Source organism: uncultured Tenacibaculum sp., from assembly GCF_947499065.1.
In the GTDB taxonomy this organism is placed as follows: Bacteria; Bacteroidota; Bacteroidia; order Flavobacteriales; family Flavobacteriaceae; genus Polaribacter.
Map to the genome: position 1 here is coordinate 114,376 of NZ_CANMMT010000007.1, position 57,671 is coordinate 172,046.

The following is a 57,671-nucleotide window of genomic DNA, read 5'->3' on the forward strand; positions in this document are numbered from 1 at the left end:
AATAAGGCAGTCATAAATTGGTTTACCTCTTTAGCGGTAGAAACTATAGAAGCACTTCCTAGGGTAATAGATAAGTCGGTTTCAGGAAACTTTGTTTTCCCTTCCGCAAAAGAATACGAATGAGCTTCGTTTTTACTACTGTCTATTTTTTTTCGCTCATAAGTATTTTTTAAACCTAAAGGCGTACATATTTTTTCTTGTAAAAGTTCGTTGTAGGTTTTTTTGTACACCTTTTCAAGAATATAGGCTAATAAAAAGTAGTTAGAGTTGCTATAGTCGCCTTTGGAGTTGGGTTCAAAATCACTGTCGTAAGTAGCAATCAGGGCTAACATTTCTTTGGGCGATTTATATTCCGTTCTATATTCAAAAAAGCTTTTGTCTTTTGTAAAGTTATGTATACCACTTCTGTGCTGCAATAAATGAGCAATGGTAATTTTTGAAGCGTTTTTAATGCTAGGGGTGTATTTGTTTATGGTTTCATCTAAAGCAATTTTACCTTCTTCAACAGCTTTCAATACCAATGCGGCTGTATATGTTTTTGAAATAGAACCAATACGATATTTGGTGTTTTCATTGGCTTTAGTATTTGCTTCTATGTTGCTAAACCCAATAGTTTTTGAATAGATAGTTTTACCTTTTTCAGATAAGGCTATGCTTCCCATAAAAGTTCCGTTTTTCTCATAGCTACGTAGAAGGCTGTCTATTTCTGAAATCGGATTTACGGTTTGTGATTCTTTTTTTAAGGATGCTTTTTGCTCATTTTTTTTACACGATAAGCAGATAAGAAATGCGAAAACAAGGAGAGTAGCTTTGTTCATTTTTTACAATTTTAGGTTAGTTATAGGGATTTTCACCTTACGACGATTAAAGTGGTCAAAATGTTACACTTGCGTTGCAAACAAATGTTGAGTAGAGGATAAATAGCTACCAATTTTCTGTTTTATTGGTTGCGATTGAAGCTTATTATAATTTTTTGGCACGATTTTCTATTAGGTATAGCCAATTATTATGTGCTACATTTTATTGATGAAATTTTCAGTATAGTGTAGCAGATTTTTTGTGAAATGTTTTGTAACTTAATGGAGAACAGTGTTTTATTTAATATGGAGATAACATATTCATTACAATCAACCATAAATATTGTATTATTAATATTAGGCGTATCGTTTGGAATACTGCTAATTGCTTTACATAGAAAGGAACAGCGAAATTCGTTTTTCTTAGGTGTTTTTATGATTCTTTTTGGTTTGGGGGCTATCAACGAAATAGTTATAGAGCTAAATCTTATAAAGTATTATCCAAAATTAGAATACCTACCGTTTGATTTTTTGTGGTTGTTGTTTCCCGTATTTTATTTGTATGTGCAAGACATTTCCATTGTACCTGAGAAGAAAAAATACAATGTATTAATACCGGGAATTGTAGCATTTCTCTTTTTTACAGGTTTATTGTTCTTCGATTTGTCTTTCATCGTTCAAGTATTTGATTCATCTATATTCGGATTGATATATTACTTTGGAGGAATTATTTATAGTATTGTAATCATGGTAAGAACTTTTAAACTCATAACTGTTCACACCAAGAAAATTAAAAATCAATATTCAACTACAGAATATAAAGGGATTATTTGGATTAAATATTTCTCACTTACCATACTCCTTTATTTTATGTCGTCGTTTGTAGCGTTAATAGTAGTGGTTATTTTTCAAGAGTCGGCAATTAGTTTATTAGATACGGCATTCCTTATCATTAATATGTGTCTTATTTTTTGGGCATCGTTTAAAGGAATTATGCAGCACGAAGTAAAATTGTTAATTCCAGAAGAAACCAATATCAATACTTCAGAATCGTGTACTGAAAAAGAAACAGCAAAAGAATTGCCTCAAGAAAATAATGTGGAGACCAAAGAAATAATTGATAAACTGCATGCAACGGTTGAAGAGTTTGAACTTTTCAAACATGTCGATTTAACCATTATTGATGTTGCTGAAAAAATTGGTGTGCACCCAAGAAAATTATCAGCTACAATCAATGCGAATTTAGGATCTAATTTTAATCAGTTTATTAATAACTACCGAGTAGAATATGCCAAGAAATTATTGAAAAATAACTTGGAGAATAATTTTACCATTGAAGCCATAGCACACGAATCTGGATTTAAAAGTAGAACGTCGTTTTATACAGCATTTAAAAACAGTACTCAGATGACTCCTATAAAATACAAGGAGTCCCGATTTACGTAATTTTGTACAGAATTCTAAAATCAGGACAACTTTACCCTTGTTTTTACTGGGAATTCTAAAAATTCAACTCAACTTTGCATCAAGTTTTCAAGCAACCTTTGATAGAGGGGAAGTTTGAAAAAGGGGGATTTTAAGAAAATTGAATAGATAATAATATTTAATGGACTTGATATGGCACTCTACAAAATAGCTGTGTTTCATCTTGGAGTAGAGTGTCTTTATTTTGAAAATAATATGAAGACTTTATAGTTTGTTAAAGTTGATTAGAAGATAAATAAGTTACCTTTGTTAACTCGTTATCTGAATACAAAAAGTAACTGTATGTAAATGCAGTTGCTTGCTTTATTTCTAACATTAAGGAAGAAATTGGGGAATAAAGTAAACAACCTACGGAAAACTCCGTATACCTTAATCACATAAATGTGGTTGGTATACGGAGTTTTTTTATGTTACAAATAGAAAAGAATATGATTAGTAAAATAAATTTAAACAAGAATAAAATGAAAAGAAACTTACTGGCATTAGTAGCCTTTTTAGTAGTAGGAAATGTTTTAGCCCAAGACATTTCGAAGACTATTTTAGGAAAATGGAAATTAAAAACTTTAGAAGTAGACGGTTCTAAATTAACACCACAAGATGCTTTTCAAACATCTGAAGTATTTCAGGTTTATACAGCAAAAGGAGTTTTTACAGGAGTAATTGGTACGGAACAAAAAAAGGGAAACTGGAAAGCGTCTAAAAACCAAAAAGAAATTAGCATAACAACAGACGGGAAGAAGAGCGTATTTAAAGTGTTATCTTTTAAAAGTAATAAAATGACACTGAAAACAAAAATAGATGGACAGTTGATTACGTTGCATTACAAAAGAGTAAAAGAAGGAGCAGAAAATAAAGTGTCTGACATGGCAATTTTAGATGCCAACAGAGATGGAGTTATCAATCCATACGAAGCTTTAGACGTACTGTTGTTAATGCAAAAAGAAAAAGGTAAAATAGCTACAGACGATATTGCAGAGATTGTAGCTAGCTATCATACAGAACAACAAAAAGAAAGCGACGATATTTTTAAGGATGTTGATAAAAACAAGAACAACATTATAGAAATGAATGAAGCTCCAGAAGAAATGGTACAGTTTTTACAAATGATGGATACAGATGGAAGTAGATCGGTAAGTAAAGAAGAAATGAATAATTTTAACTTTGAAAAAGCCATCTTTCCAGGAGAAGCAGCATTGAAACAACAAGCAAAAGAAATTTTACAACAATTCTCTGGAGGAAAAGCTTATGTAGTAATTAAGGATGCACCAGCAGAAGTACAAGGTGAAGTTGTAGCTTGGGATAGCAATGAAGATGGAAAGTTAAATGAAAACGAAATCTTTAAAGGATTAGAGTCAGGAGCGTCTACAGCTAAGTTTGAAGTAAAAGGAGATGTAGCTTATATGAATGGAACAATAAGTAGTAGTACACCAGCGGCTGTTTTAGAATTAATTTTCCAACATCCAGAAGTAAAAACAATAGAAATGTTAAGTGTACCAGGTTCTATTGATGATGTAGCTAATTTGCGTGCAAGTTTATATGTACATAAATTTGGATTAAACACTAGATTAAATTCTAAAAGCATGATTGCATCAGGTGGAACAGATTTCTTTTTAGCTGGTAAAAAGAGAACCATAGCAAAAGGAGCTAAAATTGGAGTACATTCGTGGGGTGGTGGAGCTACTGCTGCTACTGATTTACCTAAGAGCGATGAAGCACACAAAAAATATTTAGACTATTACACAAAAATTAATATTCCAACAGAGTTCTATTGGTACACACTTAAGGCAGCGCCAGCAAGTAGTATTCACAATATGACCGAGGAAGAAATTAAGAAATATAAAGTTAGAAACAACTAATAAACAATGAGACACAAATTTTATTTAGAAACTCCAATATATCAATCACATAAGCTTTTTAATGAGCAGCATAAGAATGTCTTTTATAAGATGGATTGTTATCAGCCAACCAATTCTTTTAAAATTAGAGGAATGGAAGAATTATGCAGGCATCATATTGGAGAAGGAAAAACAAAATTTGTGTCTTCTTCAGGAGGAAACGCGGGTTATTCATTAGCCTATGTTGGAAAACAGTTAGGAGTAAGTGTAAAAGTAGTAGTACCTAGTACAACCACTAAATTTATGATTGATAAAATCAAAGATTTAGAAGCTAAAGTTGAGGTGCATGGCAATGTTTGGGACGAAGCACATCAGTATGCTTTGAAGTCAGCAGCGCAAGAAGATGCGGTATATGTATCGCCTTTCGACGATCCGTTGTTATGGAAAGGACACGCTAGTATTATAGATGAGTGTGCCCAACAAATGGAACAACCCGATACGGTTATTGTTTCAGTAGGTGGTGGTGGATTGTTGTGCGGAGTATTAGAAGGCATGAAAAAAAACGGATGGACCAATACACAAGTTATTACTACAGAAACCATAGGAGCAGCATCTTTTTATGAAAGTTATCAGGCAAATAAAATTGTAGAGCTAGAAGAAATTAAAACCATAGCCACAAGTTTAGGAGCTAAAAAAATAACAACCAAAGCCTTAGAGTTAGCTAAAGAATTTACAATAAAACCAGTAAAAGTATCAGATGCAACAGCGCTCAAAGCTTCTTTCGATTTTTTAAATGAAAAAAGCGTATTGGTAGAACCTGCTTGTGGAGCTGCGATATCTGTTCCGTATTTCCACCCTGAATTATTAATTGAAAGTAATAACATTTTAGTTATTGTGTGTGGAGGAGCCAACACAGAATTCAATTATTTATATCAACACTTTAAATAAGATTAATAGAATATGCTACCAGTATTATTAGTAATGACACTAGGTATTGTTTTAGGATATGTGTTTAGAAATCAATCAAAAATCATCCGATTTTCAGAAAAAGCAACCAGTATGGTAATTTACTTGTTGCTATTCTTACTGGGAATAGGAGTTGGGTTGAATAAAACCATTGTGTCTAATATGGGAAGTATAGGGTTACAAGCGCTCCTTATTACTTTAGGAGCAATGTTTGGAAGTTTGCTATTGGCATATTTCACGTATAAATTATTTTTTGTCGCTAAAAATGAAAAATAGTCTTACCATTCTTTTAATGTTTGTAATAGGATTATTGCTAGCATTGTATAAATTCTTACCCGATTTTTTAATCAATAACGACTTTACGCTATATACCTTATATGCATTAATGTTTTTTGTAGGAATCGGGATTGGTTCAGATACCAAAGCCTTTAAAGTTATACGAGAAACAAAAATTAAAATCATATTAGTGCCACTTTGTGTTATAGTAGGTTCTTTATTAGGGACTGCAATTATTTCTTTCTTTATTGAAGATATAAACATGGTAGAAGCAATGGCGGTAGGTGCTGGATTTGGATACTATAGTTTATCGTCCATTTTTATTACTGAAATAAGTGGAGAAACCTTAGGGGTAATAGCCTTACTTTCTAATATTTCCAGAGAAATCATAACACTTTTAGCCGCAGCATTTTTTGTAAAGTATTTTGGAAAGCTTGGAGCTATCACAGCTGGTGGAGCAACTTCTATGGATACTTGTTTGCCTATTATTTCTGAAACAACAGGTAAAGAGTGGGCAATTATAGCGGTGTTTAGTGGTGTAATACTTACGATTATAGTACCGTTTTTGGTACCTTTTATATTAACTTTTGTATAAAGAAAAAGGATGTTTCTTTATACTATAGTTCTGCTGATTTTTATCAGGTTAGTATAAAAAGTAGATGAGAATAATAGAGGAGATTACATAGTATTGTTGTTAAAAAAGGTTTGTAGTTATGTATAATACTATTTACCCTCTAGTTTTCATTTATCTTGTTTTAAGTTGAAGCTGATTATTCATTTTGATTAAAAGTTGTAAATTGCAACTAATTTTGAGAAAATGAAAAAACAAACATATAATTCGTCATCAAGGTTTATTAGTGTAACCGAGCGTCTTTTAGTAAGTAAACTACAAGAAGAGTTTAATAATAATAATATTGAAATTACGGTAGAACAATGGAAGTTGTTGTTCTATTTATGGGGTAATGATGGAGTAAACCAAAGAGATCTTTCAATAAGAGCCAATAAAGAAAAAAGTACTATTGCTAGGCAAATAGTCGATTTAGAAAAGAAAGAATTAATTATTAGAGAAAGTTCTGAGTTTGATAAGAGAAATAAACTCATTTTTATTACTGAAAAAGGAAAAGAACTTGAAAAAGAAACTTTGAAAATTGCGAATACAATCACAGAAAAATCTGAAAAAAATATTAGTGAAGAAGATTTGAATACAGTAAAAAGAGTACTAACACAAATGATACAAAACTTAAATGAATAGCATAAACATAAATAATAACTAATATGAAATCACCCAGAAGATTATTTCTTAAAAAACTCGGTTATACTGCTGCAGCTGGAGTTGTTTTACCATCCTTGGTTATGTGTGAGGAAAAGTCAAAAGCAGCGCAAAAAAAAGAACAGAACCCCAATTATAAGGCATTAAAAAGATATTCAAAAAAGGCAATTCAATTAGTAAATCAAGCTACCTGTATAGATATGCTTGGCGATTATGGCGATTGGATTCACAAGCGAAATGGGTTACCACTAGCAGAATTATGGGAAAAAGTACCTAATTCTTTTACACAAGAAGATTACGAATTCGTTAAAAGTTGTGGAATAAATGTATTTGGGTGGGGAAATATGTTACCTTCTTATGAAGAAATGTTGTTATTTATGGCAACACAAAACGGAATCATAGCTTCTAATCCTAAATACTTTGAACGTATAGATACTATTGAAAAGCTGAAAAACATTGGAATTTCAGACAAAATTGGGATGTTAATTACAAACCAAGATTCTAAGCATTTTAGAACTTTAGATGATATTAATCTTTTTTATGGATTAGGGCAGCGAGTTTCTCAATTAACTTACAATGACAAAAACAGGATAGGTTGTGGAGCTTTTGAAAATTTAGATACTGGAATTACTCCATATGGTAAAGAGGTTGTAAGGCGTATGAATGAAGTTGGAATGGGAGTTGACGTGTCTCATTGCGGTGATATAACTACATTAGGAGGAATTGAAGCTAGCAATAAACCTGTTTTAATTACACATGGAGCTTGCAGAAGCATAGCAAAAGGAGTTGCAAGAGCAAAAACAGACGAAGCTATTAAAGCAATGGCAAAAACGGGCGGAGTTATTGGTATTCCTATTTTACGTTTTATGATTAGTGAAAAAGAACCAGTTTTTATCGATGATTTTTTAAATCATATAGATCATGTCGCACAATTAGTTGGTATAGAATACGTAGGAATAGGAAGCGATCAAGGGTTGTATACTGAAGATTACATTCCTAAGGAACTCAGAAAACAAAGACTAGAAAATGCTCCAAAAAAGTATCAAACACATACCAACGAAGAATATTTACTTACTATAGAAAAGCTTAATCATCCATACAGAACATACGATATTGCTGAAGGTTTATTAAAACGAGGTTATAAGGATGAGCATATACAAATGGTTCTTGGTAATAACTTCCAAAGAGCTTTAACAGAAATTTTTAAAGATTAAATAATTTTATGTAACAAAAACAAAAAGACACCGTCAGATTAATAAAGTTGTATTTTACAACTAATAAATTAATGTAAACTTTTAAAATAATTTTAAAAATGAAGAAAACGATATTATTAATACTAATTGTATTCGGAATTAATCATGCTTTTTTAGGACAAATACCCAAAGAACGAGAAAAGCAAATTATAGCTTTAGTAAAAGAATCAGATAAGTTAATAAAAGAAAAACCAGTAGAGGTTAAGGAAAATATAAATAGGTTTTTAAGTTATGTACCATCACCAGAATTAGTAAAAATTGTATTGAACTTAATGCAGGAAAACTCATCTACTAAAGAGTTAAAAATACTATTAAACGATTTTTCTAAAGGAAAAATAACTATTGAAGAAGCAGTAGAAGAAGTTGAATCTAAAATATATGCTTTAACAAATGTGAATTTAATTGATGGAACTAGTTCAAAACCAAAAGTAAATAGCACTATTGTTTTTAAAGGAACTCAAATAACAGATATCTATAAAGGCAATGCTAAAAAGTTAAACAAAGAAGCTATTGTAATAGATTTAAAAGGAAAATATATAATGCCAGGATTAATTGATTCTCATGTGCATTATGCTACTGATCCTAGTCTAGAAACATATGAAAGTGTTAAAAAAGGGTTTAGAAAAGTTCTAGGATCTGGAATTTTAGGAATTAGAGATATGGGAGGAGATGGTAGAGCTTTAGCATATTATAAAAGACAATTATTAGCGAATCAAATATTAGGACCAGATTTAAACTTTTCTAGTATTCTAGCAGGACCTAATTTTTTCTCAGATTCTCGAGTGATTGCTAGTTCGGTTGGAGTGGAGCTTGGAACTGGGGCTTGGGCACACAAAGTAACTAAAGAAACAGATTTAACATCTTTAATGCAACGTGTAAAAGGAATTGGGTCTACAGCGGTAAAATTGTACTATGATATTGACGGAAACTTAGCAAAAAAAATTGCAGATGCTGCGAAAAAAGCCGGGTTAAAAGTATGGGCGCATTGGGCAATTAGACCATCTGATGCAAAACAAACTTCAGAAGCTGGAGTGCAAGTAGTATCACATGCTCAAATCTTTGGAAGATTACCAGAAGGAGAAACCAATGAGTCCGCACTTAAAAAGTATGGAGAGAAAGAGTTATGGGAAATAATGAAGAAAAAAGGAACAATACTAGAACCTACATTTGCAGTGTATAATGATAGGAAAGAAAAAAGTATTAACGATATGGCAAATTTACTAACAAAAAATGCATTAAAGGCTGGTATTAGGATAGCTGCAGGTAGTGATGTACATGGGAATGATGAATTACCAGGAGGTCATATAGAGTATAGGTTGTTAAAGGAAAGAGCAGGTATGACTATATTTGAAGTGTTAAAATCAGCAACTTTAATAAATTCAGAAGCAACAGGTTTTGAAAATCAATTAGGAAAGATAGCTATAGGAAAACCAGCCTCTTTTTTGGTGTATGAACAAAATCCTTTAAAAGACATAACTTTTTGGGCTAAACCTTTATATGTAGTAAAAAAAGGAACAATATATTCAGGAGCTGAATTAAGAGATGAAAATAGTACTGTTACTCCTCTTTATACTTTAAATAAAAGGTAAAAGACAATAAAAAAGTCAATAAACCCCATGAAAAATTCAGTTGAATACTTGAGTTTTACAGCGAGTAATTTTTGATTATTTCAAAATAAGTTTTTTCTATGCTTAAAGTATACTAAAGTAATTTATTAGGAGTTTATTTGTAGTATCAATCGGAACAAAAGATTGATTTTTTTAGGGGATTAAAGAAAAGTGCCTGCTCTATTATTAGAGCAGGGCTTTTTGTTTTATGGATGAACACTAATTTTAGTCGTATTTTTCGTTTGCTTGATAATAAAAGAACTTTGGATGTTGGAAATAATTTCTAATTGAGAAATTTTCTTCATTACAAAATCTTGATAATGACTCATGTCGTTTAAAATAATTTTTAATAAAAAATCATAAGCACCAGCAATGTAGGATACTTCAACTATCTCATCAATATCAGCAACATAGTTTTCAAATTCTTTAAAAAATACCTCCTGATGCTTAACTAAGGTAACTTGACAATACACAATTAAACTTTTTCCTAAAGTTTCAGGCTTAACAATAGCTACATATTTATCAATAACCTTATTAGACTCCATACGTTTAATACGTTCATGCGTAGGTGTAATTGACAAGTTTACTTTAGCAGCTAGTTGTTTTATGGACTGTTTACTGTCGGTTTGCAGCTCATTAATCAGTTTTAAATCGATATGATCTAGCGTGTGCACGGTATTTTTTCCTGTTTTCATCAGTTAAGTGTTTGTGTGAAAGAATAAAATTCTTTTTAAAGAGTAAAAATAGTATAATTTAGTTATTTTAAAACTTGTTTTTGGTAATTTATTCTTTCATGTAACTTTGGGGGAGAATTTTATACATATAATAGAAATGGAAAGAATAGAAGAGATTTATAATAGAATTAGTGAAAGTTCATCGAGGTTTTTAGGGTATCCTTTAGCAAAAGATTTTGATTATAAAGAATTTGCTCCCTTTTTAAATTTATGTATTAATAATGTGGGAGATCCAGAATCACCATCTACCTTGTCAATAGATACTAAAGATGTGGAGAGAGAAGTTATTTCTTTTTTTGCTGATATATTATCAACCAATACCAAAGAAACTTGGGGCTACATTACAAATGGAGGAACTGAAGGAAATCTTTATGGTTTGTATTTAGCAAGAGAGAGCTTTAATAACCCTATAGTGTATTATAGTGAGTCTACGCATTATAGTGTAAAAAAGAATTTACATTTATTGAATTTAAAAAGTATTGTAGTAAGAAGTCAGTCTAATGGAGAAATGGATTATGAAGATTTAGAAAGTCTTTTAATCCTTAATAGAGACAGACCCGCAGTTTTCTTTTTAAATATAGGAACTACAATGACCGAGGCTGTTGATGATTTGGATAGAGTGAAAAAGTTAATTAAAAAGTATGCAATCAAAGATTACTATATACACTGCGATGCAGCATTTTTAGGTTGTATAGCACCGTTTGTAGACCCAAAACCAAAGTTTGATTTTGCTGAAGGAATTGATAGTGTTTCTATTTCTGGACATAAGTTTATTGGAGGACCAATACCATGTGGAATTGTTTTGGCAAAGAGGAAACACAGAAACCGTATTGTAAATTCAGTATCCTATGTAGGAACCTTAGATACTACAATTACAGGGTCTAGAAATGGATTAACACCATTGTTTTTATGGTCGTTTATAAAGAAACATGGTAAAGAAGGATTGATAAAACGTACAAGGGAATCGCAAAAGTTAGCAGCTTATACTGAAATGAGGTTGAAAGAAATTGGTGTAAATGCTTGGAGAAACAATGATGCTTTAACGGTAGTTTTAGATAAGCCGTCGAAAGGTTTATGTGAAAAATATCAATTAGCATCAGAAGATACTATAGCACATATTATTTGTACCCCAGGAATTGAAAAAAGCCAAATAGATACTTTTATAGAAGATTATGAAAAAGAACTCTTAGTACTTGAAGTGCTAGCCTAATGAGTTTGTTATTTTGTTGATTTTCAGTTTTTTTGAAATTTGACCAAAATTCTTTAAATTTGTAATCAGAAGAATTAATAGCAATATAATTATTGCAAGCTTATTTTCTATCTTAAGGAAGACATTGGGAAGATAAGTTTTATTTCTTACGGAAATCTCCGTATACCTTAATTAGTAATAACTAATTGGTGTACGGAGATTTTTTTTACACCAATTTTTAAAAACATAATATATGAGAAAATTGAAAAAACTATTTATTGGTTTATTAACGGTTTTAGTAATAGGAATTGGACTTCTTTATTTTTTTCCTCAACTAATATTTGGGTCAACTTTTGGACAAAAACTATTACTTAAACTTTCAGATGAGAGTGTAGCAGAATTCTATTTTAAAGAAGGTCAGAAAACAAAGGATACTTTGTATATGAAAGGGATTATTTATGGAAATACCTTAGAAGATATCAAAAATGTACTAGATAAGAATCCACAAGTAACAACAATTGCAATGGAAGATGTAGGTGGATCAATAGATGATGAGGTAAATTTAGTAGCATCTCAAGAAATTAGAAAACGAAAGATAAATACATATTTACCAAAAAATGGAATGGTGGCATCTGGTGGAACAGATATGTTTTTAGCAGGAACTAAAAGAAATGCACATCCAAGTGCCAAATTAGGAGTTCACTCTTGGTCTGATGGAAGTAAAGGGGGAGACAAATTCCCTAAAGAAGATCCTTCTCATAAAAAATATTTAGACTACTACAAGGAAATGGATATACCAACAGACTTTTATTGGTATACACTACAAGCAGCACCTGCTGAGAGTATTCATTGGATGAAACCTGATGAAATTAAAAAGTATAAAGTATTAACGAATGATTTATCTGAACTGTTGAGTTTGCAAAAAACATTATCATCAGAAGAGTTTGCGGGAAGAGGTACAGGAAAAAATCAAAAAGCACAGGAGTTAATAATCAATTACTTCAAAACATTAGGCTTAGAAAAATTTAACGATAGTTATAAGTCTCCATTTGATTTTGTTGATGAAAAAACCAAAAAGAAACGACCAGCAACCAATATAGTAGGATATATAAAAGGAAAAACAAATCCTGATAAATATATTGTCATAGGAGCGCATTACGATCATATGGGAATTGTAGATGGTGTAATATTTAATGGAGCTGATGATAATGCGTCAGGGACCGCAGCTTTATTAGTTCTGGCAAAGTATTTTACTAAAAACAAACCAGAGCATTCAATTATATTTTCAGCTTTTGATGCAGAAGAATTAGGCTTACATGGGTCAAAGTATTTTGTAGAAAATCCACCAGTACCTCTAGCTAATATAAAGTTAGATATCAACTTTGATATGATAAGTCGTAATCCTAATAATGAAATTTATGTAGTAGGAACGTATCCATATCCACAATTTAAACCTGTGGTGGAAAAAATAGCAAAAACGAGTCCGTTAAAAGTTTCTTACGGTCACGATGATCCAAACGATAAAACAAAAGATTACTGGATGTATTCGTCAGATAATGGGCCATTTCATGAAAAAGGAATTCCAAACATAACTTTTAGTGAAGAAGATCACCCAGACTATCATAAACCTACTGACGATTTTAAAAATACAAATCCAGTGTTTTATACCAATGTAGTTGCGTTAATTGAACAGTTTATTGAAAGTGTAGATGCTAATTTTCCTAACTAATTATAGATACTAAGAAAAGTGATTTCTAAAACAGATATAGAGCGTGTTTATGAAAATATTAAAAACGATATTTATAAAACACCTCTAGAGTATTCAGAAAAGTTAAGTGAAATTTCAGGAGTAAATGTATACTTAAAAAAAGAGTATTTACAACTCACTAGTTCCTTCAAAATAAGAGGAGTTTTAAATAAAGTAAAGAGTTTAAGTTCTGAGGAATTTGGTAAAACTTTTGTAGCGGCATCAACAGGGAATCATGCAGCGGCTTTTGGTTTAGCCTCAGAGAAATTTGATTTTAAAGCTAAGCTATTTTTACCTAAAAATGTTGCTTCAGAGAAACTTAAGAGCTTGTCTAAATATAAATTGGACAAAGTATTGTATGGAGATACGAGTGTAGAAACAGAAAATAAAGCAACTCAATATGCAAAGGATATTGAAGGAATTTTAATCCATCCATACAATGATGTTGAAATTATCAAAGGACAAGGAACCATTGCGGTTGAAATAGCAGAAGAATTACCAGAAGTTAGTGCAGTACTAGTGCCAATTGGAGGCGGAGGATTAATATCGGGGATAGCTTCTTATTTTTCAGAAAATGAAAAAGTAAAAGTAATAGGTTGTCAACCTGAAAATGCTTCTGAAATGTATGATTCTATAAAATATAATCATATCGTAGAACCGAGTACATTAAATACCATCGCCGATGCAGCAGCTGGGGGAATAGAAGCAAATGCAATAACCTATGATATTTGTAAAAAGCATTTAGAAGAGGTTAAACTAGTAACAGAAGAAGAGATAAAAAAAGCAGTAGCGTTTTTATATAAACATCATGATATAATTGTAGAACCAACATCAGCTGTACCAGTGGCAGCATTATTAAAAGAAGATATTTCAAAAGAATATAAAAATGTGGTGTTGGTATTAACAGGAAAAAAAATAAATAAACAATTACTAAAAGAAATAAACGAAGCATATGGCGATTGTTATTAATCTTGAAGAAATAAAAAAAATAGTAGCAGATATAGATGTAGTTTCTGCTATGGAAGAAGGGTTTGTACAATATAGTAATGGAAATACAATAGTACCACCAGTAGGAGAGTTATTGTTTGAAGAACCTAAAGGAGATGCACATATCAAATACGGATATATAAAAAATGATGACTATTATGTTATTAAAATAGCCTCTGGTTTTTATGATAATCCGAAGATAGGACTACCATCAAGTCAGGGATTAATGCTGTTATTTGATCAAAAGACAGGAGTTCCTAAAGGAGTTTTGCTAGATGAAGGCTATTTAACCGATATACGAACAGCAGCTGCAGGAGCTTTGGCAGCTAAATATTTTGCACCTAAGAATATAAAATCAGTAGGAATTATAGGAACAGGAATACAGGCAAAATTACAGTTGCAGTATTTACAAAAACATACACCTTGTACTAAGGTTTGGCTTTGGGGACGTAACAAGGAAAATGTAGCGAAATTTGTAGAAGAACTAGGGATTGACTTTGATATAAATATAGCCGAAAATCCATCAGAAGTAGCTAAAAACAGTAATCTAATATTAACTACAACTCCTTCAGAAATAGCTTTATTAAAGGCAGAAGATATTCAACAAGGAACGCATATTACAGCTGTAGGTTCAGATACAGAACATAAACAAGAGTTAGAAAGTGAGTTGTTAAAAAAAGCTTCTATAGTAATTGCAGACAGTATTCCACAAAGTAAAAGTAGAGGAGAAATATATAGAGCAGTTAAAGACGGAGCTATAACTGAAAGTTCAGTGATAGAATTAGGAACAGCTATTCAAGACCCAACATTACAACGTTTAAATGATGAACAGATAACGGTGGTAGATTTAACTGGGGTAGCAGTACAAGATATTATGATTACCAAAGCGGTTTATATAAATTATATAAAAGAATAAAAGATGTTGAAATTTGTTAGTAACAAAGGAGGAGGAGAACCAGTAGATTTTGAAACAGCAATATTAGATGGTTTTGCAGTAGACGGAGGATTGTATGTGCCAGAAGAATTACCTGAGATTACCTTAGATCAATTAAAAGAGTGGAAAGGTTTAGGTTATGTAGATTTAGCATTTGAAATATTATCCTTGTTTATAGATAGGTCAATAGTATCAGAAGAAGAATTAAAAGGCATACTTAAAACAGCTTATGCGCCTTTTGAAAAAGAAGAAATAATTCCTTTGTATCCATTAAAAACTAGAAAGGATACCTTTATAATGGAATTGTTTTATGGACCTACAATTTCATTTAAAGATGTAGGTTTAGCATTCTTAGTAAACTTGGTTAATTTTTTCTTAGAAAGAAGAAAAGAACATCTTTCAGTAATTGTAGCCACTACAGGTGATACAGGTCCAGCTACAGCGTATTTTGCAGCAGGAAAATCAAACATAGACGCTTGGGTATTATATCCAAAAGGATTGATTACAGAAGAGCAAGAGCGTCAAATGACTACTTTACAAGATGCAAATATACATCCAGTAGGAGTGACAAATTGCCCCGATGGAGGAGATGATTTGGATGCAGTTATTAGTAAGTTTTATGCCAATAAGACTTTTAAAGAAAAATTGAATTTATCGAGTGTGAATTCAATTAACTGGGGACGAGTAATGATGCAAACGGTACATTATTTTTATGGCTATTTACAAGTGGTAGATGAAGTAGGAGAAAAAGTAAATATGTCGGTGCCTTCTGGAGGATTTGGAAATTTATGTGCAGGAAGTTTGGCAAGAAAAATGGGACTTCCAATTAAGTACTTAGTTGCAGCAAATAACAAAAATGCTTGTTTAGATCGTATTTTTTCAAAAGGAGAATTTACAAAAGAAGCAATCCATGAAACAGCATCATCGGCAATAGATATTTTAATTCCGTTTAACTTTTGGAGGTACTTATATTTTAGTATTGATAAGGATGCTGAAAAAATAAAAAATTGGATGGATTCTTTTAAAGAAACAGGCAACTTAAAGTTTGATGAAGAAACTTTTGAAACTTATAGAAAAGGGTTTTTATCAAATAGTGCAACCGATGTAGAAACACTTACTTTAATAAATGAAATTTATACAAGTGAAAACTATTTATTAGACCCTCATGGAGCGGTTTCTCTACAAGCAACAGATGTGTTAAAACAACAGTTAGGAAAGGAAAAATTAATTTGCTTAGCTACAGCACATCCTGCTAAGTTCCCAGAAATAATAAAGAAAGCCTTAATAACAAAAGAGCTACCTGCACAAGCAACTCATCAGAGTATAGAAATAGCTAAAAAGCGTTGTGAAAAGGTACATTTATGTGACTACGAGCATTTAGAAGAAGCGTTGATGCATGCAATGGAAACAAATTGGGATTTAACTAAAGGAGCATAATATGGCACAGTATACAGTTTTAAAGGATAAAGATTTACATACCATTTTAAACTATTATGGAATTAATGAAGTAGAATCGTATAATGTGTTAAGTGGTGGTTCAGAGAATACTAATTATTTGGTAAAAACAGCTATCAATAATTATGTGCTAACAATTTGCGAACAAAAATCATTAGAGCAAGCAACAGAACTAGCTAATTTATTAGTGCATCTGAATAAAAATAATTTTTCAACATCTAAAATAATTAAAACAGTAAGTAACAGCTTTGTGCCAGTTTGGAATAATAAACCAATTATACTAAAAGCATATTTGGAAGGAGATATTGTTGAAGATTTATCAGAAGATATTTTAATTTATCTAGGAAAAGAATTGGCAACATTACACCAAGTAGAAGCTCCAGAATATTTATCAGAAACCGTTAGTTATGGAATTGAACGATTTGATGAAGTAAAAGTATATGCACCAGAATCTATCTTTTATAAATGGTTAAAAGAAATTCAAGAGTATATAGAAAGTTATATCAATACCGATTTGCCAAAAGCACTGATTCATAGTGATATCTTTTTTAATAACATTATTGTAAGCAAGGATGGAAAAAAAGCTACTATTATGGATTTCGAAGAAGCTAGTTATTACTATAGAGTGTTTGATATTGGTATGATGATTATTGGTACCTGTGCAGAAGGTGAAGAATTGAACTCCAAAAAAATGAAGAGTTTATTAAAAGGATATGAAAGTAAAATAAAACTGTTAGACCAAGAGAAAAAAGCATTGAAAGCATTTACAGTTTATGGAGCAGCAGCAACAGCTTTTTGGAGACATCAGAATTTTAATTATGTGAATATAATTCCCGAAAAGAAAAACCATTATATAGCGATGAGAAATTTGGCAGATTTTACTCGAAGTTTGCCAGATAGCTATTTTGTATCATAAAAATAAGGCTTGGATTATCTAAAACTCCAAGCCTTATAATTACTATTTGCTTCTAATTTTGTTTCTATATCATCAGGTAATTCAGGGAAAAAATCAATATTAGTTTTTCGCTCAATTTCATCAATAGAAACAACAAAATTATATAAAGGTAATTTACTTTCTTGATGAGGTAATAAAAAAGCAATGGCTTTAATTTCTGGTTGAGTGTAGTCTAAAATTATTTTATAAAATTCATTAGGAACACTCACTTTGTCTTTACCTATGGTTTTTAAATTAGGTTTTAAAATACCACCAGTAACCACATATAAATGCTCATACTTCTTAGCCCAATAACGAGTTTTTTGTTCTAATTTATTCCAAATTCCAGCATTAAAATCGTGTTTTTGAGGACTTACATTAGAAGTATAAAAAGTTTCGTCATGTGCTTCTTTAGAATAGCGCTTATCTGCAGCTGGACAAAGATGGCCTTTGTCATATCCAGAGTTTTTATAATTTCTCCAACTAGCGGATTTTGTTCTTACTTTAGGGTCATCAATAAAAAATGGACGCTTAAAGTTATTATAAACAATATCTTTTTTGTCTAAAGAATAAGCAACCCATTCTGCTTGCTCATGTTGCTCGTTGTATGATAATTGATAACCATTATGCTTAATAATGGCTCCCGTTGTTGAAGTTGGTAGAAAATTAAAACTTGTGTTACTCGATTTTGTAGTCTCTTCTGTTGAGGTATGAGTAGGAGTTTCTTTTTGTTTTAACCAATAAGCAATGATGAAAACAGCTATAGAAACAATAAGTTTTATTTTTCTTGATGTACTCATTTAACTTTTTAATACAATTTCTTTAAAATCTTCAGTTTTTTCAACTTCATTAAAAATAGTTTGAAACTTAACTGGTGGTTCAGTTAATTTTCTTTTTACTAAGTCTAACCAAGCACCATAAACAGTAATAATAGCAGAAAGCTTACCTTCTTCATTAAAAACTTCATGTTGAATTTTCCAACGCTCACCTTTACTAGATAAACCGATAACTTTTAAGTTAACAGTAATATCAGTGCCCATATGTATTTCACGTAAAAACTTGGTGTTCTCTTCAAATAAAATAGGGCCAGTATTTTCCTTAGAAAAATCTTGAATGGTAATATTATGCTCTTTAAAAAAACGCAATCTTACTTCTGCAGCATAATCATTATATGCGGTATGACGCATGTGTATGTTGGCATCAAAATCTGCCCATCGTGTTTTAAATTGTACACTAAAACTCATTTGTAATTTTTTTTGAAAAACGAAAGTACAAAATTAAAGTATCAGCTGTTAAGATTTAACATCTAAAGCATCGCGGAGTGTATTACCAATAAGCATAAAAGCCATTACCAAACTCATAATTGCTAATCCGGGAATTATAGCTAGAAAAGGCTTACCAAGAATAATGTAGTTATAATGATTTTTAATCATAGCACCCCAAGAAGGAGTTGGAGGTTGCGCACCGATACCTAAAAAACTTAAACCGCTTTCAATTAAAATGGCAGCAGCAAAATTAGCTGCAGATATAACAATAATAGGAGCTAAAATATTAGGTAAAATATGTTTAAAAATAATTCTAAAGTCAGAAAAACCTAAAGCCTTAGCTGCTTCAACATATTGTTGTTGTTTAGTGGTAATTACTTGTCCACGAACCACACGAGCTACTTCCACCCACATAGTTAAACCTACTGCGATAAATACTTGCCAAAAACCTTTTCCTAAGGCTAATGTGATTGCAATTACCAATAAAAGAGTAGGAATAGACCAAGTAATATTGATAACCCACATAATAAAATCATCTATTTTTCCACCAAAATATCCAGCAATAGCACCAATTGGAATTCCAATTAAAAGAGAAATAAAAACAGCTATAAAACCAATGAAGAAAGAAATTCTAGCACCTATTAATAATCTGCTTAACAAATCACGACCATATTTATCGGTACCAAACCAAAATGTTTTTTGTTCAATATATTCTTCAGGAGTATTATTGAATAAAGAAAGAGGATATGTTTTCGTTAAGTTATCAGAATATTTTACAACTTCTAGAAGGTTGTTTTGTACAGAGTAAGATTTGATAGGGACTTCAGTGTTTGAGTTTTGTTTCCCGTTCATAAAGATGGAAAACCAAGATTGACCGTTTTCCTTTTCAGAAGGAATACTTAGCATTTGAAGAGAAAACCCAGGAGGTTTTGAATGAATTTCTAAATGCATCTGATTGGCAGAATTACTATTGTCTGGTGCTAAAACATAGCAAAAAACCGCAGTAAAACCGCAAAGAATAATAAACCAAAAACTAAACATTCCTGTTTTACTTTGCTTAAATTTTTGGATAGCAATTTGCCAAAGAGAATTAGAATTCTTCATGAGCCGAAATTAGATATTGGTAATTTCTTCACCAACTTTTAAGTTGAATTTTTTTCGAAAAGCATAAACTAAGATATAAAGTACCGGAGTATCTATAGCAGCAATCATAATTTTAAAAATAACACCACTAATTAAAAGACCTCCAAATTTATCCCAAGCAATTATTTCAAAAGAGCATAATAGTAAAAGTACAGTAAGAGTATCTATAAACTGAGATGCAAACGTAGAAAAGTTATTACGCAGCCATAAATGTCTCCCTTTGGTAAAGTTTTTCCAAAAATGATAAATTCTAATATCAATAAATTGGGCAAATAAGTAGGCAAGCATTGAAGCTAAAACAGCTAAAGGAGTTGCTCCAAAAACTAAATCAAATGTACTGTTGTTTACTGGAGACCATTCCGTTGCAGGAGCATATTTACCTAAATATATAATTACTAATGAAAATAAAGAGGCAAAAATACCAGCAATTACTACTTGGTTAGCTTTTTTTCTACCATAGATTTCAGATAATACATCGGTAATTAAAAAAGTAATAGGATATGGAAGTAGTCCAACAGATATTTCAAAAAGTTTTGCACCAAAAATTTCCATATCAAATGGATACCAATAAAAAAATTTTTGAAAAATAAGGTTAGAGGTTACTAATGAAGCAATAAATAAAGCGGCTAAAATAAGATATATTAGCTGAGCTTGGTTTTTCTGTTGTGCAGTCATAGAACGAAGTTACTAATTAATAATGATTTTAAAAATGTGTATGTTTGCAGCATAAAACAAACAACAATCTAATTAGGTGAAATTGATATAGTAATTACACCATTCAATTAACAAAAACAGAAAATAAAAGATGAAAGCATATATTTTTCCAGGACAAGGAGCACAGTTTACTGGGATGGGATTAGATTTATATGAAAAATCTCCACTAGCTCAAGAGCTATTTGAAAAAGCAAATGAAATACTAGGATTTAGTATTACAGATATAATGTTTGAAGGAACTGCAGAAGAGTTAAAGCAAACTAAAGTAACACAACCAGCTATATTTTTACATTCAGTAATTTTAGCAAAAGTATTAGGTGACGATTTTAAACCTGAAATGGTAGCAGGACACTCTTTAGGAGAATTATCTGCTTTAGTGGCTAACGGAGTGTTGTCATTTGAAGATGGATTAACATTAGTTTCTAAAAGGGCTATGGCAATGCAAAAAGCGTGTGAAATAAAACCATCAACTATGGCTGCAGTTTTAGGGTTAGAAGACAAAGTAGTAGAGGATGCTTGTGCTGAAATTGACGGAGTAGTTGTTGCTGCAAATTACAATTGTCCAGGTCAGTTAGTAATTTCTGGTGAGGTAGAAGCAATAGAAAAAGCATGTGAGGTTTTAACAGAAAAAGGAGCAAGAAGAGCATTAGTATTACCAGTAGGAGGAGCATTCCATTCACCAATGATGGAACCTGCACGTGAGGAATTAGCAGCTGCAATTCAAGAAACTACTTTTAATGAGCCAACTTGCCCTGTATATCAAAATGTACCAGCAAAAGCAGTTACTAATCCAGAAGAGATTAAAGAAAATTTAATAGCACAATTAACAGCACCAGTAAAATGGACTCAATGTATACAAGCTATGATTGCTGATGGAGGTACTGAATTTGTTGAGGTTGGTCCAGGTAAAGTTTTACAAGGATTAATGAGAAAAATAGATAGAAGTGTTTCAGCTAGTGGAGCTAGTTTTGAAGCTTAAAATAATTTAAAAAGCCGCTTATAAAGCGGCTTTTTTTATGCATCATTTTTTATTGGGAATAAGAGTGTCAATTTCTAAATAAGGCTCATTAAAATTACTCAAGGCAAAGGCAGCAGCTGAAATACCAAAAACAGAATAATCTAAAGGAGGTTTTATGCCTAAAGAAAAAGTCATACTTAAACCAAAAATTAAAAGTAACACTCCACTGAGTTTAGCTGTTAATTGAGTTTTATAACCTAATAATAAGCAAATAGCTAAAGCAATTTCTAAAATTGTAGCTATAATAGCTAGGCTAGGAATTATAATTTTTGGAAACCAAGGATTTATTAAATGAGTAAAATCAACAAAAGAGTTCCAATTTCCCCAAGTAGAAATTTCTTTAGAGTAAAGTCCAAAGCGGTCAGCAACAGCCGATAAAAAACCAAATGCTATGGATAGCCGTAAAAATAACTTCAGATATTTATTTTTCATTTTGACTTACTTTGTAATTCCCTGGAGTAAATTTAAACGACTTCATTAAGCGAGTCCAGCTGTTAATTTGAGCAATTGCCAATGTTAAGTAAGCTATTTCTTCTTTCGTAAAATATTTAGTTAAGTTTTGAAAGAGTTCTTCAGGTATAGGGTCGTAGCTTGTGTGTGTTATAGCATCTGTAAAAGCGAGTATTGATTGCTCTTTTTCAGAAAAATAAGGTGTACTGTTCCAAATACTAACGGCATGCAATCTAACATCAGTTTCTCTAATATGTTTTAATTCTTTAGAGTGCATGTCTACACAATAAGAACAACCGTTTAAAATAGCTGCTCTGTAGCGGATTAATTCTAAAAGTTGTAAATCGATAGGAGCATTGTTTATATAGTTTTCAACAGACATTAATACGTCAAACATTCCTTTAGGTACTTCGTTGTAAGAGATTCGTTCCATAATTTTATTTTTAAGTGTATTACAAAATTAGGACTCGAAAAACCGAATCTACTTAAGATATCTTAAGAAATACTTTTTCTTATTTCACTTAAATATTCTGGAGTCATATCTAAATAGGAAGCAATCATGTACATGGGAACCCTTTGCAAGAAATCAGGAATACTTTCAAGTAGCGTAATAAATCGTTCTTTACTACTTAGGTTTAAGTAATATTCGTTTTTACGTTGTATAGCAATCAATGTATTTTCTGCAATTTTTCTAAAAAGACGTTCTAATTTTGGAATTTGAACAAAGGCTTTTTCTAAGTTTTCTTTACTTATTGAGAGGATAATTGACTTTTCTAAAGCATCAATTATAAAAGTAGAAGGAGTTTCTCTTACGTAGCTTTCTAAATTGGTAATCCACCAATTTTCAATAGCAAATTGTATTGTTTTATCATTACCTTTTTCATTAATATAATGGGCTCTCAGTAAGCCTTCAATAATAAAATAATGGTGTTTGCAAACTTGATTAACATTTAATAGAACATCTTTTTTACTATAAGTATTGACTTCCAAATAAGTAAAAAAAAGATCTACTTCTTTATCAGAAAATGAAGCATACCTATTCATATATTTTTTAAGTTGATGCTTCATTTTCTAAATAAAATTTATTGATTTTCTTGCCACTTCCAAGCGGAAAGTAAAGCTTCTTCAAGTGTTTTTTCTGTTTTCCAGTTTAATTCTTCGTTAGCAAATGTAGTATCAGCATAAATAGCTTTGATATCACCAGGTCTTCTATCTACTATTTTGTAGTTTAATTTTTTGTTGGTAGCCTTTTCAAAAGCATTAATTATTTGCATAACAGAGCTTCCCGTACCAGTTCCTATATTAAATAGTTCAAAGTTTTTCTTATTCTTCTTATTTAATAAACGTTGCAAAGCAATAATATGGGCTTTAGCTAAATCTACAACATGAATATAATCTCTAATAGCAGTTCCGTCCTCAGTAGGATAATCGTTTCCAAAAACAGATAATTGTTCACGAATACCAGCAACAGTTTGTGTTATAAAAGGTATTAAGTTTTGAGGTACACCATTAGGAAGTTCCCCAATTTTAGCACTTGAATGTGCTCCTATAGGGTTAAAATATCTAAGTGTAATAGCATTCATACCATAGGCATTACAACTTTCTTCTAAAATTTCTTCTCCAATTTGCTTAGTATTAGCATAAGTAGAAGCAGCTTTGTTAGAAGGAGTACTCTCTGTAATAGGAAGTTTTTCAGGAGTACCATAAGCCATACATGACGAACTAAAAATAAAATTATCAATATTTCGATCACGCATTTCTTGTAATAAATAAACTAAGCTCCCAATATTATTTTCATAATAATCTAATGGCTTATTTACACTTTCACCAACAGCTTTAAAAGCAGCAAAATGAATAACACCATCAATGGTATTATGGTCAAAAAACTTTTTTACATCTGCTTTTATTCGTAAGTCTAATTGATGAAAATCTGGTTTTATACCTGTAATAGAAGTAATGTTATCTAAAACTTCAATTTTAGAGTTGGATAAATCGTCAATAATTACTACATCAAAACCTTCATTTTGTAATTCAACTACAGTGTGTGAACCTATAAAACCTAAGCCTCCTGTAACTAATATTTTTTTCATAATAAGCTATTTTTCAAAAGTGGGATTTTTAATCTTTAAAAGATTGAATATTTTATCTTCCTTGGGGGCTAGAAGTAATAAGTAAAATAAAAGAATTACTCCAAATAAAAGAAAGTCTGGTTTTAAAAATAAAATTAAAAAACAAGCAGCTTCCAGTATACCCCATTTAACAACGGAAGCACTTTGAAAGATTGCAAACTTTTCATCGTCAGAAGTGTCTTCTTTTATTTTATTGAGAATATTTCTAAAAATAAAATTACTTGAAACATAAGCCAGTGCTGGAATAAATGAATAAATTAATGAAGAGTCATCTATTTCAAGATTTAAGATGTTTTTAAAATCTCCAATTAAAAAATACGCAAACGTTACTCCAGCTACTAAGGCTAAGTGTATTATTTTAAGTGTTTTTATTTTCTGATTCATAGCGAGTACGAGTATGTGTTACCCTACAAATTCGTTTACAGTTTTAGTAATAAACGATAATTGCTCTTCACTTAATTCAGTGTGCATTGGTAAGGAAATTACCTCGTCTATTAACTGATTTGTAATTGTAAAATCATCTTCATTATAACGATCATCCTGATATGCTTTTTGAGCATGTAACGGAACTGGGTAATAAATCGCATTTGGAATATTATTCTCTAGCAAATGTTGATGTAATTCATCTCGTTTTCCGTTTGTAATTCTCAAAGTATATTGATGAAAAACATGAGTTGAGAAAACACTAATTGCAGGAGTAATAATATTGGTATTAGTAGCAAATGCTTCAGTATAATACATTGCAGCTTCTCTACGAGCGTCGCAATAAGAATCTAGTAAAGGTAGTTTAGCTTTTAAAACAGCGGCTTGTACAGAATCTAAACGAGAATTTACTCCTACTACATCATGGTAATAACGTTTGTACATTCCATGATTTACCATTCCTCTTAAGGTGTGTGCTAATTCATCATCATTAGTAAAAATTGCTCCACCGTCACCGTAGCAACCTAAATTTTTAGAAGGGAAGAAAGAAGTAGTTCCTACATTCCCCATAGTTCCTGCTTTTTTCTTAGTTCCGTCAGAGAAAGTGTAATCAGCACCAATAGCTTGTGCATTATCTTCAATAACAAATAAGTTATGTTCTTTAGCAACAGCTAAAACAGCTTCCATGTTAGCACATTGACCAAATAAATGTACAGGTACAATTGCTTTAGTTTTAGGAGTGATAGCTTTTTTTAAAGCTTCAATATCCATGTTGAAAGTGTCTGGTTCTACATCAACTAGAACTGGAGTTAATTTTAATAAACCAATAACTTCTACAGTTGCAGCAAAGGTAAAATCAGCTGTAATAACTTCATCTCCTTGCTCTAAACCTAATCCCATCATGGCAATTTGCAAAGCATCAGTACCATTTGCACATGGAATTACATGTTTTACTCCTAGATATTTTTCTAAATCAGCTTGAAATTCTTTAACGTAAGGACCGTTAATATATGCTGATGAATTTAAAACTTCTTGAATAGATGCATCTACAACATCTTTTATGTTTTGATATTGACTTTGTAAGTCAACCATTTGTATTTTTTTCATCTGAAAAATGAATTTTTAGAACATCAAAAATACGAATTAAATTTCTGTTATCTTTGAAGAAAATCAGTCTTAAATGAAGTTATTAAAAAGAGGTCTAAAAATTGTAGTTATTCTAGTTGTTTTATTAATCGTAGGAGTGTGGTTATTTACCAAAACATTACATCCAAAGTATAGTGGAGAGCTCGAATTAGCTGATATTTCAAATAATGTTACTGTGTATTACGACGAAGTTGGTGTTCCACATATTAATGCAGAAAATCAAAAAGATGCTTATACAGCTCTTGGCTATGTGCATGCACAAGATAGATTATGGCAAATGGAATTGATAAGAAGAATTGCAGCAGGAAGATTAGCAGAGCTTTTTGGCAAAGATTTAGTAAGAGTAGATAAGTTTTTTTCAGGTTTAGGAATTGAAGAGGCTGCGAATAAAACAATTCAAAATTTAGATAAGAACTCTGAAGCTTATAAAATGACTGAAGCTTATTTAAAAGGAGTTAATCAATTTATAGAAGAAGGAACTACTCCCTTAGAATATTATTTAGTTGGAGTAGATAAAGAAAAATATACCATAAAGGATGTGTATAATGTGTTTGGTTATATGGCTTTTAGTTTTGCAATCGCACATAAAACTGATCCTCTGTTAACCGAAGTAAAAGAAAAGCTGGGAGAGGCTTATATTAATGAGTTGATGAATTCATATCAAGAGAATTTAACAATTAATAAATCAAATAATAAAGAAAAGATTCAAGCAGAGTTATCAGTTGCTGTTCAGGAAATTATGGAAAAACTACCTGTTTCTCCTTTTATAGGAAGTAATTCATGGGTAATAGCTCCACAGAAAACAAAGAATGGAAAAGTAATTTTTGCAAACGACCCTCATATTGCATTTTCACAGCCATCAGTGTGGTATCAGAGTCATTTAAAAACTCCTGACTATGAAATTTATGGATTTAATTTGGCTTTAATGCCATTTCCTTTGTTAGGTCATAATAAAGAATATGCTTACGGATTAACCATGTTAGCAAATGATGATTTGAATTTTTATGTTGAAGAAAATAATCCAGAAAATGCTAATGAATATAAAACATCTGAAGGTTATCAAAAATATAAATTAGTAGATAAAACAATTAAGGTAAAAGGAGGGACAGATACAACTTATCAGGTAAAAGTAAGTAAACATGGTCCTGTTATGAATGGCTTAATAGAACATGTTAAAGATGATAAACCAGTGGCGATGAATTGGATTTATACACAATTGCCTAATCAAGTGTTGGAGGCATCTTATTTAATGTCTCATGCAAAATCAATAGAAGGTTTTAAGAAAGGAGCATCTTATATTCACGCACCAGGACTAAATGTAATGTATGGAGATGCAAAAGGAAACGTAGGTTGGTTTGCTTCTGCTAAATTATATCAGTTAAGAGATCGTCTATCGTCAAGAATGTATTTAAATGGAGCTTCTGGTGAAGATGAAATTCAAGAATATTTAGATTTTAAAGAGAATCCACAAGCAGTGAATCCAACTTGGAATTATGTGTATTCGGCAAATAATCAACCAGATTCAGTAAGAGGTAAATTGTACCCAGGATATTATCAGCCAGAAGATAGAGCTAAAAGAATAGTAGAATTGTTAGAGGCTAAAAACGATTTTACAAAACAGGATGTTGCTGAAATGATTTATGATGTAACTTCACCAGCTGTTGCTGATATCTCTAAGAGTTTATTAGAAGGAGTAGATAAAGAATCATTGTCTCCATCAGCAAAAAAAGCCTATTCAGTTTTAAAAAAATGGAAAGGTGATTACCCTAAAGAAAGTGTTGGGGCTACTATTTACAATAGATTCCTATATGCGTTTTTAAAAGAAACTTATAAAGATGAACTGGGGAGTAGCTTTCAGTTATTTATAGATACTCAATTGCAAGACCAGGTATTGGCTCAGCAGTCTAAAAGAAAAGAGTCTGTATGGTGGGATAATATATTAACCAAAGATAAAGTTGAAACTCGAGAAGAAATCATTACAAAGGCTTTTACAGAAGCAGTTGAGTTTTTACAAAATCAATTGGGAGAGAATGTAGATAACTGGATGTGGAAAAGAGTAATTAGTGTAGAGTATGAACATGCAATAGGAAAAGCAGGAGGAGCTTTACGTAAATTTTTTAATGTAGGTCCTTTTGAAACTATTGGAGGTAATGAGGTGATTAATAATCAGATTTTTAAATTGGATAGTACAGGGTATTATAAAATTACAGCAGGACCATCAACTCGTAGAGTAATTGATTTTTCTGATGTTGGAAATAGCATAGCTATAGTACCAACAGGTCAATCAGGAAATGTATTTAGTCCATATTATAAAGATCAGGCTCAAAAGTATGTAAACGGAGAGTTTGTAAAAATGAAAATAAATCAAACAGAGATTGAAAAGAGTGAAAATAAATTAGTCTTCATTCCAAGAAAGTAATTTTTTAGGGAAGTATTTATAGATTCCTCTATCATAAGCATTCCAGTATAATAATTTATCTTCATATCAAAAGACATAAACTTGTTCTCCTATCATAAAGGGGGATGAGTAATTGTCGGCATAACTTAATTTCTGTATTATGTATTCGTTGTTATCTAAATCAATTTTTACGTATGGGTAATTTAATAAGGTGAAATCATTTCTAAAAGGCCCTTTTTCTTTTCTATATTCAAATATAGTTGCTTTTATTTTTTTTGAATTATTTCGAAATTTGGTATATTTTATTTTGTTGTAAATTGTATAAACTAGAGCTAAGAGAATAATTATAGGAAGAATATACATAGGGGGTTGAGTGATCTTATTAAGTTTAATTGGCAGGTTTTGCGCTACCCACCAAGTTATGCTGTTTAATTATAAACTGTACTACTTTCCATTTTTTCACCTCTTCATAAATAAAATCTTGTTTGTCTGGACCATTGTAAGTTCCAGATATTTCGTATTGTAAATTTGAGTTAGGTTCAGATAAAGTGGTATGAAAATGAAAATCTGTTTTATGGGAAATGTTAGGTCGTAATTTCTTTACTTCTTCATAAGTCATTCCAACTTTTACTCCATACATGTCTGCTAAATTGGTTTGAGCAATAATTTCATTAATAATACAAGTTTTTTGTTCATTCATAATGAAATTAAGAATAGTACTATCTTTTGAGACTTCGAAATAACGATAATCAGGTCCGTCTTGTTGACCAACTTTAGAAGTAATAGTATAAGAAGGAAAAGCAGCTTGTAGGCTGTCTATCGTAATACATTCTTGTAGGTTAATCTTATTGATACCATTATTGGTAATGGAAAATTCAGTGGTTTTTTTAGAGGTTTTCTTTTGTTTACAACTTATTATAGTTGATATAATAAGTACAAGAAAAAATAGTAGCTTTTTCATGTTATATTTCTTTATAAATTTCGTTAAAAGGAATTCTAAAACGTTCGCCATAAACCCCTTCAGGTTTTCGAATACCACATGAAACAATCATATTGATTTCTGCACTACTTGGTATGTTTAATAATTTTTTAACTCTCCAAGTGTCTGAGCCTTCCATAGGACAGGTGTCGTAATTTTCGGCCGCCATAGAAAGCATAAAGGTTTGTGCGGCTAACCCACAAGTTTTATGAGCTACAATACGAATGTCGCTATTGCGGACTTCTCGATATATTGGTCGGAACAATCCAGTAATTAAAATCATTAAATATTTAAAAAAACCTAAAATCCCCATAAAGTCAGCGTAAGCGAAAGGTATTATTTTACCATAATAGTTGCGAGCTACTTTTTCTCTACTGCTTTGTTCAGATTTTGGATTGTTTTTGCCAAAAGTTTTATCCATAAAAGATAAGTTTGCTTTGGCTCGTTTTCGCCATAAATCCTTGCGAACCACAAAAACAACCAATTGTTGTGCAGTTCTTGCAGCATTTTGATTAAAACATAAAGGAGCAATTTTAGCAATTGTTTCTTTAGAGGTAATATGATAAAACTCCCACAATTGCATGTTACTACTTGTTGGTGCTAAGCTAGCTTGTTGTAGGCATTTTTTTACGATAGCACTGTCGATGGTTTTTTCAGAGTCATATACTCTTACAGAGCGTCTATAACTAATAGCTTCAGATACTGTTTTTTCTGTCATTCTACCCAAACTTCATTAATGATTTTAGCTGTTTTAACTTTCCTTTGTAAGGTGCATATCTAGTAGGTATGTCTAACCAATTTCCTCTTGTAACAACTCCTTTGTTGTGAGAAAAAGTGTCAAAAGTTTGTTTTCCATGGTATCCTCCAATTCCACTTTCACCTACACCACCAAAAGGTAATCTGTGATTTGCAAAATGGACAGTTGTATCGTTTATAGTACCACCTCCAAAAGAATAAGTTGCTATTATTTTTTTTGCAAAACGAGTACGAGTTGTAAACACGTATAAGGCTAAAGGTTTGTCGTAATTAGCTAAAATTTTGGCTATATCTTCTTCGCTTTCATAAGAGATTAATGGAAAAATAGGTCCGAAAATTTCACCTTTCATCACCTCACTATCTAAGCTCGGTTCGTCAATAATGGTTGGAGCTATATATCTATCTTCTCTGTCGGTTTGTCCACCAATAATAAAGTTTTCATTATCGAGCATTAGAGCTAAACGGTCAAAATTTCTGGTGTTTACAATTCTTGGGTAGTCATCAGATTTCTGAGGATTTTCGCCATAAGCTTTTATCAACTCTTCTTTGAAGTGAGTAGTAAATTTATCTTTAACCGATTCGTGAATTAGTAAATAATCTGGGGCAATACAAGTTTGTCCACCATTTATAAATTTACCCCAAACCAATCGTTTAGCTGCTAACTTTATATTAGCAGTTTCGTCAACAATACATGGGCTTTTTCCTCCAAGTTCTAAAGTAACAGGGGTAATGTGTTCAGCAGCAGCTTTTGCTACTATTCTTCCTACGGGTACACTTCCTGTAAAGAAAATATAGTCCCATCGTTGGGCTAACAATTCTTGAGCAACATCCACACCGCCTTCAATTACAGCTACATGTTTTTTGTCAAAAACAGCTTCTACTATTTCTTTGGTAATTCTACTTACATGAGGAGTGAGTTCTGAAGGTTTTAAAACTACGGTATTTCCAGCAGAGATAGCACCCAGTAAAGGAGCAAAAGCTAGTTGATATGGGTAGTTCCAGGGTGCAATGATTAAAACAGTTCCATAAGGTTCTTTGTAAATTTTTGCTGATGATGGAAAATTCAATAAAGAAGGTAAAACTCTTTTAGGTTTGCTCCAAGAATGAATATTTTTAATAGCCATTTTTAATTCAGCGAGTACTATAGAGGTTTCGGTCATTACTGCTTCGTATTCAGATTTTTTAAAATCATCATGAAGAGCTTTTATAATGTCGTCTTCTCTTTTAATAATTTCTTTTTGAAGCCTTTTTAAAGCATCTTTTCTAAAAGAGATATCCTTAGTGTGCTGTTGAGAAAAATATTTTTTTTGTGACAGAACGAGGTCTTTAATATTCATAAAGTTAAATTTCTTGTAGTTTTTTGTTCATTAATTTAAACCATAAAGGAGGAAAGAGTGCCACTAACATCATGCCAGGGTATCCTGTAGGCATTTGAGGACTTTCGGGTAATGATTTTAATATTTGATAATGCTTGCTTCCGTTATAATGATGGTCTGAATGACGAGATAAATTAAATAACATAATTTTTCCAATTACATGGTCAGAATTCCATGAGTGTGTTCTTTTTACACGTTCATATCTACCCTTTTCATTTTTCTTTCTCAATAATCCGTAATGTTCAATATAGTTGACAGTTTCTAATAATAAAATACCAAAAACAGCAGCAGCTAAAAAAGTTAAAAGCACATTAAGATTGAAAAAAAAGAAAATGCTAAAGATTAAAATGAAGTTACAAAATGTATAAACAAGCATTCTGTTTTGATGATGAAACCAATTTCTGTTTAAATTTTTCATTCGTTTGTTTTCTGCTTCCCAAGCTTGATAATAACTTTGGAAATGTGAGCGAATCCAAAAAGAATATAAAATTTCATTTTTTCTTGCAGTAGCAGCATCTTTAGGGGTGGCAACATTTAAATGATGTCCTGCATTATGATAAGGTAAAAAGTGAGTGTTTAATGAAGTTAATAACAAAATCTCACCTAAAAATTCATCAAATCTATTATTTCTGTGACCTAATTCGTGTCCAACATTTAAGCCAATAACTCCACACATAAGACCCATAGCAGAAATTTTACCAATGTAATCTAGTGTAGTCAATTCTGGTTCTTGAATTATATAAAAGAACCAAACTAAAAAGATTAATTGTATAGGAATGGTTAAATATAAAATGTAGGTATATAATTTGTTTTCTTTCTCAGCTTTTTCTTGCTCTTTTTCGAAGTTTTCTTTGTCTGGTTTAAATAGAAGTTCTAATAATGGTACAAACCCAAAAAAGGTAATCAAAGGTAATACAGTTAGCCAACCGTTATTTGTAAAAGAAATGTATACGGTGATAGGGAGTATTAAAATTGATAAAAATTTAAGGGCTTTCATGGTTGAAATTTCCCTAAAGATACAAATTACAAACAAGCATCCCAAATAGGGTCTGATGGAGTTGGAGCAATTACTTTAATTAATTCTTTGCTTACGGGGTGAGTGAATTTAATTTTTCTTGCGTGAAGATGAATGCTTCCGTCTTTATTACTTCTTTTGGCTCCGTACTTTAAGTCTCCTTTTATAGTGGAACCAATGTTAGATAATTGTACTCGAATTTGATGGTGACGACCAGTTTCCAAATCAATTTCTAATAAAGAATAATTGTCTAGTTTTTTTAAAACTTGATAATGTAAAATGGCTTTTTTACTTCCGTCAATTTCTTTAGAGTAAGCGGTTGATTTGTTGTTTTTAGGGTTTTTCTTTAAGAAATTAATTAGAGTGTTTGTTGGTTTTTTAGGTTGATTTTTAACAACAGCCCAATATGTTTTCTGTATTGTTTTTTCTCTAAGCATTTTGTTTAAGCGTTCTAATGCTTTTGATGTTCTAGCATATATAACAATGCCAGAAGTAGGTCTGTCAAGTCTATGAACAGTACCTAAAAAAACAGCTCCAGGTTTATTATATTTTATTTTAATGTATTCTTTAACAACATCAGACAAAGGTTTGTCTCCAGTTTTATCACCTTGAACAATATCTCCAGCACGTTTATTTACTATAATAATATGATTATCCTCGTGTAAAACTTGCAGATTATTTTTGGTAGAATACATTTTTAGAAATTATAATCAATAAATAAAAAAATGGTTTTATTTAAAGTTTTCAGCTACATCTTGATTAACTCCGTCAATAAAATTAAGGAATTCATCTCTACCAAATCCAGTTGAAGAGGAAGTAACAAAAGACATTGGAAGTTCTTCCCAAAATTGAAGTAATTTCTTTTTGTAGGTAGTTATTTGCTTGTTTAATTTAGAGCTTCCTAGTTTATCAGCTTTGGTAAACACGATACAGAAAGGAATACGATTTTTTCCTAAAAACTCCATGAACTCTAAATCTATTTTTTGAGGGTCATGTCGGCTGTCAACTAGAACAAAAGTGCAAACTAATTGCTCTCTTTCTTTGAAGTAATTTTCAATAAAATATTGAAAAATAGTTCTTTTCTTTTTAGAAACTTGAGCATATCCATAACCAGGTAAATCCACTAAAAACCATTCGTTATTAATTTTAAAATGATTTATTAGCTGTGTTTTTCCTGGTTTTCCAGAAATTTTTGCTAAATCTTTTCGCTCCATTAACATATTAATTAACGAAGATTTACCAACGTTAGATCTACCGATAAAAGCATATTCCGGTATTCTGTCTTTTGGAGCTTTAGTAACATTACTGTTACTCATTACAAATTCAGCAGATTTTATTTTCATAAATATAGATTTAGCCTATTAAAAGCTATTATATATTTTGATTAGAAAGCCAAGCTTCTAATATTTTATTAAATTCATCAGGAGTCTCCATCATAGCGGCGTGTCCACACTTATCAATCCAAAATAAATCTGAATTTGGTAAAAGTTTATGGAAGTCTTCAGCAACCTCAGGAGGGGTAACAGAGTCCTGTTTTCCCCAAATTAAACAAGTTGGCTGTTCCATGTTAGGTAAGTCTTTAGCCATATTGTGTCTCACAGCACTTTTAGCAATGGCTAATGTTCTAACAAGGGTGTTTCTATCGTTGATTACTTCATAAACTTGATCAAATAAATCGTCGGTAGCTATAGCTGGGTCGTAAAAAACTTCTTCTATTTTTTTTCGAACAAATTCCTTGTCGCCTCTTCTAGGATAGTTACTTCCCATAGAGTTTTCATATAAACCAGAACTACCAGTTAGAACTAATGATTTGATATCAGAACTATAGTGTTTTGTGTAGTATAAAGCAATATGTCCACCTAAAGAGTTTCCTAAAAGAGTTACATCTTTAAGGTTTTTGTATTCTATAAAATCATGTAAAAATTTAGCAAGATTTTTTACATTGGTTTTGAGTAGAGGTAAAGTGTATAAAGGTAATTCAGGGATGAATATTTTATATCCTTTTTGAGAAAGGTAGTTAAACGTTGAGTCAAAATTACTCAACGCTCCCATTAAACCGTGTAGTATAATGATAGGGCTTCCTTCTCCCGCTTCTGCGTATGTAAATTTACCTTCTTTCTTTAAAAATTCAGTCATTGTATCTAAGATTTGACTCAACCGCAAATGTAGTTCTTTTTTGGGATATTCTCATTTTTATTATTTCAGTATCAATTATAAAACTAAATACTCTAATAATCAGTTTTTTAACAAAAAAGGTAAAACTTATCAACAAAGTGGTAAAAAGTGGTAAAAAGTGGTAATTATTTTTTATTTTTGGTGCAAACTATGGTTTCTGGGCGTGATAAATCTAATTGGGACATATGAATGTAAGGTAGATGCTAAGGGAAGGTTGATGGTTTCATCAGCTTTCAAGAAGCAGTTGTCTTCTGTGTTGCAAGAGGGTTTTGTGGTTAAGAGGTCTGTTTTTCAGTCTTGTTTGGAGTTGTATCCGATGCAAGAATGGAACATGGTGATGCAAAAGATTAATAAATTAAATCGTTTTGTAAAGAAGAATAATGATTTTATTAGAAGGTTTACTGCAGGTGTTAAGGTTGTAGAGATGGATGCTTCTGGTAGGGTTTTAATTCCGAAAGATTTATGTCAATTTGCGGGAATAGAGAAGCAGGTAGTGCTTTCGTCTGCGGTTAATATTATTGAAATTTGGGATAAGGATAAGTACGAAAAAGTTATTGATGAAGCTGTTGTTGATTTTGCTGATTTGGCAGAAGAGGTGATGGGAAATATAGATGTAGATGAATTATCATAATCCGGTTTTGTTGAAAGAAAGTGTTGATGCCCTTGATATAAAGGAAGATGGAGTGTATGTTGATGTGACGTTTGGAGGTGGAGGTCACTCTAGGGAGATATTGAGTAGATTGGGTGATAATGGAAGGTTGTTTGCTTTTGATCAAGATCCAGATGCGCAACGAAATAAAATAGATGATGAGCGTTTTGTTTTAATTGGAGAGAATTTCCGATTTATTTCTAGGTTTCTGCGTTTTTATGGTGTGAGAAAAGTAGATGGTGTTTTGGCGGATTTAGGTGTTTCGTCTCATCAGTTTGATGAAGCGGAAAGAGGGTTTTCTACACGATTTGATGCAGATTTGGATATGAGGATGGATCAGAAATCTGAATTGTCTGCGAAAAAAATCATTAATAAATACGAGGAAGATAAATTAGCAGATGTGCTTTTTTTATATGGAGAGTTGAGGAATGCTAGAGTGTTGGCTAAAACAATTGTAGAGGCTAGAGAAGAAGAGAGGATAGAGACTAGTTTTCAGTTGAGAGAGGTGTTGCGAGCTTTTTTGCCAAAAGCAAAGGAGCATAAGATTTTGGCTCAGATATTCCAAGCGGTTAGGATTGAAGTAAATCAGGAGTTGGATGTGTTGAAGGAGTTTTTGGAGCAGATTCCAGGTTTACTAAATGAAGAAGGTAGGTTGAGTGTTATTTCATATCATTCTTTAGAGGATAGGTTGGTGAAGCGTTTTGTAAGGACGGGGTTGTTTAGTGGAGAGCCAGAGAAGGATTTTTATGGTAATATTAATGTGCCGTTGAAAAAAGTAGGTAAAATGATAGTGCCTACTCAAGAAGAGATAAAAGAGAATAATAGAGCAAGAAGTGCTAAATTAAGAATTGCAACATTAAAATAATGTCGAAAGTTAAAGAAGGTGTTTATGATGTGTTGAAAGGGCGGTTCTTGACGGATGAGAGTTCTTTCGGTAATTGGCGAATGTTAATATTTGTGGTAATTCTATTATTGATAATTATATCTAGTTCGCATAGTGTAGATGCTAAGGTGGTTCGAATAGCTGAGTTGAATGAGCAAAAAAGAGAGTTGCGAGCAGAAGATATTGATACAAATACTAGGCTGATGCGGATGAAATTGGAAAGTAGTATTCGTGATAAAGTAAAAGTAAATGGGTTGTCTCCAGCAAAGACGCCTCCTCAAAAAATAAAAGTAACAACTAAAGTAGAATAGGATAAAAATGGTAGTAAAGAAAGGTATATTAAATAAGCTCTATGTGGTTGCGATTTTAATGACGCTTTTTTTTATTGTTATCCTGTTTAGAATCTTTAATCTTCAATATGTTGAGGGTGCTAAGTATAAAAAATTAGCGCTAGAAAAGACAGAAAAAAACGATACGATTTTTGCAAACAGAGGTAATGTGTATGCGGCGGATGGGAATCTTTTGGCAACTTCAATGTCGAAATATACTATTCGGATGGATGTGGTTACGGTAGATTCAGAAGTGTTTGAGAAAAATATTCGAGCTCTTGCAGAATCGTTGTCAGGGTTGTTGGGTAAATCGGCGGATTATTATCAGAAAAAATTACGAGAAGCTAAGAAAAGAAAAAATCGTTATTTGTTAATAGCAAGAGATGTGGGGTATAATGATTATACGAAAATGAAAAGCTTTCCGATTTTTAAGTTGGGTGTTTATAGAGGTGGTTTTATCGCTGAACAAAAAACGGTACGTGTACATCCTATAGGTAAAATTGCGGAAAGAACAATAGGTTACGATAATCATAGAGGAGGTGCTGGTATTGAAGGGGCTTTTGCGGATTATATGCAAGGTGAGAATGGTTGGCGATTAAAAAAGAAAATTGCAAAAGGACAATGGAAGCCAGTAAATGATGTAAATGAAAAGGAGCCTATAGATGGAAGTGATGTAATTACTACAATAGATGTAAATATTCAAGATATAACACATCATGCATTGCTTAAACAGTTAGAATATTTTGAGGCAGATCATGGATGTGCAGTGGTTATGGAGGTTGAAACAGGTGAGATAAAAGCAATTTCTAACTTAGGAAGAACATCGAAAGGTAGGTATTATGAAAAAAGAAACTATGCGGTGTGGGAGAGTCATGAGCCAGGTTCAACATTTAAGTTGGCAAGTTTAATGGCGGTTCTTGAAGATAAGTTAGCGGATACATCTAATGTTGTGGATTGTGAAAAAGGAAAGATTTTTATAAATAATAGAAAGGTAGAAGATAGTAGAAAAGGAGGTTTTGGAAAGGTTTCCTTGGCGCGTGTATTTGAAGTGTCATCAAATGTTGGAATTGTAAAAACAATTCAAAAGCATTATGATAGAAATCCGAAGAAATTTATCAATAAAATTAAGTCGTTTGGGTTAGATCAAATGACGGGAGTTAAAATCTTAGGAGAAGGTAAACCATATATTCCAAATCCGTCGGAAAAAAGATGGAGTCCAATATCATTAGAGTGGATGGCTTGGGGTTATGGTGTGTCTTTAACGCCTTTGCAAACACTAGCTTTCTATAATGCGGTAGCAAATGATGGTAAAATGGTGAAGCCGTTTTTTGTAAAAGAACTAAGAGTTGGGGGGAAAGTAGAAGAAAGATTTGAAACTGAGGTTGTAAAGGAAAGGATAGCGTCGCAAACAACTTTGAATAAGGTTAGAAAAGTGATGGAGAATGTGGTGAAAAAAGGGACTGCAAAAAATGTCTATTCTTCTAATTTTTCAATGGCAGGAAAAACAGGGACTGCAAAAAAATGGATTCCTAAGCACAAAGATAAAAACGGTAAAACGGTATATGGACATTATTCAAATAAGAAATATGTAGCGTCTTTTGCAGGTTTTTTCCCAGCAAAGAATCCTAAGTATTCATGTATAGTGGTTGTGCATAGTCCAAAAAAGGAAAAAGGATATTATGGAGCTACAGTGGCTGCTCCAGTTTTTAAGGAGATTGCTCAAAAAATATATACAACAACACCTGTTAATAATCAAAGAGTGTCTGATCAAATGTCAAACTTGAATCTTGATAAGGAATATCAGGTGTATTATCAGAAATTAAGAAAATATAAAACAATCATGCCTAAGGTTGTAGGTATGAGTGGTATGGATGCTATAGCGTTACTTGAAAATATGGGGCTTAAAGTTAAGTTTTCTGGAATGGGTAAAGTAAAAGAGCAGTCGATACAAAAAGGAATAAAAGTGTCAAAAGGAAGAACAGTTTATTTAAAACTATCGTAGTTGAAGAGATTAAAAGACATATTATATAAAGTATCTGTAAATGCAGTGCATGGAAATACAGATGTGATGGTGAAGGATATTCAATTTGATAGTAGGCAAATTGAAAAAAATGATGTTTTTGTTGCTCAAAAAGGAGTGATGGTAGATGGGCATCAGTTTATAGATAAAGCATTAGGATTGGGAGCAAATACGATTATTTGTGAAAAGCTTCCAGCTAATATGATTGAAGATGTTACGTATATAGAAGTGGTAGATTCTAGCGTTGCTTTGGCAGTAATGTCAGCTAATTTTTATGGTAATCCGAGTGATAATTTGAAGTTGGTGGGGGTTACAGGTACTAACGGTAAAACAACTATTGCAACATTGTTATATAAGCTGTTTAAAAAAGCAGGTTATAAAGTGGGGTTGCTTTCAACTGTGAAAGTAATGGTTGATGAAGTTGAGTACGAGGCAACACATACAACTCCAAATTCATTAATGATTAACAAATATCTGTCATTAATGGTTGAAGAAGGAGTTGAGTATTGTTTTATGGAGGTTAGCTCGCATGGAGTGCATCAAAAGAGAACTGAAGGGTTGAGTTTTGTAGGAGGTGTTTTTACAAATCTATCTCACGACCATTTAGATTATCATGAGACTTTTGCAGAATATAGAGATGTGAAAAAATCATTTTTTGACTCGTTGCCTAAATCAGCATTCGCTTTGGTGAATATTGATGATAAAAACGGTCAAATAATGCTTCAGAATACAAAAGCAAGTAAGAAATCATATGCTTTAAAAACATTGGGAGATTATAAAGTAAAGGTTTTAGAAAAGCGCTTTTCGGGAACATTATTATCGATAAATGGAGTTGAAATCTGGACAAGGTTAATAGGTGAATTTAATGCCTATAATCTAGCAGCAATTTTTGGTGTGGCAGATTTATTAGGTTTAGAAAAGCTTGAAACTTTAAGGGTAGTAAGTGAACTGGAGAGTGTAAGAGGGCGTTTTGAGTATACAGTTTCTGAAGATAAAGTAACGGCTATAGTTGATTATGCGCATACGCCAGATGCTTTGAAGAATGTATTGCAAACGATAAATGATATTCGAACAGGAAACGAAAAAGTAATTACAGTAGTAGGTTGCGGGGGAGATAGAGATAAAACCAAGCGTCCGAAAATGGCACTTATAGCATCACAATTAAGCGATCAAGCAATTTTTACATCAGATAATCCTAGAACAGAAGATGCTCAGGTGATTATTGATGAAATGGAAAAAGGAGTGTCGGCAGAAAACTATAAAAAAACATTGTCAATTTTAGATAGAAGACAAGCGATAAAAACAGCATGTAAGTTAGCAGAAGCTGGAGATATAATATTGATTGCAGGAAAAGGGCATGAAAATTATCAAGAAATAAATGGAATTAAACACCATTTTGATGATTTAGAAGAAGTGACTAATTGTTTTAATCAACTAAAAAACTAAAGTAAATGCTGTATTATATATTTCAATATTTAGAAAGCGAATTTAACCTAACGGGGGCGAGCGTGTTCCAATTCATTACGTTCCGTTCAGCAACAGCATTTATTTTGTCTTTATTAATATCTACGATTTTTGGAAAAAAAATCATCAATTATTTAAGAAGACAACAGGTAGGTGAAACGGTTAGAGATTTAGGTTTAGAAGGGCAGGTACAAAAAGCAGGTACACCAACAATGGGAGGTGTTATTATCATTTTTGCAACATTAATACCGGTCTTGTTATTGGCAAGGTTGGAAAATATTTATATCATCATTTTATTAATCACAACGGTTTGGATGGGGTTAATAGGTTTTGCAGATGATTATATAAAGGTGTTTAAGAAAGATAAGGCTGGATTGAAAGGTAAGTTTAAAGTGCTAGGTCAAGTTGGGCTTGGACTTATTGTAGGTTCAATGCTTTATTTTCACCAAGATGTAACAATAAAAGAGCAGTTGCCAGCTTCGGAGCAAATAGTTCAGGTTGATGGTAAGAAGAAGGTTTTTGGAGAGGCGCATAAGTCAACTAAAACTACGGTGCCATTTTTAAAAGACAATGAGTTGGATTATGCAAAAGCACTAAGTTTTCTAGGAGATGATTATAGAAAATATGGGTGGATTGTATTCATATTTGTTGTTGTATTTATCGTAACTGGAATTTCAAATGGAGCTAACTTAACAGACGGGATTGATGGTTTAGCAGCAGGAACATCTGCAATTATGGTGGTTACTTTGGCAATTTTTGCTTGGGTATCAGGTAATATAATTTTTGCAGATTATTTAGATGTAATGTATATCCCTAAATCTGGAGAAATGGCAGTGTTTATACTTGCTTTTGCAGGGGCTTTAATAGGTTTTTTATGGTATAACACGTATCCAGCTCAGGTATTTATGGGAGATACAGGAAGTTTAACTATTGGAGGGATTATAGCGGTAATAGCAATTGCAATTCGAAAAGAATTATTGTTGCCAATATTAGCAGGAGTTTTTGTAGTTGAAAATTTATCGGTAATGATTCAGGTTTCTTGGTTTAAGTATACAAAAAAGAAGTTTGGAGAAGGAAGGCGTGTTTTTAAAATGTCGCCTTTGCATCACCATTATCAGAAGTCAAATTATCATGAAAGTAAAATTGTTACACGTTTTTGGATTGTAGGAATTTTATTAGCAGTGTTTACAATAGTAACTCTAAAACTGAGATAGTAATGGAAAGGTTGGTTGTTTTAGGAGGAGGAGAAAGCGGTGTAGGAACAGCTATTTTAGGAAAGCAAAAAGGCTTTGATGTTTTTGTTTCAGATAAAGGAAGCATAGCAGAGAGGTATAAAAAAGTTCTTTTACATAATGCTATAGATTTTGAAGAAAATCAGCATACGGAAAGTAAAATATTGAATGCCGATTTGGTAATGAAAAGCCCTGGTATACCAGAAAAAGTTGCCTTAGTGCAAAAGTTGATTGTAGCAGGTGTAAAGGTTATTTCTGAAATAGAGTTTGCATCTAAATATACAAATGCAACTATAGTAGGAATAACGGGGTCCAACGGTAAAACAACTACAACAATGTTGGTGCATCACTTGTTAAAACAAGGAGGATTAAATGTTGGAGTAGGTGGAAATATAGGTGATAGTTTTGCACAGCAAATAGTAGAGCAAGATTACAAGGAGTATGTGTTAGAATTGAGTAGCTTTCAGTTAGATGGAATTGAAGAGTTTAATTCATATATAGCAATTATAACAAACATATCGCCAGATCATTTGGATAGATATGATTATGATTTTGAAAAATACATAGCGTCAAAGTTTCGCATTACAAAAAATCAAACAGAAAAAGATTTTTTGATTTATGATGCAGATGATAAAGCGATACAAAATTGGTTGAAAAATAATACAGTAAAGGCAAAATTAGTTCCTTTTTCAGTTGAAAAAGAATTAGAGTTTGGTGCCTTTTTAAGACAAGATAAGATAATAATGAAATTAAATACAGAAGAAATACTAATGAATGTTTCTGAATTAGCATTAAAAGGAAAACATAATACTAAGAATGCAATGGCAGCATCAATGGCAGCTCGATTATTACAGGTTAGAAAAAATACAATAGCAGAGAGTTTATCTGATTTTGAAGGAGTAGAGCATCGTTTAGAAAATGTGCAAAAAATTAATGGAGTTCAGTATATAAACGATAGTAAAGCTACAAACGTAAATGCTGTTTATTATGCATTAGAATGTATGGAAGCTCCAACAGTTTGGATAGTAGGAGGTGTAGATAAAGGAAATGATTACACAGACTTAATGCCTTTGGTTAGGGAAAAGGTAAAAGCAATTGTATGTTTAGGGTTGGATAATCAAAAGATTATTGAAACATTTCAAAATGTTGTAGAGGTAATGGTAGAAACAGCAGGTGCTGAAGAAGCAGTTAAGGTCTCTCATAAAATAGCAAAAAAGGGAGATGCAGTTTTGTTGTCGCCAGCATGCGCTAGTTTTGATTTGTTTGATAGTTACGAAGATCGAGGGAATAAGTTTAAGGAGGCAGTTAAAAATTTATAAAAATTAAAACTGATTGATGAAAACCATCTTTCAACATATTAAAGGGGATAGAGCTATATGGGCAATTGTTGCTATGTTGGCTATATTTTCATTTATGCCAATTTATAGTGCAAGTACAAACTTAGTGTATGTAGTAGGTAATGGCTCTACTTTCGGGCACTTGGTAAAGCATATTGTTTTATTAATAACCGGTTTTGCAATAATTTATGGCGTTCATAAAGTGCCGTATAGATATTTTAGCGGAGGTTCTATTTTAATGCTTCCTGTAGTGGTGTTGCTTCTGATAGTAACTTTAGCACAAGGAACAGTTATTGGAGGGGCCAACGCAAGTAGATGGATTCGAATTCCGTTTGTGGGTATTGGTTTTCAGACCTCTACCTTGGCAGGTTTAGTTTTAATGGTGTATGTGGCAAGGTATTTGGCTAAAAATAAAGAAAAAGTAATAGTATTTAAAGAAAGTTTAATAAAGCTTTGGTTGCCTGTAGGTATAGTTTTAGTGCTTGTATTGCCAGCAAACTTCTCAACAACAGCAATAGTTTTTACAATGATTTTGTTGTTGAGTTATATTGGAGGGTATCCATTAAAGTTTATAGGCTACATACTAAGTATGGGGCTTTTTGCTTTGTTATTTTTTATACTGGTAGCAAAGGCATTTCCAGATGCAATGCCAAACCGTGTTAATACTTGGCAAAGCAGGATAGAAAATTTTTCAAAATCTGATGGTAAAGAAGACTATCAAGTTGAAAAGGCGAAAATTGCCATAGCTACAGGAGGTGTGGTTGGAAGAGGTCCGGGAAAAAGCGTTCAGAAGAATTTTTTACCACAGTCATCATCAGATTTTATTTACGCTATAATTGTAGAAGAGTATGGTTTGGTTGGTGCTGTAATTGTCGTGTTTATATACTTTTTATTGCTGTTTAGAATTTTGATAACAGCAAAGAAGGCAACAACAATTTTTGCAACACTAATGGTAATAGGAGTAGGTGTCCCAATAGTTTTTCAAGCAATGATAAATATGGCGGTAGCTGTAAATATTTTACCAGTAACAGGTCAAACACTTCCGTTAATAAGTAGTGGGGGAACCTCAATTTGGATGACATGTTTTGCTTTGGGAATGATTTTGAGTGTGAGTGCTTCAAAGAATGAAACAGAAGAAACAATTTTAGATGATAATCCTTTAGATATTTTACATGAAACAATCGATTAACATCATAATAAGCGGAGGAGGAACTGGAGGTCATATATATCCAGCAATAGCTATAGCGAATGAAATAAAAGTTCGTTATCCAGAGGCTAATATTTTATTTGTGGGAGCAAGAGATAAAATGGAGATGGAAAAAGTACCGCAAGCAGGATATGATATAGAAGGATTGTGGATATCTGGAATTCAAAGAAAATTAACAGCTAAAAATTTATTGTTTCCATTTAAGTTGCTAAGTAGTTTGTGGAAAGCTTATAGAATTATTAGGAGGTTTAAACCTGATGTTGCCATAGGTACAGGGGGGTTTGCAAGTGGGCCAACATTAATGGTGGCTAACAAGAAAGGAATTCCAACACTGATACAAGAACAAAATTCGTACCCAGGAATAACGAATAAGTTGTTAAGCAAAAAAGCAGGGAAAATATGTGTGGCATATGAGAATTTAGAACGTTTTTTTCCTGAAGAAAAAATAATAAAAACAGGGAATCCAGTACGTCAAGATTTACTATTTATACACACAAAGGATGAAGAGGGTAAGGAGTTTTTTGAGTTAGATTTAAAAAAGAAAACAATCTTAGTACTAGGAGGAAGTTTAGGAGCAAGAAAAATAAATCAGTTAATAGAGGCTAATTTAGAATTCTTTAAAGAGCAAAAAGTACAATTGATTTGGCAATGTGGTAAGTTGTATTTTGAAGAATATCAAAAATATAATAAGCTAGAGAATGTGCAAGTACATCAATTTTTGAATAGAATGGATTTGGCTTATGCAGCGACAGACTTTATTGTTTCAAGAGCAGGAGCAAGTTCAGTTTCAGAATTATGTATTGTAGGGAAGCCAACAATATTTATTCCTTCTCCTAATGTAGCAGAAGATCATCAAACTAAAAATGCAAAATCGATAGCAGACAAGCATGGTGCAATTTTAGTAAAGGAAAAAGAGTTAGATACATTTCCAATAGTGTTAGAAACTTTACTAAAAGATGAAGGAAAACAACAAAGCTTAAGTGAAAATATAAATGAGTTAGCATTGCCAAATGCAACAAGTGATATAGTTAACGAAATAGAAAAATTAATTATTTAGTGAATTTAAAAACGATACATAACGTTTATTTTATAGGTGTAGGAGGAATAGGAATGAGTGCTATTGCGCGTTATTTTTCTATGAACGGGAAAAAAGTATGTGGTTATGATAAAACACCGAGTCCAATAACTAAGAAATTAGAAGAGATTGGTGTTGAAATTCATTTTGAAGATTCAATTAAAAATATACCTCTTTCTTTTTTAGAGAAAGAAAAAACATTGGTTGTTTATACGCCGGCAATTCCAAAAGATCATGAGGAATTAAGTTATTTTAAAAATAATGGGTTTGTAATTTTAAAAAGAGCAGAAGTTTTAGGAGAAATTACAAGAAATACCTTTTGTTTAGGAGTGGCTGGAACTCATGGAAAAACAACTACATCTTCTATTTTGGGACATATTATGCAGCCAGAAAAGGCAACTTCTTTTTTAGGAGGAATAGCAGAGAATTATAGCTCAAATCTTATTTTAGGAGAGGATAAAGTTTCAGTGGTAGAAGCAGATGAATTTGATAGATCGTTTTTAAAATTGTCTCCCAATATAGCTTGTGTTACCTCAATGGATGCAGATCATTTAGATATTTATGGAGAGAATGAAGCATTACAACAATCGTTTAGAGATTTTTCAAACAAAGTATCGGATACTTTAATAGTAGCTAAGGGAATTCCTTTGAAAGGACTTACGTATGGAGTAAATGAAGAGGCAGATTATAAAGCACATAATGTTAAGGTAGCAGAAGGAAAATATGTTTTTGATGTGCAAACACCAACATCAGAAATAAAAAATATTGAATTTCATTTGCCAGGAAAGCATAATATGATGAATGCTTTAGCGGCTTTAGCAATGGCAGATGTTTATGGGGTGTCTTTAGAAAAGATAAAAGAACAGTTAAAGACATTTAAAGGGGTGCAACGAAGGTTTTCGTATAAAATTAAAACTGAAGATTTAGTTTTAATAGATGACTATGCACACCATCCAACAGAAATAAAAGCAGTGGAGCATTCGGTAAGAGAAATGTATCCAAAAGATAAAGTATTGGCAGTTTTTCAACCACATTTATTCAGTAGAACAAAAGATTTTGCAGATGATTTTGCAGAAGCGCTATCTAAATTTGATGAAGTTTTGTTGTTAGATATATATCCTGCCAGAGAACTACCAATTGAAGGAGTAACATCGTCATGGTTATTAAATAAAATGAGTTTAAAAAATAAAAAGCTTGTTTCTAAAGAAAAACTGAGTGACGAAATATTGAAATCTGAGTCAAAAATTATAGCAATGTTAGGTGCTGGAGATATCGGATTATTGGTTGATGAAGTGAAGGGAAGTTTAGAGAAAAAATACACAAATCAAATATGAAAAAAGTAATAACATATTTATCTTTTTTCCTCTTGCTGATGTTTTTTGGCTTTTTGTATGGGTTTACTACAGGTAAAAATGGTAGTAAAAAGGTGAAAAATACAGTGGTTGAATTTGAAGCGGGAGACAATAACTTTTTGACGCACAGTATAGTTGATAAATTGTTAATACAAAATAAAGAATTTGTTAAAAACCAACCGAAAAGAGTGGTAGATTTACATTTTCTAGAAACTAATGTTTTGGCGAACCCGTATGTTGAAAAAGCAACCGTTTTTTTAACAGTTGATGGGGTGTTGAAAACTGTAATAAAACAGCGAAAACCAATAGCTCGAATTGTTGATAAGGGTAAGTCCTTTTATGTTGATAAGTTTGGTGTTAAAATACCAATGTCAACCAATTTTTCGGCTAGAGTACCGTTAGTTTCAGGGATAGGGGAGCCTGAGGATATCAAAGAACTAATAGCGTTAATAAAGGCGATTGAAAGTAACGATTTTTTTTCAAAAGAAATCATTGCAATTCAAAAAAACGCTCAAAAGGAATATGTATTTACTGTGCGTAGTGGTGATTATAAGATTCTTTTTGGAAAGTTAGAAGATGTAGATATAAAGTTTAAAAAATTAATGGCTTTTTATAACAAAGCCTTAGTTGATAAAACGATAAAAAAGTATAAGACAATAAATGTAAAATACCACAACCAAGTTGTGTGCACAAAACAAAATCAAGATGGAAAACAATAAAATTGCAGTTGGTCTAGATATTGGTACTACCAAAATTGTTGCCATGATTGGTCGTAAAAACGAGTATGGTAAATTAGAGGTTTTAGGTATAGGTAAAGCCAAAAGTTTAGGTGTAAAACGAGGTGTGGTTAATAATATAACACAAACAATTCAATCAATACAACAAGCTGTTGATGAAGCACAAAGTGTTTCTGGTCAACAGATAGAAAATGTTGTAGTAGGTATTGCAGGTCAGCATATTAGAAGTTTGCACCATAGTGATTACATAACTCGTGAAAAATCGGATGAAGTAATTGATCAAGGAGATATTGAAAACTTGGTTGAGCAAGTACATAAATTAGTAATGCTTCCAGGAGAAGAAATAATTCATGTATTACCTCAGGAGTTCAAAGTAGATAGTCAACCAGAAATCAAGGAGCCTATCGGAATGTATGGAGGTAGACTAGAAGCAAATTTTCACGTTGTAGTAGGGCAAGTTTCTTCAATTAGAAATATTGGTCGTTGTGTAAAAAGCGCTGGGTTGAATTTGTCAGACATAACATTAGAGCCGTTAGCATCAGCATCAGCAGTGTTAAGTCAAGAAGAAAAAGAAGCTGGAGTAGCTTTAATTGATATAGGTGGTGGAACAACAGACTTAGCAATATTTAAAGATGGGATTATTCGTCATACGGCAGTAATTCCTTTTGGAGGTAATGTTATAACCGAAGATATAAAAGAAGGTTGTTCAATTATTGAAAAACAAGCTGAGTTACTAAAAATAAAGTTTGGTTCAGCTTGGCCAGGAGAAAATAAAGAAACAGAAATTGTTTCAATTCCAGGTTTAAGAGGAAGAGAACCAAAAGAGATAACCCTTAAAAATTTATCTAAAATAATACATGCAAGAGTACAAGAAATTATAGAGCATGTATATTTAGAAATAAAGAATTATGGGCACGAAACTCAAAAAGGAAAGCTAATTGCAGGAATAGTTTTAACAGGAGGTGGTTCTCAGTTAAAACATTTACGACAATTAGTTGAATATATTACAGGAATGGATGTTCGTATTGGTTATCCAAATGAGCATTTAGCAGGAGATTCAGATGAAGTATTGTCAAGTCCATCATATGCAACAGCCGTTGGTTTGTTAATGGAAGGATTACATAAAGAAGAGTCTTGTGAAGTAGAAGAAATTGTTGAAGAACCAATTGAAGAAATAGAGCCAGAGGCCATTGAAGAGAAAGAGGTTTTACAACAAGAGGTAGAGCAAAGAACAAAAGAAAAGTCTAAGTCGTTTTTTGAAAAATTTACTGAAAGATTCAAAGAATTTTTAGATAACGCAGAATAGACAAATTAAAATAAATAATAAAAATTACTCCTATTTATCCCCTAAAGAGGAGCGTAAAATGAATATGAATTAATAAAAGAAAAGTTATTATGAGCACAGAATTCAATAACATTTCATTCGACATGCCGAAAACACAATCGAATGCCATTAAAGTAATTGGTGTTGGTGGGGGAGGAAGTAATGCAGTAAACCACATGTATAGTAAACAAATTCACGGAGTAGATTTCGTAATTTGTAATACTGATGCACAAGCACTAGAAAATAGTCCAATACCTAACAAAGTTCAGTTAGGAGCTCACTTAACTTCAGGGTTAGGAGCAGGGGCAAATCCAGAGGTTGGAGCACAAGCAGCAGCTGAGAGTATACAAGAAATTCAGCAAATGTTAAGTACACATACTAAGATGGTTTTTATAACTGCTGGTATGGGAGGTGGTACTGGAACTGGAGCAGCTCCTATTATTGCTAAAATAGCAAAAGATATGGATATTTTAACGGTAGGAATCGTTACAATGCCATTTCAGTTTGAAGGAAGAATGCGCTCAAAACAAGCTCAGAAAGGAATTGATGAATTACGTGATAATGTAGATTCATTAATTGTAATTAATAACAATAAATTACGTGAGGTTTATGGTAATTTAGGTTTCAAAGCAGGTTTTTCAAAAGCTGATGAAGTTTTAGCTACGGCAGCAAAAGGTATTGCGGAAGTAATTACACATCACTATAAACAAAATATCGATTTACATGATGCTAAAACGGTATTGTCAAACAGTGGTACTGCTATTATGGGATCAGCAAAAGAAGCAGGAGCTAATCGTGCTAAAAATGCAATAGTAAAAGCTTTAGATTCACCATTATTAAACGACAATAAAATTACTGGTGCTAAGAATGTATTGTTGTTAATAGTTTCAGGAGCAAATGAAGTAACTTTAGATGAGATAGGAGAAATTAATGACTATATACAAACTGAGGCAGGTTATGATGCTAATATCATTATGGGTATTGGAGAAGATGAAACCTTAGAAGATGGTATAGCTGTTACTATTGTGGCTACTGGTTTTACGGCAGATCAGCAAGGAACAATAACAAATACTGAGGTAAAGAAAATTGTTCATACTTTAGAAGATGAGCAAAAAGCAACTTATAGTTTTGGAGAAAAGAAAATAGAAACAGCTCCTAGTATAGACGAACCTTTAACTGTTAAGCCTAAAAATGAAAAGGTAGTACATGTTTTAGAGGAGGAGGAAGAAAAAACACCAAAGTTTAACTTAATTCCTACAACTGATGTAATTAAAAATATCGATGTAGTGTATGATGAAATTGCTTTGGAATCAGTTTCTGAAGATGATTTTATCATTACGAATATAACAGAGCAAAAAGTTGAGAAGAAAGAGGTAAAACAACAACCAATTCAACAAGATCTATTATTCGATTTGCCTTTAAATTCGTATGAAGAAGTTACGCCTAACACTCGCTTAGTTGAAACTACAAAAGAAATCGAAAACATTGATGTAGTTGCTGAGAATGTGAAACCACAAACACATCAAATAGAGAAGCGTTATGTTTTAGATGATTTTGATGTACAGCCAACTATAGGAAAAAGCTCAACTCCTATTATAAAAGAAGAAGTAGAAGAGGAGTTACAATTTGAAGTTACGAGTAAAGTTCAGGAAAAAGTTAACGAAATAGAGACAACTAGTGAAGAGGTTTCTCCCTTAAGTTTAACAATTTCTGAATTACAAAAGAGAGCTCAGGAGAGACGTGAGAAGATGAAAGGCTTCAACTATAAGTTCAACGATCAGGTAAGTAAGAATATCGATGATATTGAAAAACAGCCAGCATACAAAAGGTTAGGTGTAGATATTGATTCTGGTTCAGATATCAGTAAGTCAGATACAGCTTTAAATACTGATAATAATGATTTATCACGTACCAATAATTCATTTTTACACGATAACGTAGATTAATTAAATAATAAAATATATTTTTAAATTCCCGATTTTTTCGGGAATTTTTTAATACTAAAAATAATAACTATGAGTTTGCAAAAGCAAGTAATGGATAAAATGAAAGAAGCTATGAAATCTAAAGATACAGTAGCTTTAACAGCTTTAAGAGCATTAAAGTCAGCTTTTATGTTAGCTAAAACCGAATCTGGCGCTGGTGATCTTTCAGAAGCTGAAGAATTAAAAATTATACAAAAACAAGTAAAACAACGAAAAGATAGTGCTGCTGTTTTTTCAGAGCAAGGTAGAGAAGATTTAGCTGAACCAGAATTAGCTGAAGCAGCAATATTAGAGCAGTTTTTACCTGAAGCACTTTCGGAAGAAGAGATAGAGAAAGTTGTAAAAGAAACAATTGAAAAAGTCGGAGCTGAAGGAATGAAAGATATGGGTAAAGTAATGGGGATTGTTTCAAAACAATTAGCTGGACAAGCTGATGGGAAAATAATTTCAACTATAGTCCGTAAAAATTTAGGATAACTAAATGGGCCCAGTAGTTCAACTGGATAGAATATCAGATTTCGGCTCTGACGGTTAGAGGTTCGAATCCTCTCTGGGTCACAAAATAAAAAGCAGTAGAAGTTGTTCTACTGCTTTTTTTAGGGAAAAAGAAAAAGGGGTACACTCTCTTTTGAGTGAGCAATAAAAGTATAAAACAAGTATTTTAAATTATGTAACATTTGTTACATAAGAGATGTTTATTTTTGATGATATGAAATATTTTTCAATAATAAAATTCACAGGAGTTTTCCTAAGTTTCTTAGGGGTAGGGATAAATATTGTAGAAAGAATTTATGTTACTGTTTTTAATAAGCCAATTTTTGTACATTTTTATTTAGTAAAGAAAAAACTTCCGAAGAAAAAGAAAGCTTTTTTAGTAGAGAATGTGTCTTTTTATGCTAGACTTAATAAAAAGGAAAAAGAATATTTTGAGCATAGGTTAGTACATTTTTTTAGAGAGTATGATTTTATAGAAAGAGGAGATATAGAGTTAACACCAGAGATTAAAGTTTTGATAGCATCTTCTTATGTAAAATTGACTTTTGGTATGAGAAGATACATAACCACAACTTTCGATAAGATTATAATCTATCCTAAAAGTTTTTATTCACTATCAACAAAAAAATATCATAAAGGAGAATTCAATCCTCGATTTAAAACAATAGCTTTTTCATGGGAAGATTTTTTGTTAGGAGAAATTATTGTAAATGATAATTTAAACTTAGGAATTCATGAGTTTGCACATGCATTAACTTTTCATGGAAGCAAATCGAAAGATGTAAGTGCAAAAATATTCTATAAAGTATTTGTAGAAATAGTAAGTTTTATGAATGATAAAAGTAATGTAGAACTTATAAAAAAATCTAATTATTTTAGAGATTACGCCTTTACAAATAAATTAGAGTTTGTATCAGTAATTATGGAGCATTTTTTTGAAACACCGGAAGATTTACAAAAAAAATTTCCGGTGTTATATAAGAAAATTAAAATAATGTTGAATTATAAGTATATCAACTTATAATTCTAATATTTTTATTTGATTACGGTGTAATTCTATTTTTTCTTGTTTTTCAAGAGCTTTTAATAAACGAGAAATAACAACTCTAGAAGTATGTAAGTCATTAGCAATTTGTTGATGTGTAGAAGATATAACTACATTGTTGGTAACCATTGCTTTGTCCTTAAGATATTTGTATAATCGATCGTGCATGTTTAAAAAAGCAATAGAATCAACTGCTTCAATAAATTCATTAAGTCGTGAATGATAACTTTGTAAAATATATTCCTGCCAGCTTTTGTATTTACTAAGCCATTCAGACATTTTATTTTTAGGTATCATCAATAGTTTGATATCTGTTTCAGCTACAGCTTTAATTTTACTTTTAGTTTCTCCCATACAACAAGAAAGCGTCATAGCACAAGTATCACCTTTTTCTATATAATATAGCACAAGTTCATCACCGTCTTTATCTTCTCTTAATATCTTAATGGCACCGCTAATTATTAAGGGAATAGAAACCATATAACTATCAACATCAATAATAATAGTATTGGCTTCAAATTCTTTGTAAACAGCTAAATTTGAGATTTCATTAATTAATTCATCTTCAAATATGTATCCGTAGTGTTTTTTTAAATCTAGTATCAATTTTGTCTTTGTTTTCAAGGGATAATTTACAAAGAAATAAAATAAAATGATATGATTTTAATCAGTTTTTCTGAGGGATTTATTTCTGAAATTTGATATAGAAATTAATAATAAAATCATATAAAAATGAAAAAAAGAACGCCAGTATCAGTTATTATGAGTAAAAATGTAATTACGTTAAGTAGTAGAGATGATTTATTACGTGCTGAAGAATTATTTAAAAAAGAACGTATAAGACATATTCCTGTAGTAACTGGTTCAGAAATAAAAGGAATGTTAAGTTATACAGATTTACTAAGAATTAGCTTTGCCGACGCTATAAATGATGATGAAACAGATGTTGATACAGTAGTATATAACATGTTTACTATTGATCAAGTAATGGCTAAAAATTTAGTAACGGTTAGCTCATCAACAACAATTAAAGAAGTAGCAGAGATTTTATCTAAAAAAGAGTTTCATGCATTACCGGTGGTTGATGAAGGTAAATTAGTTGGGATTGTTACCACTACTGATTTGATTTATTACCTGTTAGAACAATTTTAAAAGTAAGGAATATCCTTACTTATATTACGGTTTTTTTGAGTCAGGCTTGTTTTTAATAATTTATTTTTGAGAAAATAAAATACTTTATTATGTTAAAAAACTTATCAAACTTAGGTTCAGTTTTAAATAAATCAGAACAAAAATCTATTAAAGGAGGTTGGATTTATATTATGTGTTTAACATGTGAGCCTCTTCCAGATGGTTATGTTTGTATGAATAAGCCTTTTTGTGGTGATCCAACTTAAAAAAGATAAAATCTACTATTTTTAAGGTTTTAGTAGAGAAAATTAAAGGCAATTTTAGTTAATAAAATTGCCTTTATATATTTTAAACTTAATTAATAATATCTTTTAAGTTTGAGATTGTTTCGGTAGGATTATCACTTTTAAAAACAAAACTACCTGCAACTAAAACATCAGCACCAGCTTCAATAAGTTTATTGGCATTTTGATCACTTACGCCTCCATCAATTTCAATTTTACACTTAGAACTTGTAAACTCTATTAAGTGTTTTAATTGAGAAACTTTTTTGTAAGTATTTTCTATAAAAGATTGTCCACCAAAACCGGGATTAACACTCATAATGCATACCAAGTCTAAATCTTCAATAATATCTTCTAATACAGCTATTGGAGTATGAGGGTTTAATGCAACTCCAGCTTTCATTCCTGCAGCTTTAATTGCTTGTATTGTTCTGTGTAAATGTGTACAAGCTTCGTAGTGTACTGTTAAAATATCTGCTCCTAATTCTGCAAAAGTATTAATATATCTATCTGGATCTACAATCATTAAATGTACATCAATAGTTTTATTTGCGTGCTTAGATATTGCTTTTAAAACAGGCATTCCAAAAGAAATGTTAGGAACAAATACGCCGTCCATAATATCAATATGAAACCAATCGGCTTTACTGTTGTTAACCATTTCTACATCTCGTTGTAGATTTCCAAAATCAGCTGCTAAAATTGAAGGAGCTACTAGTTTTTCCATTGTATTTTGTTGTGTTGTTGTGAGTGGCAAATATAGTTAAAACTATAAAGTGAATAAAAAAGAAAACTCTCGAGTAATCGAGAGTTTTTTATTATATAAAACATATAGTTATATAACTATAGCTGTTAGTTTTTAACCTAAGTAAGTCATTAAGATTTTGCTTCGAGATGTATGCTTTAATCTACGAATGGCTTTTTCTTTAATTTGTCTTACACGCTCACGAGTTAAATCGAAAGTTTCACCAATTTCTTCCAAAGTCATTGGTTGGTGTTCACCTAAACCAAAGTATAATTTAACAACATCAGCTTCACGAGGAGTTAATGTTTCTAAGGCACGGTTAATTTCAATGCGTAAAGATTCGTGTAATAAAGTTCTATCTGGATTTGGAGATTCACCTGAGTTTAATACATCATATAAGTTAGAATCTTCACCTTCAATTAATGGAGCATCCATAGATACGTGACGTCCAGAGTTTTTCATAGACTCTTTTACATCGTTAACAGTCATGTCTAATTTCTTAGCAATCTCTTCAGGACTTGGAGGTCTTTCATTTTCTTGCTCTAAGAAAGCATACATTTTATTGATTTTATTAATAGAACCAATTTTGTTTAAAGGTAAACGTACAATACGAGATTGCTCAGCTAAAGCTTGTAGTATAGATTGACGAATCCACCAAACTGCATAAGAGATAAATTTAAAACCACGAGTTTCATCGAAACGTTTAGCAGCTTTAATTAAACCTAAATTACCTTCATTAATTAAATCAGGTAAAGTTAATCCTTGGTTTTGATATTGTTTCGCTACAGAAACTACAAAACGTAAGTTAGCTTTAGTTAGTTTTTCTAAGGCTCTTTGGTCACCAGCTTTTATTCTTTGTGCTAATTCAACTTCTTCATCGGCAGTAATTAAGTCTACCTTTCCTATTTCCTGTAAATATTTATCTAAAGATGCGGTTTCTCTATTGGTAACCTGTTTTGTAATCTTAAGTTGTCTCATGTAATTACGAAATATTTTTAATTATCTATTGGCTTACATATTCTTATACGTAAGATGTTATATTAATGTTACAAAAAGAGAGAATTTTTTTATAAAATTTTTCAATTTGTTAAAGAATTGTTAATTTCGAACTTTGAAGAGAAAAATAAAAGTGACTTCTTCTAAAATAAAGTGTCTAAATAACAAGTCTAATTATAACCATAAGGAAATCAAACTTAGCCCTTGAAAAGTCTTGATGCTACAAAATTTAGTGATGAAGAGTTGGTTGCTAAAATAGTGGAGAAAAATGATACCCATTTATTCGCTGTTTTATACGACCGCTATGCTGCTGTTGTATATAACAAGTGCTATGGTTTTTCTAAGAGCAAAGAAGAAGCTCAAGACTTAACCCACGATGTTTTTATACGCCTATTTGTAAAACTAAGAACTTTCAAAGGAAGATCTAAGTTTTCTACATGGCTATATTCTTTTACTTATAATTTCTGTGTAAATTACGTGCAAAGAAATAAAGAAAAGAAAAAGGAAAGAGTAACAGTAGTAACAGACCAAATTAAAGAAGAAACTAACGAAGATGAAATAGATGATGCTGATTTATTTGAGTTAAAATCTGATAAATTAGCTAAAGCACTCGAAATGATATCTCCTTCGGAGAAAATGATTTTATTAATGAAATATCAAGATGATATGTCTATTAAAGAAATCTCAGTATTATTAGAGTTGGGAGATAGCGCCGTAAAAATGCGTTTAAAAAGAGCCAAAGAAAAAGTAGTAAAAGCGTATAACAAATTGTAATAATTATGGATAATCCATTTAAGAAAATATTACATAGTGAAGAGTTGCCAGAGGTACTTAAAGAAAAAGTGCTTAACGATGTGGCAATGATTAAGCTTTCAATAGATATGGCTGATTTATTTGTGGTAAAATACCCGAATACAATAGCTGATTTATTAGGAGGAGGTACGCCTAAAAAAGAATCTGAAGAAGAAAATAACCAAAACTAAATATATACAACCATAACACACTATCATTATGAACGCCTTGCAAGTAGATATTTTAAAACCTTTTAAAGATATTTTCCAGAATGCTGTAGACTCATTACCTACAGTGGTAGGATTTATCGGCTTTGTAATTGTTGCCTGGATAATTATTAAAGTATTTTTATACATAGTTAGAAAAGCTTTAGCAAAAACTAAAATAGATGAATGGTCTAAAAAATTAAGAAAAACTGAGATTTTTGGAAATAGTACTATTAATATAGTATTAACCAATGTGATTTTAGCCGTATTAAAATGGTTTTTAATATTAACATTTGTTATGGCAGGTTCTAATATTTTTGGACTTAATGTAGTTTCTGAAGGAATACAAAACTTTTTTGCGTATTTACCTAAACTATTAACAGCTCTTGGAATTTTTGTTGCTGGTGCGTATTTAGGTACTGTTGTAAAGAAGGCTATTCAATCAATGTTTAAATCACTAGAAATTTCTGGAGGCAATTTAGTTGGGAATATAGCGTTTTACTTAATAGTTGTATTTTTATCAATAACAGCGTTAGATCAAGCAGGAGTAGATACTTCTGTTATAAAAAGTAACTTAACTCTGTTAATAGGTTCAGTTCTTTTAGCTTTTACAATAGCTTTTGGTTTAGGTGCAAGAGATGCAGTTTCTAGATTGCTTTTTGGTTACTATTCAAGAAAGAATATAGGAATCGGTGAAAAAGTAGTGATAGGAGATGTAGAAGGAGTAGTTACAGCGATAGATAATATATGCTTTACAGTAACAACAGTAGATGGTAAAATTGTTTTACCTATCAAAGATGTGGTAAACAGTAAAATAATTATAAAAAAATAACGTATTAACTTTTTTTTTATATATTTGGCAAATATATTATATTAAAGAAAGATAATTTTAAGAAATGATAGATTTCGGGGGACTTCTATCTTATAGGTGAAGATTTATTCTTTACTAATTAAATGGCCATTGAGAAATGGTCATTTTTTTTTGTGCTTATTTTGTGACCATATAAAAATTAAAGTGTCTAAATAACTAGAGATAGGTATCGGGGGGCATCTATCTTTTTAAGTAAGTAAAGAATGGTTTTTGGAAACAAAAACCATTCGTTTTTTATAAAATAGTTTTTAAATAGGTAAAAAAAATTGTGACCTAAACTTATTTTAAGTGTCTTATAAGGTAGAAGAGAAAAGGAAATATAATTTTTTAAATTATAGCCATAAAAAAACAGCTAATTAATTAGCTGTTTTTTTTTATTGTTTTATTATTCAAAAGAGAGATGTAAGAAAACTCCTCTTGTTCCCAAAAAGTCAATTGGGTCTGTCCATTGACTAGGATTTCTGTTATCGTATTTAAGTTCATTGTTTACAGCAAAGACTCCTCTTATAGAAGGAGAGAATTTGAAGTAGCTAAGATAAAAATCAACCCCAATACCTATTTCATACATAAAGTTACTAGTGGTTGTTCTAAATTCACCAGCAAAATTATCATCACTATTATTTTCATTACTAGAAAAATTATAGTCATAAGAAATTCCTCCTAATACATAAGGTCTTATATTGTTAAGTCTATTGGTACTTAATTTTAAAATTAAAGGTAAGTGTAAATAAGTGGCTCCAACTTCTCTTGTCCTTACATTATCAGCTCCAGCAATATGCTTAAAAGTTAATGTTTTGGTGTTAGACATTAAACCAGGTTCAAATCGTAAGTTTACATTGTTGTGTAATCTTAAATCAGCAATTAATCCTACATTAAATCCAACAGAAGAACTTACTTCTACTTCAGCATTGTTAAACCCACTAGGTTTATATGCAACTTTATATCCGTTACTATTTAAGCCTAAATAAAATCCATAATGAAATAGAGGTTTATCAAAACTTGGTAAATTCAGTACTTTTTCTTGTTGAGCTTGAGAAGAAATTGAAATGATTCCAA

Annotated in this window: 59 protein-coding genes and 1 tRNA gene (2 of these 60 only partly in view); 37 read left to right on the forward strand and 23 right to left on the reverse strand. The window is 31.5% G+C overall.

Annotated features, from left to right (window positions below; all coding sequences use genetic code 11):
• Positions 1 to 818, reverse strand: partial view of a serine hydrolase domain-containing protein gene (locus Q0958_RS14370; protein WP_299124266.1) — the 5' portion only. Its footprint begins 526 nt before the window's first position; 818 of the gene's 1,344 nt are visible here — the first part of the coding sequence; it begins with the start codon at positions 816 to 818; its stop codon lies off the left edge, out of view.
• Between the two features lie 285 nt (positions 819 to 1,103).
• Between Q0958_RS14370 and Q0958_RS14375 the strand changes: the two genes are divergently transcribed.
• From Q0958_RS14375 to Q0958_RS14410, 8 genes are all read left to right on the forward strand, one after another.
• On the forward strand, positions 1,104 to 2,243 hold the full coding sequence (locus Q0958_RS14375; protein WP_299124268.1) for a helix-turn-helix transcriptional regulator: 1,140 nt from the start codon (positions 1,104 to 1,106) through the stop codon (positions 2,241 to 2,243).
• Between the two features lie 500 nt (positions 2,244 to 2,743).
• Positions 2,744 to 4,138: a hypothetical protein gene (locus tag Q0958_RS14380; protein ID WP_299124269.1), complete on the forward strand. Its 1,395-nt coding sequence runs from the start codon at positions 2,744 to 2,746 to the stop codon at positions 4,136 to 4,138.
• A 6-nt stretch (positions 4,139 to 4,144) separates the two neighbouring features.
• Positions 4,145 to 5,065, forward strand: coding sequence for a pyridoxal-phosphate dependent enzyme (locus Q0958_RS14385; RefSeq protein WP_299124271.1), 921 nt, complete (start codon positions 4,145 to 4,147; stop codon positions 5,063 to 5,065).
• Between the two features lie 12 nt (positions 5,066 to 5,077).
• Positions 5,078 to 5,359 carry a LysO family transporter gene (locus Q0958_RS14390; RefSeq protein ID WP_299124272.1) on the forward strand — a complete coding sequence of 94 codons (282 nt, stop codon included), beginning with the start codon at positions 5,078 to 5,080 and terminating at the stop codon, positions 5,357 to 5,359.
• A complete protein-coding gene (locus Q0958_RS14395) occupies positions 5,349 to 5,954 on the forward strand; it encodes a lysine exporter LysO family protein (RefSeq protein ID WP_299124274.1) in 606 nt (201 codons plus the stop codon). Before Q0958_RS14390 ends, Q0958_RS14395 begins: the two co-directional genes overlap by 11 nt.
• Before the next feature lie 222 nt (positions 5,955 to 6,176).
• Complete coding sequence (locus Q0958_RS14400) at positions 6,177 to 6,611, forward strand: MarR family transcriptional regulator (RefSeq protein ID WP_299124275.1); 435 nt, start codon at positions 6,177 to 6,179, stop codon at positions 6,609 to 6,611.
• Between the two features lie 23 nt (positions 6,612 to 6,634).
• Positions 6,635 to 7,843, forward strand: a complete 1,209-nt coding sequence (locus tag Q0958_RS14405; protein WP_299124277.1) for a membrane dipeptidase — start codon at positions 6,635 to 6,637, stop codon at positions 7,841 to 7,843.
• Between the two features lie 98 nt (positions 7,844 to 7,941).
• Positions 7,942 to 9,471 (forward strand): amidohydrolase family protein, encoded by a 1,530-nt coding sequence (locus Q0958_RS14410; RefSeq protein ID WP_299124278.1) that lies wholly within the window; start codon positions 7,942 to 7,944, stop codon positions 9,469 to 9,471.
• A 224-nt stretch (positions 9,472 to 9,695) separates the two neighbouring features.
• Here the strand turns inward: Q0958_RS14410 and Q0958_RS14415 are convergent, their stop codons facing one another.
• Positions 9,696 to 10,163, reverse strand: coding sequence for an Lrp/AsnC family transcriptional regulator (locus tag Q0958_RS14415; RefSeq protein WP_150901128.1), 468 nt, complete (start codon positions 10,161 to 10,163; stop codon positions 9,696 to 9,698).
• Between the two features lie 157 nt (positions 10,164 to 10,320).
• On the opposite strand from Q0958_RS14415, the gene Q0958_RS14420 reads away from it, so the two are divergent.
• The 6 genes from Q0958_RS14420 to Q0958_RS14445 all read left to right on the forward strand — a co-directional run bounded on the left by Q0958_RS14420 (position 10,321) and on the right by Q0958_RS14445 (position 17,451).
• On the forward strand, positions 10,321 to 11,433 hold the full coding sequence (locus tag Q0958_RS14420; protein ID WP_299124280.1) for a histidine decarboxylase: 1,113 nt from the start codon (positions 10,321 to 10,323) through the stop codon (positions 11,431 to 11,433).
• 232 nt (positions 11,434 to 11,665) lie between these two features.
• Positions 11,666 to 13,141: a M28 family peptidase gene (locus Q0958_RS14425; protein WP_299124281.1), complete on the forward strand. Its 1,476-nt coding sequence runs from the start codon at positions 11,666 to 11,668 to the stop codon at positions 13,139 to 13,141.
• Between the two features lie 18 nt (positions 13,142 to 13,159).
• The gene (locus Q0958_RS14430; RefSeq protein WP_299124283.1) at positions 13,160 to 14,128 is read left to right on the forward strand and encodes a pyridoxal-phosphate dependent enzyme; all 969 of its coding nucleotides are present in this window, start codon (positions 13,160 to 13,162) and stop codon (positions 14,126 to 14,128) included.
• The gene (locus Q0958_RS14435; protein ID WP_299124284.1) at positions 14,112 to 15,062 is read left to right on the forward strand and encodes a hypothetical protein; all 951 of its coding nucleotides are present in this window, start codon (positions 14,112 to 14,114) and stop codon (positions 15,060 to 15,062) included. The genes Q0958_RS14430 and Q0958_RS14435 overlap by 17 nt, the downstream gene beginning before the upstream one ends.
• 3 nt (positions 15,063 to 15,065) lie before the next feature.
• Positions 15,066 to 16,517 (forward strand): threonine synthase, encoded by a 1,452-nt coding sequence (gene thrC / locus Q0958_RS14440; RefSeq protein ID WP_299124286.1) that lies wholly within the window; start codon positions 15,066 to 15,068, stop codon positions 16,515 to 16,517.
• 1 nt (position 16,518) lies between these two features.
• Positions 16,519 to 17,451 carry a phosphotransferase gene (locus tag Q0958_RS14445; protein ID WP_299124288.1) on the forward strand — a complete coding sequence of 311 codons (933 nt, stop codon included), beginning with the start codon at positions 16,519 to 16,521 and terminating at the stop codon, positions 17,449 to 17,451.
• 14 nt (positions 17,452 to 17,465) lie between these two features.
• Here Q0958_RS14445 and Q0958_RS14450 read toward each other — a convergent pair whose 3' ends face one another.
• From Q0958_RS14450 to Q0958_RS14465, 4 genes are read right to left on the reverse strand one after another with little or no spacing between them, the layout of a single operon-like run.
• Positions 17,466 to 18,269, reverse strand: a complete 804-nt coding sequence (locus Q0958_RS14450) for a DNA/RNA non-specific endonuclease (RefSeq protein WP_150901036.1) — start codon at positions 18,267 to 18,269, stop codon at positions 17,466 to 17,468.
• Positions 18,270 to 18,713: an acyl-CoA thioesterase gene (locus Q0958_RS14455; RefSeq protein ID WP_150901035.1), complete on the reverse strand. Its 444-nt coding sequence runs from the start codon at positions 18,711 to 18,713 to the stop codon at positions 18,270 to 18,272.
• Between the two features lie 48 nt (positions 18,714 to 18,761).
• Positions 18,762 to 19,838, reverse strand: coding sequence for an ABC transporter permease (locus tag Q0958_RS14460; RefSeq protein WP_299124291.1), 1,077 nt, complete (start codon positions 19,836 to 19,838; stop codon positions 18,762 to 18,764).
• A 9-nt stretch (positions 19,839 to 19,847) separates the two neighbouring features.
• Positions 19,848 to 20,552, reverse strand: a complete 705-nt coding sequence (locus Q0958_RS14465; protein WP_299124292.1) for a queuosine precursor transporter — start codon at positions 20,550 to 20,552, stop codon at positions 19,848 to 19,850.
• 130 nt (positions 20,553 to 20,682) lie between these two features.
• On the opposite strand from Q0958_RS14465, the gene fabD reads away from it, so the two are divergent.
• Positions 20,683 to 21,570 (forward strand): ACP S-malonyltransferase, encoded by an 888-nt coding sequence (gene fabD / locus Q0958_RS14470; RefSeq protein WP_299124293.1) that lies wholly within the window; start codon positions 20,683 to 20,685, stop codon positions 21,568 to 21,570.
• Positions 21,571 to 21,612: 42 nt separating this feature from the next.
• Here the strand turns inward: fabD and Q0958_RS14475 are convergent, their stop codons facing one another.
• The 6 genes from Q0958_RS14475 to Q0958_RS14500 all read right to left on the reverse strand — a co-directional run bounded on the left by Q0958_RS14475 (position 21,613) and on the right by Q0958_RS14500 (position 25,718).
• Positions 21,613 to 22,041, reverse strand: a complete 429-nt coding sequence (locus Q0958_RS14475; RefSeq protein ID WP_299124295.1) for a DoxX family protein — start codon at positions 22,039 to 22,041, stop codon at positions 21,613 to 21,615.
• Positions 22,031 to 22,492 carry a carboxymuconolactone decarboxylase family protein gene (locus Q0958_RS14480; protein ID WP_299124297.1) on the reverse strand — a complete coding sequence of 154 codons (462 nt, stop codon included), beginning with the start codon at positions 22,490 to 22,492 and terminating at the stop codon, positions 22,031 to 22,033. Before Q0958_RS14480 ends, Q0958_RS14475 begins: the two co-directional genes overlap by 11 nt.
• Positions 22,493 to 22,554: 62 nt before the next feature.
• Complete coding sequence (locus Q0958_RS14485) at positions 22,555 to 23,127, reverse strand: Crp/Fnr family transcriptional regulator (RefSeq protein ID WP_150901029.1); 573 nt, start codon at positions 23,125 to 23,127, stop codon at positions 22,555 to 22,557.
• A gap of 14 nt (positions 23,128 to 23,141) precedes the next feature.
• On the reverse strand, positions 23,142 to 24,149 hold the full coding sequence (gene galE / locus Q0958_RS14490; RefSeq protein WP_299124298.1) for a UDP-glucose 4-epimerase GalE: 1,008 nt from the start codon (positions 24,147 to 24,149) through the stop codon (positions 23,142 to 23,144).
• Between the two features lie 6 nt (positions 24,150 to 24,155).
• Entirely contained in the window at positions 24,156 to 24,572 is a 417-nt protein-coding gene (locus Q0958_RS14495) for an MFS transporter (protein WP_299124300.1), read from the reverse strand.
• An 18-nt stretch (positions 24,573 to 24,590) separates the two neighbouring features.
• Complete coding sequence (locus Q0958_RS14500; protein WP_299124302.1) at positions 24,591 to 25,718, reverse strand: DegT/DnrJ/EryC1/StrS family aminotransferase; 1,128 nt, start codon at positions 25,716 to 25,718, stop codon at positions 24,591 to 24,593.
• 73 nt (positions 25,719 to 25,791) lie between these two features.
• Between Q0958_RS14500 and Q0958_RS14505 the strand changes: the two genes are divergently transcribed.
• Positions 25,792 to 28,176, forward strand: a complete 2,385-nt coding sequence (locus Q0958_RS14505; RefSeq protein WP_299124304.1) for a penicillin acylase family protein — start codon at positions 25,792 to 25,794, stop codon at positions 28,174 to 28,176.
• A gap of 367 nt (positions 28,177 to 28,543) precedes the next feature.
• Here Q0958_RS14505 and Q0958_RS14510 read toward each other — a convergent pair whose 3' ends face one another.
• Genes Q0958_RS14510 through Q0958_RS14540 form a run of 7 tightly spaced genes read right to left on the reverse strand, consistent with a single transcriptional unit; the run spans position 28,544 to position 34,417 of the window.
• Positions 28,544 to 29,116, reverse strand: a complete 573-nt coding sequence (locus Q0958_RS14510; RefSeq protein WP_299124306.1) for a DUF1131 family protein — start codon at positions 29,114 to 29,116, stop codon at positions 28,544 to 28,546.
• A gap of 1 nt (position 29,117) precedes the next feature.
• Entirely contained in the window at positions 29,118 to 29,852 is a 735-nt protein-coding gene (locus Q0958_RS14515) for a nitroreductase family protein (protein ID WP_299124308.1), read from the reverse strand.
• 1 nt (position 29,853) lies between these two features.
• A complete protein-coding gene (locus Q0958_RS14520; protein ID WP_299124309.1) occupies positions 29,854 to 31,227 on the reverse strand; it encodes an aldehyde dehydrogenase in 1,374 nt (457 codons plus the stop codon).
• 4 nt (positions 31,228 to 31,231) lie between these two features.
• The gene (locus tag Q0958_RS14525; RefSeq protein ID WP_299124311.1) at positions 31,232 to 32,263 is read right to left on the reverse strand and encodes an alkane 1-monooxygenase; all 1,032 of its coding nucleotides are present in this window, start codon (positions 32,261 to 32,263) and stop codon (positions 31,232 to 31,234) included.
• A gap of 26 nt (positions 32,264 to 32,289) precedes the next feature.
• Entirely contained in the window at positions 32,290 to 32,976 is a 687-nt protein-coding gene (locus Q0958_RS14530) for an RluA family pseudouridine synthase (RefSeq protein ID WP_299124313.1), read from the reverse strand.
• A 36-nt stretch (positions 32,977 to 33,012) separates the two neighbouring features.
• A complete protein-coding gene (yihA, locus tag Q0958_RS14535) occupies positions 33,013 to 33,624 on the reverse strand; it encodes a ribosome biogenesis GTP-binding protein YihA/YsxC (protein WP_299124315.1) in 612 nt (203 codons plus the stop codon).
• Positions 33,625 to 33,652: 28 nt separating this feature from the next.
• Entirely contained in the window at positions 33,653 to 34,417 is a 765-nt protein-coding gene (locus tag Q0958_RS14540; RefSeq protein ID WP_299124317.1) for an alpha/beta hydrolase, read from the reverse strand.
• Positions 34,418 to 34,619: 202 nt separating this feature from the next.
• Between Q0958_RS14540 and mraZ the strand changes: the two genes are divergently transcribed.
• From mraZ to Q0958_RS14620, 16 genes are all read left to right on the forward strand, one after another.
• Positions 34,620 to 35,087 (forward strand): division/cell wall cluster transcriptional repressor MraZ, encoded by a 468-nt coding sequence (mraZ, locus tag Q0958_RS14545; protein ID WP_235275203.1) that lies wholly within the window; start codon positions 34,620 to 34,622, stop codon positions 35,085 to 35,087.
• Positions 35,074 to 35,970 (forward strand): 16S rRNA (cytosine(1402)-N(4))-methyltransferase RsmH, encoded by an 897-nt coding sequence (gene rsmH / locus Q0958_RS14550; protein ID WP_299124319.1) that lies wholly within the window; start codon positions 35,074 to 35,076, stop codon positions 35,968 to 35,970. The genes mraZ and rsmH overlap by 14 nt, the downstream gene beginning before the upstream one ends.
• Positions 35,970 to 36,299 carry an FtsL-like putative cell division protein gene (locus Q0958_RS14555; RefSeq protein WP_299124321.1) on the forward strand — a complete coding sequence of 110 codons (330 nt, stop codon included), beginning with the start codon at positions 35,970 to 35,972 and terminating at the stop codon, positions 36,297 to 36,299. The genes rsmH and Q0958_RS14555 overlap by 1 nt, the downstream gene beginning before the upstream one ends.
• A 7-nt stretch (positions 36,300 to 36,306) precedes the next feature.
• Complete coding sequence (locus tag Q0958_RS14560; RefSeq protein WP_299124323.1) at positions 36,307 to 38,319, forward strand: penicillin-binding protein; 2,013 nt, start codon at positions 36,307 to 36,309, stop codon at positions 38,317 to 38,319.
• Positions 38,320 to 39,783 carry a UDP-N-acetylmuramoyl-L-alanyl-D-glutamate--2,6-diaminopimelate ligase gene (locus Q0958_RS14565; RefSeq protein WP_299124324.1) on the forward strand — a complete coding sequence of 488 codons (1,464 nt, stop codon included), beginning with the start codon at positions 38,320 to 38,322 and terminating at the stop codon, positions 39,781 to 39,783.
• Positions 39,784 to 39,788: 5 nt separating this feature from the next.
• Positions 39,789 to 41,015, forward strand: coding sequence for a phospho-N-acetylmuramoyl-pentapeptide-transferase (mraY, locus tag Q0958_RS14570; protein ID WP_150901011.1), 1,227 nt, complete (start codon positions 39,789 to 39,791; stop codon positions 41,013 to 41,015).
• Between the two features lie 2 nt (positions 41,016 to 41,017).
• Positions 41,018 to 42,352, forward strand: a complete 1,335-nt coding sequence (gene murD, locus Q0958_RS14575; protein ID WP_299124327.1) for a UDP-N-acetylmuramoyl-L-alanine--D-glutamate ligase — start codon at positions 41,018 to 41,020, stop codon at positions 42,350 to 42,352.
• A gap of 16 nt (positions 42,353 to 42,368) precedes the next feature.
• Complete coding sequence (locus Q0958_RS14580) at positions 42,369 to 43,559, forward strand: FtsW/RodA/SpoVE family cell cycle protein (RefSeq protein WP_299124329.1); 1,191 nt, start codon at positions 42,369 to 42,371, stop codon at positions 43,557 to 43,559.
• Positions 43,543 to 44,634, forward strand: coding sequence for an undecaprenyldiphospho-muramoylpentapeptide beta-N-acetylglucosaminyltransferase (gene murG / locus Q0958_RS14585; protein ID WP_299124331.1), 1,092 nt, complete (start codon positions 43,543 to 43,545; stop codon positions 44,632 to 44,634). The genes Q0958_RS14580 and murG overlap by 17 nt, the downstream gene beginning before the upstream one ends.
• Positions 44,634 to 45,986, forward strand: a complete 1,353-nt coding sequence (murC, locus tag Q0958_RS14590; RefSeq protein ID WP_299124333.1) for a UDP-N-acetylmuramate--L-alanine ligase — start codon at positions 44,634 to 44,636, stop codon at positions 45,984 to 45,986. Before murG ends, murC begins: the two co-directional genes overlap by 1 nt.
• Positions 45,983 to 46,723 (forward strand): cell division protein FtsQ, encoded by a 741-nt coding sequence (locus Q0958_RS14595; protein ID WP_299124335.1) that lies wholly within the window; start codon positions 45,983 to 45,985, stop codon positions 46,721 to 46,723. Before murC ends, Q0958_RS14595 begins: the two co-directional genes overlap by 4 nt.
• Positions 46,710 to 48,047 carry a cell division protein FtsA gene (gene ftsA, locus Q0958_RS14600; RefSeq protein WP_299124337.1) on the forward strand — a complete coding sequence of 446 codons (1,338 nt, stop codon included), beginning with the start codon at positions 46,710 to 46,712 and terminating at the stop codon, positions 48,045 to 48,047. The genes Q0958_RS14595 and ftsA overlap by 14 nt, the downstream gene beginning before the upstream one ends.
• A gap of 89 nt (positions 48,048 to 48,136) precedes the next feature.
• A complete protein-coding gene (gene ftsZ / locus Q0958_RS14605) occupies positions 48,137 to 50,011 on the forward strand; it encodes a cell division protein FtsZ (RefSeq protein WP_299124338.1) in 1,875 nt (624 codons plus the stop codon).
• 69 nt (positions 50,012 to 50,080) lie between these two features.
• On the forward strand, positions 50,081 to 50,527 hold the full coding sequence (locus Q0958_RS14610) for a GatB/YqeY domain-containing protein (protein WP_299124340.1): 447 nt from the start codon (positions 50,081 to 50,083) through the stop codon (positions 50,525 to 50,527).
• Positions 50,528 to 50,534: 7 nt separating this feature from the next.
• Positions 50,535 to 50,608, forward strand: a tRNA-Arg gene (locus tag Q0958_RS14615).
• 151 nt (positions 50,609 to 50,759) lie between these two features.
• The gene (locus Q0958_RS14620) at positions 50,760 to 51,569 is read left to right on the forward strand and encodes a zinc-dependent peptidase (protein ID WP_299124342.1); all 810 of its coding nucleotides are present in this window, start codon (positions 50,760 to 50,762) and stop codon (positions 51,567 to 51,569) included.
• Here the strand turns inward: Q0958_RS14620 and Q0958_RS14625 are convergent.
• Entirely contained in the window at positions 51,564 to 52,196 is a 633-nt protein-coding gene (locus Q0958_RS14625) for a Crp/Fnr family transcriptional regulator (protein ID WP_299124344.1), read from the reverse strand. The two genes, Q0958_RS14620 and Q0958_RS14625, sit on opposite strands and share 6 nt — an antisense overlap.
• A 126-nt stretch (positions 52,197 to 52,322) precedes the next feature.
• Between Q0958_RS14625 and Q0958_RS14630 the strand changes: the two genes are divergently transcribed.
• Both Q0958_RS14630 and Q0958_RS14635 read left to right on the forward strand, forming a co-directional pair.
• Positions 52,323 to 52,742, forward strand: coding sequence for a CBS domain-containing protein (locus Q0958_RS14630; protein WP_299124345.1), 420 nt, complete (start codon positions 52,323 to 52,325; stop codon positions 52,740 to 52,742).
• An 89-nt stretch (positions 52,743 to 52,831) separates the two neighbouring features.
• Entirely contained in the window at positions 52,832 to 52,987 is a 156-nt protein-coding gene (locus Q0958_RS14635) for a hypothetical protein (protein ID WP_299124347.1), read from the forward strand.
• An 88-nt stretch (positions 52,988 to 53,075) separates the two neighbouring features.
• On the opposite strand, the gene rpe is transcribed toward Q0958_RS14635, so the two are convergent.
• Positions 53,076 to 53,732, reverse strand: coding sequence for a ribulose-phosphate 3-epimerase (rpe, locus tag Q0958_RS14640; RefSeq protein WP_150900999.1), 657 nt, complete (start codon positions 53,730 to 53,732; stop codon positions 53,076 to 53,078).
• Between the two features lie 132 nt (positions 53,733 to 53,864).
• A complete protein-coding gene (locus Q0958_RS14645) occupies positions 53,865 to 54,728 on the reverse strand; it encodes a sigma-70 family RNA polymerase sigma factor (protein WP_058884193.1) in 864 nt (287 codons plus the stop codon).
• 222 nt (positions 54,729 to 54,950) lie between these two features.
• Between Q0958_RS14645 and Q0958_RS14650 the strand changes: the two genes are divergently transcribed.
• From Q0958_RS14650 to Q0958_RS14660, 3 genes are read left to right on the forward strand one after another with little or no spacing between them, the layout of a single operon-like run.
• A complete protein-coding gene (locus tag Q0958_RS14650) occupies positions 54,951 to 55,520 on the forward strand; it encodes a sigma-70 family RNA polymerase sigma factor (protein WP_150900998.1) in 570 nt (189 codons plus the stop codon).
• 5 nt (positions 55,521 to 55,525) lie between these two features.
• The gene (locus Q0958_RS14655) at positions 55,526 to 55,729 is read left to right on the forward strand and encodes a hypothetical protein (protein WP_150900997.1); all 204 of its coding nucleotides are present in this window, start codon (positions 55,526 to 55,528) and stop codon (positions 55,727 to 55,729) included.
• 28 nt (positions 55,730 to 55,757) lie between these two features.
• A complete protein-coding gene (locus tag Q0958_RS14660) occupies positions 55,758 to 56,576 on the forward strand; it encodes a hypothetical protein (protein ID WP_299124356.1) in 819 nt (272 codons plus the stop codon).
• Positions 56,577 to 57,000: 424 nt separating this feature from the next.
• Here the strand turns inward: Q0958_RS14660 and Q0958_RS14665 are convergent, their stop codons facing one another.
• A protein-coding gene (locus Q0958_RS14665) for a porin family protein (protein ID WP_299124358.1) crosses the window boundary here: on the reverse strand, positions 57,001 to 57,671 show its 3' portion. The gene runs 31 nt beyond the window's last position; the window shows 671 of its 702 coding nt (coding positions 32-702); the start codon falls outside the window, past its right edge; its stop codon occupies positions 57,001 to 57,003.

What these genes read in the sequence shown, in the direction of transcription:
- Q0958_RS14375 (WP_299124268.1), top strand. Translation starts at nt 1,104, where the DNA reads ATGGAGATAACATATTCATTACAATCAACCATAAATATTGTATTATTA.
- Q0958_RS14380 (WP_299124269.1), top strand. Translation starts at nt 2,744, where the DNA reads ATGAAAAGAAACTTACTGGCATTAGTAGCCTTTTTAGTAGTAGGAAAT.
- Q0958_RS14385 (WP_299124271.1), top strand. Translation starts at nt 4,145, where the DNA reads ATGAGACACAAATTTTATTTAGAAACTCCAATATATCAATCACATAAG.
- Q0958_RS14390 (WP_299124272.1), top strand. Translation starts at nt 5,078, where the DNA reads ATGCTACCAGTATTATTAGTAATGACACTAGGTATTGTTTTAGGATAT.
- Q0958_RS14395 (WP_299124274.1), top strand. Translation starts at nt 5,349, where the DNA reads ATGAAAAATAGTCTTACCATTCTTTTAATGTTTGTAATAGGATTATTG.
- Q0958_RS14400 (WP_299124275.1), top strand. Translation starts at nt 6,177, where the DNA reads ATGAAAAAACAAACATATAATTCGTCATCAAGGTTTATTAGTGTAACC.
- Q0958_RS14405 (WP_299124277.1), top strand. Translation starts at nt 6,635, where the DNA reads ATGAAATCACCCAGAAGATTATTTCTTAAAAAACTCGGTTATACTGCT.
- Q0958_RS14410 (WP_299124278.1), top strand. Translation starts at nt 7,942, where the DNA reads ATGAAGAAAACGATATTATTAATACTAATTGTATTCGGAATTAATCAT.
- Q0958_RS14420 (WP_299124280.1), top strand. Translation starts at nt 10,321, where the DNA reads ATGGAAAGAATAGAAGAGATTTATAATAGAATTAGTGAAAGTTCATCG.
- Q0958_RS14425 (WP_299124281.1), top strand. Translation starts at nt 11,666, where the DNA reads ATGAGAAAATTGAAAAAACTATTTATTGGTTTATTAACGGTTTTAGTA.
- Q0958_RS14435 (WP_299124284.1), top strand. Translation starts at nt 14,112, where the DNA reads ATGGCGATTGTTATTAATCTTGAAGAAATAAAAAAAATAGTAGCAGAT.
- thrC (WP_299124286.1), top strand. Translation starts at nt 15,066, where the DNA reads ATGTTGAAATTTGTTAGTAACAAAGGAGGAGGAGAACCAGTAGATTTT.
- Q0958_RS14445 (WP_299124288.1), top strand. Translation starts at nt 16,519, where the DNA reads ATGGCACAGTATACAGTTTTAAAGGATAAAGATTTACATACCATTTTA.
- Q0958_RS14450 (WP_150901036.1), bottom strand. Translation starts at nt 18,269, where the DNA reads ATGAGTACATCAAGAAAAATAAAACTTATTGTTTCTATAGCTGTTTTC.
- Q0958_RS14455 (WP_150901035.1), bottom strand. Translation starts at nt 18,713, where the DNA reads ATGAGTTTTAGTGTACAATTTAAAACACGATGGGCAGATTTTGATGCC.
- Q0958_RS14460 (WP_299124291.1), bottom strand. Translation starts at nt 19,838, where the DNA reads ATGAAGAATTCTAATTCTCTTTGGCAAATTGCTATCCAAAAATTTAAG.
- Q0958_RS14465 (WP_299124292.1), bottom strand. Translation starts at nt 20,552, where the DNA reads ATGACTGCACAACAGAAAAACCAAGCTCAGCTAATATATCTTATTTTA.
- fabD (WP_299124293.1), top strand. Translation starts at nt 20,683, where the DNA reads ATGAAAGCATATATTTTTCCAGGACAAGGAGCACAGTTTACTGGGATG.
- Q0958_RS14475 (WP_299124295.1), bottom strand. Translation starts at nt 22,041, where the DNA reads ATGAAAAATAAATATCTGAAGTTATTTTTACGGCTATCCATAGCATTT.
- Q0958_RS14480 (WP_299124297.1), bottom strand. Translation starts at nt 22,492, where the DNA reads ATGGAACGAATCTCTTACAACGAAGTACCTAAAGGAATGTTTGACGTA.
- Q0958_RS14485 (WP_150901029.1), bottom strand. Translation starts at nt 23,127, where the DNA reads ATGAAGCATCAACTTAAAAAATATATGAATAGGTATGCTTCATTTTCT.
- galE (WP_299124298.1), bottom strand. Translation starts at nt 24,149, where the DNA reads ATGAAAAAAATATTAGTTACAGGAGGCTTAGGTTTTATAGGTTCACAC.
- Q0958_RS14495 (WP_299124300.1), bottom strand. Translation starts at nt 24,572, where the DNA reads ATGAATCAGAAAATAAAAACACTTAAAATAATACACTTAGCCTTAGTA.
- Q0958_RS14500 (WP_299124302.1), bottom strand. Translation starts at nt 25,718, where the DNA reads ATGAAAAAAATACAAATGGTTGACTTACAAAGTCAATATCAAAACATA.
- Q0958_RS14505 (WP_299124304.1), top strand. Translation starts at nt 25,792, where the DNA reads ATGAAGTTATTAAAAAGAGGTCTAAAAATTGTAGTTATTCTAGTTGTT.
- Q0958_RS14510 (WP_299124306.1), bottom strand. Translation starts at nt 29,116, where the DNA reads ATGAAAAAGCTACTATTTTTTCTTGTACTTATTATATCAACTATAATA.
- Q0958_RS14515 (WP_299124308.1), bottom strand. Translation starts at nt 29,852, where the DNA reads ATGACAGAAAAAACAGTATCTGAAGCTATTAGTTATAGACGCTCTGTA.
- Q0958_RS14520 (WP_299124309.1), bottom strand. Translation starts at nt 31,227, where the DNA reads ATGAATATTAAAGACCTCGTTCTGTCACAAAAAAAATATTTTTCTCAA.
- Q0958_RS14525 (WP_299124311.1), bottom strand. Translation starts at nt 32,263, where the DNA reads ATGAAAGCCCTTAAATTTTTATCAATTTTAATACTCCCTATCACCGTA.
- Q0958_RS14530 (WP_299124313.1), bottom strand. Translation starts at nt 32,976, where the DNA reads ATGTATTCTACCAAAAATAATCTGCAAGTTTTACACGAGGATAATCAT.
- yihA (WP_299124315.1), bottom strand. Translation starts at nt 33,624, where the DNA reads ATGAAAATAAAATCTGCTGAATTTGTAATGAGTAACAGTAATGTTACT.
- Q0958_RS14540 (WP_299124317.1), bottom strand. Translation starts at nt 34,417, where the DNA reads ATGACTGAATTTTTAAAGAAAGAAGGTAAATTTACATACGCAGAAGCG.
- rsmH (WP_299124319.1), top strand. Translation starts at nt 35,074, where the DNA reads ATGAATTATCATAATCCGGTTTTGTTGAAAGAAAGTGTTGATGCCCTT.
- Q0958_RS14555 (WP_299124321.1), top strand. Translation starts at nt 35,970, where the DNA reads ATGTCGAAAGTTAAAGAAGGTGTTTATGATGTGTTGAAAGGGCGGTTC.
- Q0958_RS14560 (WP_299124323.1), top strand. Translation starts at nt 36,307, where the DNA reads ATGGTAGTAAAGAAAGGTATATTAAATAAGCTCTATGTGGTTGCGATT.
- mraY (WP_150901011.1), top strand. Translation starts at nt 39,789, where the DNA reads ATGCTGTATTATATATTTCAATATTTAGAAAGCGAATTTAACCTAACG.
- murD (WP_299124327.1), top strand. Translation starts at nt 41,018, where the DNA reads ATGGAAAGGTTGGTTGTTTTAGGAGGAGGAGAAAGCGGTGTAGGAACA.
- Q0958_RS14580 (WP_299124329.1), top strand. Translation starts at nt 42,369, where the DNA reads ATGAAAACCATCTTTCAACATATTAAAGGGGATAGAGCTATATGGGCA.
- murG (WP_299124331.1), top strand. Translation starts at nt 43,543, where the DNA reads ATGAAACAATCGATTAACATCATAATAAGCGGAGGAGGAACTGGAGGT.
- Q0958_RS14595 (WP_299124335.1), top strand. Translation starts at nt 45,983, where the DNA reads ATGAAAAAAGTAATAACATATTTATCTTTTTTCCTCTTGCTGATGTTT.
- ftsA (WP_299124337.1), top strand. Translation starts at nt 46,710, where the DNA reads ATGGAAAACAATAAAATTGCAGTTGGTCTAGATATTGGTACTACCAAA.
- ftsZ (WP_299124338.1), top strand. Translation starts at nt 48,137, where the DNA reads ATGAGCACAGAATTCAATAACATTTCATTCGACATGCCGAAAACACAA.
- Q0958_RS14610 (WP_299124340.1), top strand. Translation starts at nt 50,081, where the DNA reads ATGAGTTTGCAAAAGCAAGTAATGGATAAAATGAAAGAAGCTATGAAA.
- Q0958_RS14620 (WP_299124342.1), top strand. Translation starts at nt 50,760, where the DNA reads ATGAAATATTTTTCAATAATAAAATTCACAGGAGTTTTCCTAAGTTTC.
- Q0958_RS14630 (WP_299124345.1), top strand. Translation starts at nt 52,323, where the DNA reads ATGAAAAAAAGAACGCCAGTATCAGTTATTATGAGTAAAAATGTAATT.
- Q0958_RS14635 (WP_299124347.1), top strand. Translation starts at nt 52,832, where the DNA reads ATGTTAAAAAACTTATCAAACTTAGGTTCAGTTTTAAATAAATCAGAA.
- rpe (WP_150900999.1), bottom strand. Translation starts at nt 53,732, where the DNA reads ATGGAAAAACTAGTAGCTCCTTCAATTTTAGCAGCTGATTTTGGAAAT.
- Q0958_RS14645 (WP_058884193.1), bottom strand. Translation starts at nt 54,728, where the DNA reads ATGAGACAACTTAAGATTACAAAACAGGTTACCAATAGAGAAACCGCA.
- Q0958_RS14655 (WP_150900997.1), top strand. Translation starts at nt 55,526, where the DNA reads ATGGATAATCCATTTAAGAAAATATTACATAGTGAAGAGTTGCCAGAG.
- Q0958_RS14660 (WP_299124356.1), top strand. Translation starts at nt 55,758, where the DNA reads ATGAACGCCTTGCAAGTAGATATTTTAAAACCTTTTAAAGATATTTTC.